Genomic DNA, 57671 nt, shown 5'->3' on the forward strand with positions numbered 1-57671 from the left:
TTTTCGTTCAACTTCAACCACTTGACGCGCTGCGATCTCTCGTCAGCGGGAGGCGAATCATACAGCGTTGAAAACCGCTGTCAACCACCTTTTTCACCGCTGTCGATCTGTCGATCGAAGCCCTTCCTGCATCGCCTGAAACGCTTAACTCATTGATCTTCAAGGAGTTTCTCGTTCCAACTACGCTGGAAGTGGTGCGCATTATAAGGACCTGGAAGAAGACGTCAAGCCTTTATGCCAAAAAATTTCTAGATTGGCTGCTTTTTACCGAACCGAGGCATTCTGCGCCATATTGCAGGTAGACGGATCAACAGAAGCACTATACCGATCAAGGCATATGAAGCCCATTCAAGCATGTCTGCTCTTACCACCCACAGGAAGTGCAGCAACCCCAGCCCCAGGATCAGGTAGATCAGCTTGTGCAGCTTTCTCCATCGCTTGCCAAGTTTGCGCTGACTTGCGTGATTGGATGTCGCCGCCAGAAGCAACAGACCCAGCAAGCCAAGCGCCCCAACGATGATATAAGGGCGCTTGCGTAGCTCGACCCCTAACTGCGCCCAATCCAGCCCAAGCACGAACACCATATACGCAGTCATGTGCATGACTATATAAGCAAAGCTCCACAACCCGAGCTGCCGCCGCGCCACGACCCAGCCCGACCATCCAGTGACGCGCTGCAGAGGCGTCATACCCAATGTGATCAACAGAAAGATCAATCCGCCCAGCCCCAGCCGATCCACGAGGATCTTACCTGGATCAGGCCCCAGCGAGCCTGCGCCCGCCTCGTACAACCACCAGGCAGGAAACAGGCAGCCCAGTACGAATATGCCAAACCGGAACCACCGATAGCGCATCAGTAGTTCTTCCTCAGGTCCAGACCGGTGTAAAGCGATGCAACCTCATCGGCATAGCCATTGAACATCAGCGTATCGCGGACATTGGGGCTGAACAGACCGCTGGGGAGTCGACGTTCCCGAGCCTGGGTCCATCGCGGATGATCGACACTCGGGTTGACGTTGGCATAGAACCCGTATTCGTCAGGAGCGAGGCCTTGCCAGGTAGTTCCCGGCTGCTCGGCAACCAGACTAATCCGCACGATGGACTTGATGCTCTTGAATCCATACTTCCAGGGAACGACCAAACGCAGGGGCGCGCCGTTTTGGTTCGCCAGCTCACGCCCATACATGCCGACAGCCAGGATCGCCAGCGGATTCATCGCCTCATCAAGACGCAACCCTTCGGCGTAGGGCCAGTCGATCAAGGCGAACCCGGACCTCTGCCCAGGCATGCTCTTGGGATCCTGCAAGGTCTCGAAGCGCACGTAGCGCGCATTGGAGCCTGGCTCGACCTGCTTGAGCAGGGCCGACAAGGGAAAGCCCAGCCATGGAATCACCATCGACCAGGCCTCGACGCAACGCAGGCGATAGATACGTTCCTCCATCCGGGCGGGCTTGATGAAGTCTTCAAGGGCATACCTGCCCGGCTTGCCCACCTCACCGTCGACCACCACCGACCACGGCTCGGTCTTCAGGCTGCCGGCGTTGGCCGCCGGATCGCCTTTGTCAGGACCGAACTCGTAGAAGTTGTTGTAGTGCGTGGCATCCTTGAACGGCGTGATGCTTTCGCCTTTGACATTGACCGCCTGCCAGTTTGTGTCCTTGAGCTTTTCCACGAACCAACCCGGAGTATTGCCCGACTCGACGTCGGCATACCGGGACGGCTCGGCGGAGCCGATCCTGGGCAGTGCGCTCACGGCGACGCCTGCCAGGGACGCACCCAGCAAGGATCGCCTGGAAAGATAGAGATGTTCGGGGGTGATCTCCGATGCCTTGCAATCGGAAGATCTGGGCAGCTTGATAAGCATATCGACTCCACAGTACTGGCTGGGTGAGATACCAGTAGACTGTGGAGCCGCAAGGTTATTCCAGCATTAAATCATGTCAGCGCTTGTGCCTGCGGATGCGCAACAGGTATTGGACAGGCCCAGATATGGCGTAACCGAGGAAGATCAACAGCAGGATTCGCGGCGGATCGCTGAATACCACGGCGAAGACCAGAACCACGGCCAGGATCGCCACGAACGGCACGCGCCCGCGCAGGTCCAGCTCCTTGAAACTGTTGTACTTGATATTGCTGACCATCAGCATGCCTGCCGCGGCGATCAGCAAGGCGACCAGGAATGAAAGCTTGGAGCCCTGGATCCCGAAGTCGCTGAATGCCCACACAGTACCCGCCACGACGCCGGCTGCCGCTGGACTTGCCAGCCCGATGAAGTAGCGCTTGTCGGCGGTACCGACCTGGGTATTGAAGCGTGCCAGACGCAGTGCAGCCCCGGCCACATAGATGAAGGCGACCATCCAGCCGACCTTGCCCATGTCGCCCAGAGCCCAGCCAAAGGCCAACAGCGCCGGTGCCACGCCAAAGGCTACCATGTCGGACAACGAGTCGTACTCGGCGCCGAACGCGCTCTGGGTATTGGTCATGCGTGCCACACGCCCGTCCAGGCCATCGAGGACCATGGCGACGAAGATTGCGATGGCGGCAAAAGCGAAATACTTGCTCGCCTCGCGAGGGTCACCGGCGCTCATCGCGCTCTGGGCGCTGATGGAGCTGATGATCGAATAAAAGCCGGCAAACAGATTGGCTGTGGTGAACAGGTTGGGCAGCAGATAGATGCCGCGATGCCGAACCTTGCGCCCTTCGGCGTCATGCCCTTCTTCAACATGCTCATCGACAGGTAGCAGGCTTTCGGCGTCGGAGGGCTTGTTCGGCTCTTCGGGACGTTCGCTCATGGACATTACCTTGCAACTGGGTGGAAAGTGTTCGACACAGGCTCCCGCGCGGGGTTCGCCCGGTCGACCGCTGTTGGCTTTATACCAGATGCGGACCGGCAGAACGAAAAAACGCGGCCTTGGCCGCGTTTTTCCGTATCAGCTCAAGACTCAGTTCTTGGTCTTGTCGACGATCTTGTTCGCCGAGATCCAAGGCATCATCGAGCGCAGTTCCTCGCCGATGATTTCGATGCCGTGGTTGGCATTGTTGCGACGCTTGGCGGTCATCGACGGATAGTTGGTAGCACCTTCGCTGATGAACATCTTCGCGTACTCACCGTCCTGAATGCGCTTCAGAGCATTGCGCATGGCCTGACGGGATTCGGCGTTGATGATCTCCGGGCCGGTTACGTACTCGCCGTACTCGGCGTTGTTGGAGATCGAGTAGTTCATGTTGGCGATACCGCCTTCGTACATGAGGTCGACGATCAGCTTCAGCTCGTGCAGGCACTCGAAGTAAGCCATTTCAGGCGCGTAGCCAGCTTCTACCAGAGTCTCGAAACCAGCCTTGACCAGCTCTACGGTACCGCCGCACAGAACGGCCTGCTCACCGAACAGGTCGGTTTCGGTCTCGTCCTTGAAGGTGGTTTCGATGATGCCGGTACGGCCACCGCCAACGCCCGCGGCGTAGGACAGAGCAACGTTCTTGGCATTGCCGGACGCGTCCTGGTAGATCGCGATCAGGTCAGGAATACCACCGCCCTTGACGAACTCGGAACGTACGGTGTGACCCGGGGCCTTCGGCGCGATCATGATCACGTCGAGGTCACCACGTGGCACGACCTGGTTGTAGTGAATCGAGAAACCGTGGGAGAAGGCCAGGGTAGCGCCCTTCTTCAGGTTCGGCTCGACTTCGTCGCGGTACAGGGCGCCTTGGAACTCGTCAGGGGTCAGGATCATGACCAGATCGGCAGCGGCAACGGCGGAAGCAACGTCAGTCACTTTCAGGCCGTGGGCCTCGGCCTTGGCGACAGTCGACGAACCTTTGCGCAGGCCGATAGTGACGTCCACACCGGAGTCCTTCAGGTTGCACGCCTGGGCGTGACCCTGCGAACCGTAGCCGATGATGGCGACTTTCTTGCCCTGGATGATGGAAAGGTCGCAGTCTTTGTCGTAATAAACTTTCATGAAATACCCCTGTTATAACTCGGCCCCTACGGGACCATCACTGAGTCTTGCTGTTATCAGATGCTGAGCACTTTGTCGCCACGGGCAATGCCGGTAACGCCGCTGCGCACGGTTTCCAGGATCGACGCGGTACCGATGGCCTGGATGAAATTATCGAGCTTGTCGCTGGTACCGGTCAGCTGCACCGTGTACACGCTGGCAGTCACGTCGACGACCTGGCCACGGAAGATGTCCGTGGTCCGTTTGATCTCCGCACGTTGCGCGCCGGTGGCCTTCACCTTGACCAGCATTAGCTCGCGCTCGATGTGAGCGCTCTCCGACAGATCGACCAGCTTGACCACTTCGACCAGCTTGTTCAGGTTCTTGGTGATCTGTTCGATCACTTCATCGTGGCCAACGGTCGTCAGGGTCAGACGCGACAAGGTCGGGTCTTCGGTCGGAGCGACGGTCAGGCTCTCGATGTTGTAGTTACGCTGGGAAAACAGGCCGACCACGCGGGACAGGGCACCGGGTTCGTTTTCCAGCAGCAGGGAAATGATATGCCGCATATCAGGTACGCTCCGTCTTGCTCAGCCACATGTCACGCATCGCGCCGTCCCGAATCTGCATCGGGTAGACGTGCTCGGTCCGATCGACCTGGATGTCGATGAATACCAGGCGGTCCTTCATCGCGAAAGCCTCTTCGAGCTTGGGCTTGAGGTCCTTCAGGCTGGTGATGCGGATACCTACATGGCCATAGGCTTCGACCAGCTTGACGAAGTCCGGCAGCGATTCCATGTACGAGTGCGAATGGCGGCTGTTATAGGACATGTCCTGCCACTGGCGAACCATGCCCAGCACGCCGTTGTTCAGGTTGACGATCTTCACCGGCAAGCCGTACTGCAGGCAGGTGGACAGTTCCTGAATGTTCATCTGGATGCTGCCCTCGCCCGTGACACAGGCGACGTCATCGTCAGGGAAGCTGAGCTTGACGCCCATGGCCGCCGGGAAACCGAAGCCCATGGTGCCCAGGCCACCGGAGTTGATCCAGCGGTTGGGTTTGTTGAAGCGGTAATACTGCGCCGCGAACATCTGGTGCTGGCCCACGTCGGAGCTCACGAAGGCATCGCCCTTGGTCACTTCGCACAGGGTCTCGACCACGGTCTGTGGCTTGATCACGCTGCCATCGCCCTTGTCATAAGGGAACAGGCCGCGATCGCCTCGCCACTCTTCGATCTGCTTCCACCAGGTATCGAGGGCCGCCTGTTCAGGCTTCTCGCCGATTTCCCGAAGGATGGTAAGCATCTCGCTAAGTACGCTATCGACCGGCCCGACGATAGGCACATCGGCCTTGATCATCTTGGAGATGGATGCGGGATCGATATCGATGTGGATGATCTTGGCATTCGGGCAGAACTTGGCCGGGCCGTTGATCACGCGATCATCGAAACGCGCGCCGACTGCCAGGATCACGTCGGCGTGATGCATGGCCATGTTGGCGGTGAAGCTGCCGTGCATGCCGAGCATACCGAGGAACTGGCGGTCCATCCCCGGATAGCCGCCCAGGCCCATCAAGGTATTGGTGACCGGAACGTTCAAGGATTGGGCGATTGCGGTCAGGACTTCGGAGCCACCACCGAGAATCACGCCACCGCCGGAATAGATGATCGGGCGCTTGGCGGCCAGGATCATTTCGGCAGCCTTGCGGATCTGTCCCGAATGACCTCGAACGGCCGGGCTGTAGGAACGCAGCTTGACCTTCTTCGGATAGACGTACTCGAATTTCTCGGCCGGGTTGGTCATGTCCTTGGGGATATCGACCACGACAGGCCCAGGACGCCCCGATTGCGCCAGGTAGAAAGCTTTTTTCAGGACTTCGGGAATCTCCGAGGCATGCTTGATCATGAAGCTGTGCTTCACGATCGGCCGGGAGATACCGATCATGTCGGTTTCCTGGAAGGCATCGGTGCCGACCATGGTGCTAGGCACCTGACCCGACAGGATGACCATCGGAATGGAGTCCATGTAGGCGGTGGCGATACCGGTGATGGCATTGGTCGCGCCCGGACCGGAAGTCACCAGCACGACACCGGCCTTGCCGGTGGCGCGAGCGTAGCCGTCCGCCATATGGGTTGCCGCCTGCTCATGGCGAACCAGGATGTGATTGACTTCCGGTTCCTTGAACAGCGCGTCGTAAACATGAAGGAGAGCACCACCAGGGTACCCGTAGATGTGCTTGACGCCTTCGTCGCGCAAAAAGCGGACAAGCATCTCGCCGCCAGATAAAAGCTCCACGTTGTTCACCTCTAAAACGCCAGAATACCGCCCATCCGGACGGGTCTTAATAGGTTTACTGCCAAGCAGAGCATGAGCGAACGTCAGCACTGACTGAGCAAGTATTGGGAGCGCCCCAGAGTGTTGCGGGGATTTCCCACCCAGCGCGAGGTAACGCGTTGCGGGGTGTAACAAGTCGGCGCGGGTGTGCGCCTCATGATCTGCTTAGCGGGTCTGCTTCTGGCAGTCCCCCTACAGCGGAAGTTGGATTCTTCTGATTCGGCGCCCGCAAGTCAAGAAAAATTATTGCCAATTTTTCCTCAGGATGAATCCTCGCCACCACTAAAAACAGCATGAGCAGCAGAAAAATGAAGATTCCAATAAAAAAGGGCCACAATCTGCGGCCCTTGATGAAAAATTGGGAGAAATCAGGCTGATGCAGCGATCAATCGATCGAATGCTGCCAGCAGTCTTCTGAGCTCTCGACTCTCGTGCGGACGGTCGGAGAAGGTCGTTTCAGCCATGACCAGGATGCCGGAGGCACTGGGAAGCGCCAGGCCATGCTCCAGAATATGCGTCATGCGCGGCAGGAAGATCCACTGCAGCCACAGCTCGAAGCTCATCGAATCGACCGCGAACGGCACCGTGCTGGCAAGGGCCGAGGCACTGGGAGCCGCCTCGCTCCACCAGCCCTGTACCTTGAGTTCGCGCTCGATCAGCAACAGGTGATCGGCGATATCGAGAATGCGCTGTTCCATCACGAGCTGACCTTGGCTTTCTGCCGCGCCAGCGCCGCACCAGCGCTGTCGCCTTGCTTCTCACGCGCCTGGGCGATGATGTTCCACAGTTCCGCCTGCAGGTTCGGACGGCCGTTGGCATAGGTCAGGGCACGGCGGGCGAGCTGTTCGGACTGCGCGGCATCGCCTTGGGCCAGGCGCACCTGGGCCAGGCGGAACAACACCTGCGGTTCGCGCGGAGCGATGCGTTGGGCGCGTTCCAGGCTCGACGAGGCCCCATTGAAATCGCCAGTCCCCTGCTGTTGCTGGGCCGTCGTCAACAAGGCAAGAACCGGCCCGTCGAGCTGTTCGTCGGCAGACAGCGAGCTTGGAGCAGGCGTACTGCGGGGAATACCGGTCGGCGCGCTGGTGGCGCTGGGTGCACTGGTGCTGCTGGGCGCACTGTTCATCGCGGCGATGTCGAACGGCTCATCGCTGACCGGCCCCGGCGTGATCGGTCCGGTGCTGATCGGAGCCGCCGCGCTCGAAGCCGGGAAGGTCTGGATCGGCGAACCGCCAGCGCCTTGCGGGATCATCACGGTCACGCCAGAGTCCTGCGGTATCGTCTGCGCCTGGCTGGTCCCAGCGGTGCTGGCCGGAACGGTCGCGGTGCGATTGGCCGAGACACGCTCGCTATTGGAAACCCGGCTCCCCGAATCCACGACCGGAATGGAGCCACGCGGGACATTGGCGCAACCGTGAAGCACGGCCATCGCCGTCAAGGCAGGAAACCACCACTTGTTCACTTCGTATCCTCTTTTGCACTCGTGCTCAATTCATCCAGCCCTTGACCCAATCCATGACCGAATCATCCGGTTTGGACTCGCTGCCACAGGCAGCCCCGGCAACCGGTTCGCTGCCTTGAATATACGGCATCTGCACGGCCCCAGGACAGCTCGCATCCGAGCCCTGGCCGCTGTAGGGATCGATCCAGGCCTGCACCACGTTGTCCGGCTTGGGCATGTCCAGCGGCAGCGGATCGGCCTTGCGCATGAAACTGGTCCATACCTGCAGCGCGCCCGTCGCACCGGTGAACGGCGTCTTGCCGTTGTCGTCCCGCCCCAGCCAGACCACTGCCAGCAGATCCTGGCTGAAGCCGGAAAACCAGCTATCGCGTGAATCGTTGCTGGTACCGGTCTTGCCCGCCAAGGTCAGGTTACCGGGCAGGACATTGTAGACCGAACGCCCGGTACCCTCGCGCATCACCCGCTGCATGGCGTTCTGCACCAGGTAGATCGCGCCGGGATCGAAGGTCTGCTGGATCTGGAACGGGTAGCGCTTGAGCGGCTCGCCTTCGGCGGTCAGCACGCTGCGAATACCGCGCATGGGCGTATTGAAGCCACCGTTGGCGATGGTCTGGTACATGGTCGCGACCTGCATCGGCGACATGCCACCAGCACCCAGCAGCATCGACGGGAAAGCCGGCCAGTCGACGTTCACACCCAATCGTCCAATGGTCTTGATCACGCTGGGCACGCCGACTTCCAGGCCGATCTTGGCGGTCGACAGGTTGTAGGAGTTGGCCAGCCCCTGATACAGGTAGATGGTCCCATGCGGGCGCCGATCGTAATTCTGTGGGCGCCAGACCTGGCCATCGGCCCCTTTCACCGAAAACGGCTCGTCCTGGACCCAACTGGTCAGGGTGTATTTGCTCGGTTTTTCCAAGGCCGTGAGATAGATGGCCGGCTTGACCAACGAGCCGATCGGTCGCACAGCGTCGATAGCCCGGTTGAAGCCCGCGAAGCCGGCCTGGCGGCTGCCGATCAGCGCCTGGACTTCACCGGTTTCCGGGTTGGTCACCACCATTGCCGATTCGACTTCCGCCGCCCCCTTGCGCCCGGCGAGACGCTTAAAGGTCTCGGCCATGGCGGTCTCGGCCTTCATCTGCAGGATCGGGTCGAAGCTGGTGAAGATCCGCAATCCTTCTTCGGTCAAGTCCTCGTCGCGGTAGTCCTGACGCAGTTGACGCTTTACCAGGTCGAGAAACGCGGGGAAGGAACTGTCGGCCAGACTACCGCGCTTGGTCACGCCCAGCGGCATCTTCTTCGCCGCCTCGACCACATCCTTGCTTGCCACGCCCTGCTCGGCCAACAGGTCGAGCACCAGGTTACGGCGGTTGAGGGCACGCTCCGGGTAGCGCCGGGGGTTGTAGTAGGACGGCCCTTTGACCATCCCCACCAACAAAGCGATCTGGTGCAGCTTGAGCTCCGCCAACGGCTGACTGAAGAAGAACTGGCTGGCCAGGCCGAAACCATGCACCGCACGCTGACCATCCTGACCCACGAAGACTTCGTTCAGGTACGCTTCGAGGATCTCGCGCTTGTCGTAATGCAGTTCGAGCAGCACGGCCATCATGGCTTCGGTGAGCTTGCGGCTCAGACTGCGTTCGCTGGTGAGGTAGAAGTTCTTTACCAACTGCTGGGTCAGGGTACTGCCGCCCTGGCGCATCGAACCGGCCGAGGTGTTGACCCAGACCGCGCGCGCGATGGACTTGGGCGAAACGCCAAAATGGCTGTAGAAGTCGCGATCCTCCACTGCCACCAGGGTCTCCAGCAGGTATGGCGGCGCCTGGTCGATATTGATCAGGATGCGGTCTTCCAGGTTCTTGGGATAGATGCCGCCAACCAGCAACGGCTCCAGCCGCACCACGTCGAGCTTGCCCCCACTGGCGCCGCTGAGAGCGGCCACGTAGTCGCCGGAGAAACGCACGCGCACAGGCTGCGCCTTCTCCGCCCCTTCGTAGAACTGGAAACCACGGGTGTTCAGATCGACGGTATTGCCGTTGACCGATGCCGCGCCAGGGCCGCTGACAGCGCTCTCGCGACGATAACCAAGCGCATCGAGTTCGGTAAGGAAATCGTTCTTGCTCAGCTTCTGGCCGACGAACAGCTCCAACGGACGGGCATATACCTTCGCCGGAATGGTCCAGCGCTTGCCGGAGAACTTCTCCTGGACGACCGCGTCGAGGTAGATGGCGAAGCCGGCGACCACCACGAGGCCGACCAGGCTGAGCTTGAGCGCCCAGCCCAGCCAGGCGCGAGAGCGACCGGGCGGACGTTTCTTGGTCTTGCGGGGATTTGAGGTACGAGTCATGGCGGCGGATTATACGCACTTTATAAAGCGGGGGCAGACGCCCTCCGGCGGTTTGCAGGGACGGCACCATTGACCATAATGGCGGCTTCGAATTCCCTGACCCTGAAGGATCGCCCGTGAGCCAAGCCTTGATCACCGCGCTGCAGAATCCCGCTGTTTATCCGCACCCCGTCAACGGCTTCCAGCTGATCGAGACGCATATTTCCTGGGTCCTGCTCACTGGCGAGTACGCCTACAAGATCAAGAAACCGATGAACTTCGGCTTTCTCGACTTCACCGAGCTGAGCCAGCGAGAACATTTCTGCAACGAAGAGCTACGCCTCAACCAGCGCTTGACCGACGGTCTCTACCTGCAAGTGCTGCCGATCACCGGTAGCCCGGATGCCCCTTGCCTCGGTGGAGCGGGCGAAGCGATCGAATATGCCCTGCAAATGCGCCAGTTCCCCCAGGACCAGATGCTCAGCACCTTGCAGGCCAACGGTGAGCTGACCGCAGGCCATATCGACCAGATGGCTCGACAGATTGCCGAGTTCCACCTTGAGGCCCCCAAGGTCGCTTTCGATCATCCCCTGGGTACCCCGGAAAGTGTCATGGCGCCAGTGGAGCAGAACTTCGAGCAAATCCGCCCGTTCCTCAGCGACAGCGCCGACCTGCAGCAGCTGGACAACCTGCAAGCGTGGGCACGCAGCAGCTTCGAACGCCTGCACGGCCTGTTCGAAGCGCGCAAGGCACAAGGCTTCATTCGCGAATGCCATGGCGATATTCATCTGGGCAACGCGACCCTGATCGACGGTCAAGTAGTGATTTTCGACTGCATCGAGTTCAACGAGCCGTTCCGCCTGACCGATGTCTACGCCGACACGGCCTTCCTGGCCATGGACCTGGAAGATCGCGGCCTGAAGTGCCTGTCCCGGCGTTTCATCAGCCAGTACCTGGAACTGACTGGCGACTATGAAGGCCTGCAACTGCTCAACTTCTACAAGGCCTACCGTGCCCTGGTCCGCGCCAAGGTCGCGTTGTTCAGCCTGCCCACCGATGCCGATGGCGTTCAGCGCGCCACCACCCTGCGTACTTATCGCAACTACGCCAACCTGGCGGAAAGCTACAGTGCGATTCCCTCGCGCCTGCTGGCAATCACCCATGGCGTTTCGGCAACCGGCAAGAGCCACGTCGCCATGCGCCTGGTCGAGGCCATCGGCGCGATCCGTTTGCGCTCGGATGTCGAACGCAAGCGTCTGCATGGTGAGCAGCAGGCCGAGAATGTCGGCCAGTTGCAAGCCGGCATCTACGATGCCAAGACAAGCGCAGCGACCTATGCCCGTCTTCACGAGTTGGCGGAAGTCATCCTGCGGGCCGGTTTCCCGGTCGTGGTCGATGCCACCTACCTGCAACGCGAGCAGCGCCAGGCCGCGGCGCAAGTAGCCCGCGAGACTGGCGTTCCGTTCCTCATCCTCGACTGCAACGCCCCTGACGCCGTGATCGCCAGCTGGCTGGCGCAGCGGCAGGCGGACAACAACGATCCCTCCGACGCAACCTTGGAAGTGGTGAAGGCACAGCAAGCGAACCGCGAGCCTCTGGATGATCAGGAGCTCAGGGACAGCAAACGGGTCGAAACCAACGAAGGCAGCAGCATGGACCAACTGATCGAGCAGATCCGTCAGCGCCTGCCGGGGCTCTGAGCATACCGGGGCTGCACTGCAGCCCCGACTGCCTCATCGGCCAGCCCGCCACGCCCCCGAACAAAGCCGCACAATCCCCAACCCCCGCTACACTACTCCCTGACCTGTCCGCGATTTACACTCAAGGCCCGTTCGACCATCGCATGGAGGCTTGATGAACGATGAGTTGCAGCACCTGAAGAACCTGGGCAAGACCTCGGCGCAATGGCTGCATGCCGTCGGTATCCACAGTGCGTCGGATCTGCGTCGACTTGGAGCTGTAGGTGCATATCAAGCTGTACGTTCTCGGGGTTTCCGGGCATCGAAGGTATTGCTGTACGCCATCGAAGGCGCTTTGCTCGACATGCATTGGAATGACCTGCCGCAAGACCGCAAGCAAGCGCTCAATCAACAGTTGGCCGCAAGAAGCCAATCATCGGCGAGCGAAAAATAAACACAGAAAAGCATTGACGACGAAATGAGAATCGTTATGATTATCACAGCTGGTCGCGAGACTGGTTGGATAACTTGAAAGCCTCTGGTTAGGGCTTTCAGATTATCTCCTCATCAGGCTAATCACGGTTTTTGACCCGGCTTTTTGCCGGGTCTTTTTTTGGATTGGAAAAGGATGGTCCGGACCTCATCACGCCTGGAGGCCATCATGCAATCGCCTGATCCTGTGGCAATCTAGCGAGCAATGATCAAAGGGTGCCCACGCTCCGGATGAGGTTGCACCAGCACCTCGATGCCGAAGACCGCCCTCAATGCGTCAGGCTGGAGCACCCGCTGAGGTGTATCCAAGGCATGACAGCGCCCTCCGTCCAGCAACAGGATGCGATCACAATAACGAGCCGCCAGGTTCAGATCATGCAGAATCACCAGTACCGCCGCGCCTCGGTCGGCAACACTGCGCACTGCCTGCAAGGTCGTGTGCTGGTGCAAGGGATCGAGCATGGAAGTCGGCTCGTCGAGCAACAGCGTGCTGCCCTGCTCGCCTGGCCAGAGTTGCGCGAGTACGCGCGCCAGGTGCACACGCTGACGCTCGCCACCCGACAAGGCGAGATAGCTGCGATCGACCAGGTGCCAGGCATCCGCAGCGCGCAAGGCTGCCTCGACGATTTCCTGGTCGCGCCTTTGCCCACTGGCATGCGGGAGTCGACCCAACCCGACCACTTCCGAGACACCGAAGGCAAACCCGAGGGTCGACACTTGGGGCAATACGGCCATGCGCCGCGCACGCTCCTGTCCTGACCACGTCGACAAGGCTCGTCCCAGCAAGCGGACCTCGCCCTGGGTAGGGGGAAGTTCGCCACAGAGCGCCGCCATCAGGCTGCTCTTGCCAGCACCATTGGGTCCCAACACCCCCAGCACCTGCGCAGGAAGCAGGTGCAGATCGATAGCGTGCAGGACCGCCTTGCCATCCCTGTACAAGTGGAGACCGCGAGCTTCGAGCATCAGTTACGCCCTCGCACCAGCAGGATCAGGAAGAACGGTGCACCGATGAACGCCGTGACGATACCGATCGGCAACTCGGCGGGCGCCAGTGCCAGGCGAGCGACGAGGTCGGCGCACAGGAGCAGCGCACCGCCGGCCAGCAAGGAGGCGGGAAGCAGGACTCGGTGATCGGGGCCTGCCAATAGCCGCACCAGATGCGGTACCACCAGCCCGATGAAGCCGATCAAGCCCGCTGCCGCGACCGCGGCACCCACACCCAAGGCTGTGCAGAACACCAGCTCGCGCTTGAGCGGTTCTACCTCCACTCCCAAGTGCCGAGCCTCTGACTCGCCCAGCAGCAAGGCATTGAGTGCCTGCGCCCGGCGTGGCAGCCACAAGGCCACCGCCGTCGCTACCAGCAACAAGGGCCACAAGCGATCGTAGGAGGCGCCATTGAGGCTGCCCAGGTTCCAGAAGGTCAGGGTGCGTAACGTGGCATCGTCGGCCAGGTAGGTGAACAGACCGACCGCCGACCCGGCCAGCGCAGTCAGGGCGATGCCGGCCAGAAGCATGGTCGACACGCTGGTCCGGCCATTCCTGCGTCCAAGCCGATAAACCAGCGCGGTAACGCCCAGGCCGCCGATGAATGCGCATAGCGACAACAGGTAGGGCGCGATCCAGTCAGGAATACCGCCGAGCCAGCTACCGCCGACGATAGCCACCGCGGCCCCTAGCGCCGCACCGCTGGCGACCCCCACCAACCCTGGGTCGGCCAGGGGATTGCGAAACAGCCCTTGCATCGCTACCCCGGACAGGGCCAGTACGGCGCCCACCGCCAACCCCAACAACGTACGAGGCAGCCGAATCTGCCCAAGGATCAACTCGGCCTGTTCCAGTCCCTCACCGGCAATCGGCAACCCTGCCAGCCGCAAGCCCGCGCGCAGGGTATCGGACAAGGGCAGGCTGACCGGCCCCAGGGACAAGGACAGCCAGGTGGCCAGCAGGCAAAGCAACGCCAGGCAGACCAACAGCGGGCGCGCCTCGACGCGTCGTCTCATGGTGCCGGGCTACCCTTGGTCGCTGGATAGAACGCGCCCGCCAGCTCACGTGCGGCGGCGGGCAGACGTGGTCCAAGCCCACCCACCAGTAGGGTCGGGTCGAGGGGGACCAGACGTTTGTCGCGTACTGCGCGCGATGCTGCCAATGCAGGGTTTTCCTTCAGCAGCGCCTGCAAGGCTTGCTCACCGTCGAGGCTGCGATCGGAAAACACCAGGACATCCGGATCCAGCGCGGCGAGCGCCTCGACTGAAAAATTCTTGTAGCCTTGATGCTCTGCCAGGTTGCGCCCGCCTGCCTGGCGTACCAACCAGTCGCCAAGGGTGCCATGCCCGGCGATCAACGGCTTCGCACCAGCGTGCCCTACCAATAGCAGGACACCTGGCGCTTCTTGACTGCCCCGAGCCTGTTCGAGCCGAGCCCCCAGCGCCTCGAATTGCTGGTGATAGTCGGCTGTCAGCTCGCTGGCTTTTTCTTCGGTCCCCAACAGATCGCCCAGACGCTCGAGGTTGGCATCGACGGCGTCGAGTTCGGCCTTGCTGGAAAACAGCTCGACCCGCACTCCGGCATTGCGGATCTGCGCGAGCACGGGTGGAGGGCCCATTTCCTCGGTCCCGACCAGCAGGTCCGGACGCAGGCTGAGCACACCTTCCGCCGATAGCATGCGTTGGTAGCCTACGCTCGGTAACGCCCGAAGAGACCGTGGGTGCTGACTGGTAGTGTCGACACCGACCAGCCGAGACTCGCCACCCAGCACGCTGACCCATTCACTCAGCGCTCCCCCTGCGCTGACCCAGCGTTGCGCGAGTTCGGCGGCAGAAGACTGGCCGGCGAGGAGAAGGCCGGCGCACAGGGCGATCAGGGCAGCAGGACGACGCATCGTTGGATTCCTTTGCAGAAAGCGAGGCCGCAGCCTTGTGGCATACGGAAGGACTGCGCACTATAGGCATGCAGGCGTATCAATCATGAGCAATTTGATAATTATTCGCGTTTATACGTCAACCGCCCTTCATGTTGCGCGAGTCTACCCACCATGCAGTTCCTTTGTCCTTCCGGTGACCTCGGCGAAGGCCGCAGCCGTGCCTTTACCCATGCCGCAGAACAGCTTTTCGGTATCCGTCGCCAGGGCCGGGTCTACCTCTACCGCAATCGTTGCCCGCACCGTGGCATTCGGTTGAACTGGGATGGCAGCAACGACGCCTTTCTCGACGACAGCGCCAGTCTGATCCATTGCGCTCATCACGGCGCGCTGTTCGTCGTCGAATCGGGTGAATGCGTGGCAGGCCCCTGTGAGGGCGAACACCTTGACGCCCTGGAGTGCCTGGAAGACAGCCAGGGCATCTGGCTCATTGATCGAGCAGCACCGGCAAAGGCCGATCGATGACGATCCCCTTGCTATCCAGATGCGTACCATAGGCCAGCACTTCGACCCCGTCCGCCACGGCAGCCCGTAGCGCCTGGGCATACGCCGCGTCGATCTCGTGCGCCGGACGTACCGCCTCGACGCCGGTGAGATTCACGCAGTAGAGCTGCACCGCCCGGACACCCTGGCGCGCCAGGGCTGCCAATTCACGCAGGTGCTTGGCACCGCGCTGGGTGACCGCGTCAGGAAAGGCCGCCACCGCGGTGTCCGGGTAGCCCAGGGTCACGCTCTTGACCTCGACGTAGGCGGGCCCTTCGGGAAACTCCAGGCGAAAATCCACACGGCTGCCTTCTTCACCATAGGCCACCTCGCGTCGTAGCGCGGTGAAGCCGGCCAGCTCCGTGATCCGTCCCGCGCGCAGCGCCTCTTCCACCAACGCATTGGCGCGGCCGGTATTGATGCAGGCCAGCCGACCCTGCGGCGTTTCGCTGATCTCCCACGTGCCCGGCAACTTGCGCTTGGGGTCGTTGGAGCGACTGAACCAGACCTGTCCGCCTTCACGCATGCAATTGAGCATCGACCCGGTGTTCGGGCAGTGGATGGTCAGCAACTCGCCGGTCGCCAGCTCGATATCGGCGAGAAAGCGTTTGTAGCGACGCAGTAGACGGCCCTGTTCAAGCAGAGGAAAGAACACCATCAGCCTTGCCAACTCTGCAGGCCACGAGCAATGCGTTGCACAGCCTCTTCCAGGCGCGGCAGGCTCTGGGTATAGGCAAAACGCACATGATGCCCCGCCAGATGACGGCCGAAGTCCAGTCCTGGCGTGAAGGCCACATGTTCGGTCTCGAGGAAGTGCTGACAGAACGCGAATGCGTCACCGCCAAAACCGCTGATGTCGGCGTACAGGTAGAAAGCCCCCTCGGGCTCTACCGCAATGTTGAAGCCCAAGGCGCGCAGGGCAGGTAGCAAGTAGTCACGACGGCGGGCGAATTCGTGGCGCCGCTCCTCGAAAATAGCCAGCGTCTCCGGCTGAAAACACGCCAAGGCCGCATGCTGGGCCATGCTCGGTGCGCTGATATAGAGGTTCTGCGCCAGCTTTTCCAGGTCTGCCACGGCACCGGGTGGTGCCACCAGCCAACCGAGCCGCCAGCCGGTCATGCCGAAATACTTGGAAAAACTGTTCAGGACGAAGGCCTCGTCGTCCACTTCCAGAACGCTGGGTGCATCCATGCCGTAAGTCAACCCGTGGTAGATCTCGTCCACCACCAGGTGGCCGCCGCGGCCACGGGTTGCCTGGGCCAGACGGGTCAACGCCTCGCGGTCCAGTACCGTGCCCGTGGGGTTGGCCGGTGACGCTACCAGTGCGCCGACCGTATCCTGGTTCCAATGGCGCTCGACCAGTTCGGCGCTCAACTGGTAGTTGACTTCAGGGCCCACTGGCACCAGTTGTGCCCCACCTTCCACCAGTCGCAGGAAGTGCCTGTTGCAAGGGTATCCGGGGTCGGCCAGCAACCAGTGCTTGCCCGCATCGACCAACAGGCTGCAAGCGAGCAGCAAGGCACCCGAGCCACCGGGCGTGACGAGGATGCGCCCGGGATCCACCTCGAGACCGTATCGCTGGCCGTAGAAACCCGCGATGGCTTCGCGCAATGCTGGCAGGCCGCGTGCTGCGGTGTAGCGGGTATGACCTGCCGCCAGGGCAGCCTGGCCGGCCTGCACGATAGGCGCGGCGGTGGTGAAATCGGGCTCGCCGATTTCCAGGTGGATCACGTCATGCCCGACCGCCTGCAGCTCATTGGCTCGCGCGAGCAGCGCCATGACGTGGAAGGGTTCGATGGCGCGACTGCGCGCACTGTAGGGCTGAGCCATGGAGCGTCTCTCGTTTGGACTAGACTGGTGATTCTACCCATGCACGCGAACGAACGTCCGCCAAAACCGGCGGTCAATAGCTGGATACGGGCGGGGTGGCGAACCCCGATGCTATCTGGTAAGTTCGGCGGCTCGCAGTCGCAGGGCCGGCGGGCGCCGGAGATGGAGCAGCCTGCGAAATGGATCAGATGAGTGAGAGGCGGTCTATTCATGTCCACCCAAGAAAAGCAGAAAACAGGTCAAAATACGTTCGGTATCGCCCCTTACACGGAAACCAAGGGCGAAGAATACATGGGTGCTCCTATGCGCGCTCACTTCACCAAGATCCTTAGCAACTGGAAACAAGAGTTGATGATCGGCGTGGACAAGACTGTAGATCACATGAAGGACGAAGCGGCCAACTTCCCGGACCCGGCCGACCGTGCCAGCCAGGAAGAAGAGTTCGCTCTCGAACTGCGCAACCGTGATCGCGAGCGCAAGCTGATCAAGAAGATCGACAAGACCCTGCAACTGATTCAGGACGAAGAGTACGGTTGGTGCGACGCCTGTGGCGTGGAAATCGGCCTGCGCCGACTCGAAGCCCGGCCTACCGCGGACTTGTGCTTCGACTGCAAGGAGCTGGCGGAGAAAAAGGAAAAGCAGGTCGGTAAAGGCTGATCCCGATCGCAATCGAACGGGGCGCTCTGAGCGCCCCGTTTCATTTATATCCCTAGCGCCTGCTGCCCATGAACGACTCCAGCTACATCGGGCGTTTCGCCCCTACCCCAAGCGGCTACCTGCATTTCGGCTCTCTGGTCGCGGCGCTTGCCTCCTGGCTCGATGCCCGAGCGGTTGGAGGACGATGGTTGCTGCGCATGGAAGATATCGATCCGCCCCGCGAAGCACCGGGCGCGCGCGATGCCATCCTGCAGACCCTGGAACGCTATGGCCTGGAATGGGATGGCGAGGTGGTCTACCAGAGCCAGCGCCATGACGCTTACGCCGAGGTCGTCGAACGCCTGTTTCGCCAAGGCCTGGCTTACGCCTGCACCTGCTCGCGCAAACAGCTCGAAGGCTACGCCGGCATCTACCCCGGTTTCTGCCGCGATGCCGGTCATGCCCGCGAAGGCGCGGCGATTCGCCTGCGCGTACCGGAGCTTACCTACGCCTTCGTCGATCGGGTGCAGGGCCGTTTCGAACAGCATCTGGGCCGCGAGGTAGGCGATTTCGTCATCCAGCGTCGCGACGGCCTTTATGCCTATCAACTGGCAGTCGTGCTGGACGATGCCTGGCAGGGGGTGACGGACATCGTCCGTGGCGCCGACCTGCTGGACAACACACCGCGCCAGTTGTACTTGCAGGAGTTGCTAGGCCTGCATCAGCCTCGCTATCTGCATGTACCCTTGATCGTGCAACCGGACGGACACAAACTGGGCAAGTCCTATCGTTCCGCGCCGCTGCCGTGCGAGCAAGCCACGCCCCTGTTACTGCGAGCCCTGCGTGCGCTCGGCCAGGCCACCGACCCGGCACTCGAGGGCGCACGGCCCGCGCAAGTGCTTGAGGCGGCCAGGGAGCGCTGGTGCAGCCAGGCTATCCCGAACCGCAGGACCGTGCCTGAAGCGCAGCTATCATGAGCACCAGCAGTACATGATAAAGCTCAATGGATTCAAATCCTTGGCGAAACTCGTGCTACCCCTTGCAGTCACCGGCGCTTGCGTTACCATCGCCGCAGCCATAGGCGCCAATAACACATCCAGGCGCGCAGTGTCCTGAACCCACGAGGCCGGCATGTATATCTATCGTTTGGTACTGCTACTGGTCGTGGGAATCTACCTGTTCTCCCCGGCCATCATGGACTGGTGGATCGAACCGACCGGCGCCTGGTATCGCCCTTATCTGCTCTGGCTGATCCTTATCGTCGTCACTTTCATTCTCCAGAGCCAACGAGATGCCGATGAGCTTTAGCCTGACGCAGATGATCTTGATCAGCGCCGCCTACCTGCTGGTGCTGTTCGGCGTCGCATGGATCAGCGAACGTGGTGTGATCCCGCGTTCTGTCATCCGCCACCCACTGACCTACACCTTGTCTCTGGGTGTCTATGCCAGCGCCTGGGCGTTCTATGGGTCCGTGGGCCTGGCTTACCAGTACGGGTACGGTTTCCTGGCCTGCTACCTGGGCGTTTCCGGCGCGTTTCTGCTGGCGCCAGTGCTGCTGTATCCGATTCTCAAGATCACCCGCACCTACCAGCTTTCCTCGCTGGCCGACCTGCTGGCCTTCCGCTTTCGCAGCACCTGGGTCGGCGCACTGACGACTCTGTTCATGCTGATTGGCGTATTGCCGCTGCTGGCGTTGCAGATCCAGGCGGTGGCGGACTCCATCAGCATCCTGACGGGCGAGCCGGTCAAGGCCAGGGTCGCCCTGGCTTTTTGTGCCTTGATCACGCTGTTCACCATTTTCTTCGGCTCGCGGCATATCGCGACGCGAGAGAAACACGAGGGTTTGGTCTTCGCCATCGCCTTCGAGTCGGTGATCAAGCTGATCGCCCTGAGCGCGGTCGGTCTCTATGCCCTGTATGGGGTATTCGGAGGACCGCACCAACTGGAGGTATGGCTGCTGCAGAACCAGACTGCCCTGGCGGCGCTGCACACCCCGCTCCAGGAAGGCCCGTGGCGTACGCTGCTGCTGGTGTTTTTCGCTTCGGCCATCGTCATGCCGCACATGTACCACATGGCGTTCACCGAGAACCTCAACCCGCGCGCGCTGGTCAGCGCCAGCTGGGGCCTGCCGCTGTTCCTGCTGCTGATGAGTCTGGCCGTGCCGTTGATCCTGTGGGCCGGCCTGCGCATGGGCGCGAGCACCAACCCCGAATACTTCACGCTGGGTCTGGGCATCGCCACCGGCAACGAGGCGCTGGCCTTGCTGGCCTACATCGGTGGGCTATCGGCCGCCAGCGGGCTGATCATCGTCACGACCCTGGCTCTGGCGGGCATGGCTCTCAACCATCTGGTGCTGCCGCTCTACCAGCCTCCGGCCGAGGGCAACATCTACCGCTGGCTGAAGTGGACCCGCCGCGCGCTGATCGTCGCCATCATCGCGGCGGGCTTCATCTTCTACCTGACCCAGAACACCCACCAGAGCCTGGCCAACCTGGGCATCGTCGCCTTTGTCGCGACCCTGCAGTTTCTTCCAGGCGTGCTCTCGGTGCTGTACTGGCCGACCGCCAACCGCCGCGGCTTCATGGCGGGCCTGATCGCCGGTTTCGTGGTCTGGATGGTGACCATGCTGTTGCCGCTGATCGGTAACGTGCAAGGGTTCTACATCCCCCTCCTGGACATGATCTACGTCCTCGACGATACCAGCTGGCACATGGCGGCCATCGCCTCGCTGGCGGCCAACGTCCTGCTGTTCACCCTGATCTCGTTGTTCACCAACGCCAGCAGCGAGGAAGTCAGCGCCGCGGAAGCCTGCGCCGTGGACAATGTGCGCCGACCGCAACGGCGCGAGCTGTATGCCGCATCGCCACAGGAGTTCGCCACGCAGTTGGCCAAGCCATTGGGCGCCAAGGCGGCGCAGAAGGAGGTCGAGCAGGCGCTGCGTGATCTCTACCTGCCCTTCGACGAGCGTCGTCCGTACGCCCTGCGGCGCCTGCGCGATCGCATCGAAGCCAACCTGTCCGGCTTGATGGGCCCCAGCGTCGCCCAGGACATGGTCGAGACCTTCCTGCCGTACAAGTCGGCCAACGAGAACTACGTCACCGAGGACATCCACTTCATCGAAAGCCGGCTCGAGGACTACCACTCACGCCTGACCGGCCTTGCCGCCGAACTCGATGCTCTGCGCCGCTATCATCGACAGACCCTTCAGGAGCTGCCGATGGGCGTGTGTTCCCTGGCCAAGGACCAGGAGATCCTCATGTGGAACAAGGCCATGGAGGAGCTCACCGGGATTGCCGCCAAGCACGTGGTCGGCTCGCGCCTGGTCACCATCGCCGAACCATGGCGCGGTTTGCTGCTGGAGTTCATCAACGTGCCCGACGAGCATCTGCACAAGCAGCGCCTGGCGCTGGACGGGCAGCCACGCTGGCTCAACCTGCACAAGTCGGCCATTGCCGAGCCACTGGCGCCTGGCAACAGCGGCCTGGTGGTACTGGTCGAGGACCTTACCGAAACCCAGGCCCTGGAAGACAAGCTGGTGCACTCCGAGCGCCTGGCCAGCATCGGTCGCCTGGCCGCGGGCGTCGCGCACGAGATCGGCAACCCGATCACCGGCATCGCCTGCCTGGCGCAGAACCTGCGCGAAGAGCGTGAAGGCGATGGAGAAATCATCGAGCTTTCCAGCCAGATCCTCGAGCAGACCAAGCGGGTATCGCGCATCGTGCAGTCGCTGATGAGCTTCGCCCATGCCGGTGGCAGCCACCAGAACAGCGAAGAGCCGGTATGCCTCGCCGAGGTGGCGCAGGACGCCATCGGTCTGCTGGCCTTGAACCGGCGCAATTTCGAAGTGCAGTTCTTCAATCTCTGCGATCCGGAGCATTGGGTCGAGGGCGATCCGCAGCGCCTGGCACAAGTGCTGATCAACCTGCTCTCCAATGCGCGCGATGCCTCTCCAGCGGGCAGCGCCGTACGGGTTCGCACCGAGCCGAGCGAGCATACCGTCGACCTGATCGTGGAAGACGAAGGCAGCGGCATTCCGAAGAACATCATGGATCGGCTGTTCGAACCTTTCTTCACCACCAAGGACCCTGGCGAGGGAACCGGCCTGGGACTTGCTCTGGTCTATTCCATCGTGGAAGAGCATTATGGGCAAATCACCATCGACAGCCCGGCCGATCTACAGCGCCAACGAGGCACCCGAATCCGCGTGACCCTGCCCAGGCATGTCGTAGCGACGTCCCCTGAATATCGAGACCGTCGAGAGAACTGAATCAATGCCGCATATTCTGATCGTCGAAGACGAAACCATCATCCGCTCGGCCCTGCGTCGCCTGCTCGAGCGGAACCAGTACCAGGTCAGCGAGGCCGGCTCGGTGCAGGAAGCCCAGGAACGCTTCAGCATTGCTACCTTCGACCTGATCGTCAGTGACCTGCGCCTGCCAGGCGCGCCCGGAACCGAGCTGATCAAGCTGGGCCAGGGCATACCTGTATTGATCATGACCAGCTACGCCAGCCTGCGTTCGGCGGTCGACTCCATGAAGATGGGCGCTGTCGACTACATCGCCAAGCCCTTCGATCACGACGAGATGCTCCAGGCGGTCGCGCGTATCCTGCGTGATCGTCCGAGCGCTCCGACCCCCGTGGCCGAGCCCCGCGTCGGCGGTAAACCTGCCACGACCGAGAAAGCGGCCGCCAACGGCGAGATCGGCATCATCGGCTCCTGCGCCCCCATGCAGGACATGTACAGCAAGATCCGCAAGGTCGCTCCCACCGACTCCAACGTGCTGATCCAGGGCGAGTCCGGCACCGGCAAGGAGCTGGTCGCTCGGGCACTGCACAACCTTTCTCGCCGAGCCAAGGCTCCGATGATCTCGGTGAACTGCGCGGCCATTCCCGAAACGCTCATCGAGTCCGAGCTGTTCGGGCACGAGAAAGGCGCATTCACCGGTGCCAGCGCCGGCCGTGCGGGACTGGTCGAGGCGGCCGATGGCGGCACGTTGTTCCTCGACGAGATCGGCGAGTTGCCCCTCGAGGCCCAGGCGCGTCTGCTGCGGGTGCTACAGGAAGGCGAGATTCGCAGGGTGGGCTCGGTACAGTCGCAGAAGGTCGACGTGCGCCTGATCGCCGCGACGCACCGAGACCTGAAGAACCTGGCCAAGATCGGCCAGTTCCGTGAAGACCTTTATTACCGACTGCATGTCATCGCCCTCAAGTTGCCGGCCCTGCGCGAGCGCGGGAGTGACGTCAACGAGATTGCCTCCGTGTTCCTGGCTCGTCAGAGCGCGCGCATCGGTCGCGACGACCTGCGTTTCTCCCATGAAGCCGAACAGGCGATCCGTCATTACAGCTGGCCGGGCAACGTCCGCGAGTTGGAAAACGCGGTGGAGCGCGCGGTGATCCTCAGCGAGAGTCCGGAAATTTCCGCCGAGCTGCTGGGCATCGACATCGAACTGGGCGATCTGGAGGACGATGACGGCTTCGCCACCGCCCCCAATACGACTGGAACCGGCGGTAACACTAGCCATGAGCCGACCGAGGACCTTTCGCTGGAAGACTACTTCCAGCATTTCGTCCTTGAACATCAGGACCACATGACCGAAACAGAGCTTGCTCGCAAGCTTGGGGTCAGCCGCAAATGCCTGTGGGAACGACGCCAGCGTCTCGGCATACCTCGCCGCAAGAGCGGAGCCATCAGCGAGTAACCTCCTTGGGGGCTGCAGCGCAGCCCCGCCGCCGTATCGTCTGCGCCTCTCCCACCTCCCGTAACAATTCCCACCCTTAAAAATCTGTTACCGCATGCGCCTCGTCGTAACAGCCGCCGGGGCGTACGGTAACGGAACGCGACGTTTTTTAACCGAGCTCAGCTCTCGGAAAAACGGCAAATCCTTGATTTTACTGGATTTTCTAAAGTTGGCACGGCACCTGCTATATTTCTGGTACAAGAACAATAACAAGCACTGCAAAAACAGAATAAGAACAAGACGAAACGGCTCACGCATAACAAGAACAAGACGGCGGAGGCGCAGCTAACTGATTCTTTTGGAGAGGCGTTGTGTTTGGGGTTGCCCCACGACCAGGCAGAGAACAACAAGAACTGCACTAAAGCAGAGCCTGAACTGGTTGGATCGATCGATCAGCATGACACAGCGATCAAAGCAATCCGTTTGCTCTTGACTCCCGAATTGGGAGTCGTCCATGAATTCGTGATTCGTGGACCGGGCACTCTACAAAAACAAGAAGCCCAGCAAAAAAACAATAAGAGCAGGCAATGACATTCTTGGGGAGCTTCGGCTCCCCATGTCGTTTCACCCCCCCTCGGACAGGCGTTTACGACCGCCTACACCATTCCCTGAGTAAATGCTAGAATCCCCGCCCATCATGCGGCCATTCTCCTATTCTTGGCCGAACATTCCTTCAAACAGTGCATCCCATGCTGAAGAAGCTGTTCCAGTCGTTCCGTCCTCCCATCGGTGGTCAACACCACAGGCGTACCACGCCTGAGGTGATCAATAGCGCTCAACACTCGCTGCAGCGAAGCCAGTTCAGCCGCCACGCCGTGGGCATCGTCGAGCGCCTGCAAACCGCCGGCTACCAGGCATACCTGGTCGGCGGTTGCGTGCGCGATCAACTCCTGGGCATCCCTCCCAAGGATTTCGACGTCGCCACCAGCGCCACGCCAGAACAGGTGCGTGCCGAGTTCCGCAATGCGCGCATCATTGGCCGTAGATTCAAGCTCGTACACGTGCATTTCGGCCGTGACATCATCGAGGTGGCTACCTTCCGGGCCCACCACTCCGATGATGATCAGGGCGATGCCCATCGCTCGTCGCACAACGCCAGTGGGCGAATCCTGCGTGACAATGTCTACGGTACGCTCGAAGAAGACGCGCAGCGCCGTGACTTCACCATCAATGCGCTGTACTACGATCCCGTCAGCGAGCGCATTCTCGATTTCGCCAACGGCGTGCACGACATCCGCAACCGCCTCATCCGTTTGATCGGTGATCCCGCCCAGCGCTACCAGGAAGACCCGGTGCGCATGCTTCGCGCCGTGCGTTTCGCCGCCAAGCTCGACTTCGGTATCGAGAAGCACACCGTGCAGCCGATCCGCGAGCTGTCGTCGATGCTGCGCGAAATCCCGCCGGCACGGCTGTTCGAAGAGGTCCTCAAGCTGTTCCTGTCCGGGCACGCCGCATTGACCTTCGAGATGCTGGTCGATCTGCAGTTGTTCGAACCGCTGTTCCCTGCCAGCGCGCAGTCCCTCGAAGAGCGCCCGACCTATACCCATACGTTGATCAGCCAGGCTTTGGCCAATACCGATCTGCGCGTCAAACAGGGCAAACCGGTGACACCGGCCTTCCTGTTCGCCGCCCTGTTGTGGCCGGCGCTTCCGGCTCGGGCCTTGTATCTGCAAACCCAGGGCGTACCGCCGATTCCAGCCATGAATGGCGCGGCGCACGATCTGATCGCCGAACAGTGTCAGCGCATCGCCATTCCGAAGCGCTTTACCTTGCCGATCCGCGAGATCTGGGACATGCAGGAGCGCCTGCCGCGCCGTAGCGGCAAGCGTGCCGACCTGCTGCTCGACAACCCACGCTTTCGCGCCGGTTACGACTTCCTGTTGCTGCGCGAAAGCGCGGGTGAGGAAACCGATGGCTTGGGCCAATGGTGGACGGACTACCAGGAAGCCAACGACAGCGAGCGCCGGGACATGATCCGCGACCTGGGCAGCCGGGATGAAGGCGCCGCTACCGGCCAGCGCAAACGCAAGCGCAGCCCCAGCAAGCGCAAGCGCACCGACGATGACGTATTTGATTAAGTCATGACGACACGTGTCTTCGTCGGCCTGGGCAGCAATCTGGCTGAACCGGCCGAGCAGCTGCGCAGCGCCTTGCAGGCCATGGACGGGTTGGAAGGTACCCGCCTGTCGGAAGTTTCCGCCTTCTACGCCAGCGATTCCCTGCTGCCCGGGCAGCCGCGCTACACCAATGCGGTGGCGGCACTGGATACATCGCTGGCACCGCTGCCCCTGCTCGATGCCCTGCAGAGCATCGAAACCGGACAGGGGCGCGAGCGCAAGGAACGCTGGGGGCCGCGTACCCTCGACTTGGATATCCTCCTCTATGGCCATCAGGTCCTCGACATGCCCCGCCTGAAAGTGCCGCACTACCATATGCAAGCCCGTGCCTTCGTCCTTTATCCGCTAGCCGAGCTGGTGCCCGCCGACTTCTGCCTGCCGGACGGCCGCAGCCTTGCGCAGCTCCTGGCACAGTGCCCGTTCGAAGGCCTTGAGCGTCTGTAGATCAGCCATCCGCAACGACGGTAACGCCAGTAACGCTCCATTCGTAACAACCCGGTAACAGGGTGATTGACTTCGCCTACCGCCCTCACGACTATAGGCGTCCCGTGGTGCCGATGTGCCGCCTACGGTTAACGTCGACCTCCCGCGCACTCTGAGTATCCGGACCAGGCAGCGCTTTCACGCCCCCTGCGGATGTGATACGTCGCTCAGGGAGAAGGCGCATCCCGACCCGGAACGGCCCCAATACTCAAACATCACGCACGATGATGTGGCGTTCCGGAAGATCAACACACGCGTTGAGCGCCGTCTCTTTCGCAGCGGCTGAACGAGGATTTCCCCACATGCCTGAAGTAACCCTTACCACTCTGCATGGCCTGATGGCCAAGGGTGAAAAAATCACTATGCTGACCTGCTACGACGCGACCTTTGCCAAGACCGCGAGCCAGGCCGGTGTGGAAATCCTGCTGGTGGGTGATTCCCTCGGCATGGTCTTGCAGGGCCATGACAGCACGCTGCCGGTCACGACCGCTGAAATGGCCTACCACACGGCTTGCGTCAAGCGCGGTAACGAGGGCGCGCTGATCCTCGCCGACCTGCCCTTCATGGCCCATGCCACCGCAGAGCAGGCCTTTGTCAACTGCGCCACCCTGATGCAGGCCGGCGCACACATGGTCAAGCTCGAAGGCGCGGCCTGGCTCGCCGATACCATCGGCAGGCTGGCCGAGCGCGGCGTACCGGTGTGCGCGCACCTGGGCCTGACGCCGCAGACGGTCAACGTGCTGGGCGGCTACAAGGTTCAGGGACGTAATGAGGCCCAGGCGCAGCAACTGCGCGCCGATGCTGTTGCCCTGGAACAAGCCGGTGCCGCGATGCTGCTGCTCGAATGCGTTCCCACCGCGCTTGCCGCGCAGATCACCGAGGCGGTCGGGATTCCGGTCATCGGCATCGGTGCTGGGAGCGCCACCGACGGCCAAGTGCTGGTCCTGCACGACATGCTCGGACTCTCGCTCAGTGGCCGGGTGCCCAGGTTCGTGAAGAATTTCATGACCGGCCAGCCCGATATCCAGAGCGCCCTGGCCGCCTATGTGAAGGCGGTCAAGGATGTCAGTTTCCCCGCGACAGAACATGGATTCAGCGCATGAACACAGTCAAGACCGTCCGCGAACTGCGCGCCGCCGTAGGGCGTGCGCGTACTGAAGGCAAGCGTGTCGCGCTCGTGCCGACCATGGGCAACCTGCACAGTGGCCACGCCGCCCTCGTGATCAAGGCCGCCCAGCGAGCGGACTTCGTGGTCGCGAGCATTTTCGTCAATCCGCTGCAGTTCGGCGCCAACGAAGATCTCGATACCTATCCACGGACCCTTGCCGCCGACCAGGAACGCCTGCTTCAGGCCGGATGCCACCTGATCTTCGCGCCCACTGTGGATGAAATGTATCCCGACGGCATGGCGGGCCAGACACGGGTCAGTGTTCCTCACCTGTCGCAAGGATTGTGTGGCGCGAGCCGCCCAGGGCATTTCGAAGGGGTAGCGACCGTTGTCAGCAAGCTGTTCAACATGGTCCAGCCCGACTTGGCCGTCTTCGGCGAGAAGGATTTCCAGCAGCTGGCCGTGATCCGTACCATGGTGCGTGATCTCAACATGCCGATCCAGATCATCGGCGAGCCGACAGTCCGTGCCGAGGACGGGCTGGCGCTGTCTTCGCGCAATGGCTACCTGAGTACCGAGCAGCGCGCCATCGCGCCTGTACTGTTCCAGACGCTGAACCATATCGCCCGGCAGATCCGCCAGGGCAGCCGGGACTTCGATGCACTGACCGGCGACGCCGCGGCTGTCCTGCTCGAAGCGGGCCTGCGCACGGACTACCTGGAAGTGCGCCACGCACTCACGCTGCTTCCCGCGACCGCCGCCGATCGCGATCTGGTGATCATCGTCGCCGCCTACCTCGGGACTACACGCCTGATCGACAATCTGCACCTGACACTCGAGTAAATCCTTGGCCGCTGCGCCCGGGAGCATCACGACCACGCGGGCTGTGCCTATAATGATGGCCAGCCCGCAACCGCCTGCAACTGGCCGGTGCGGCGAGTGTCAAAGGCATGTCCACGCACAAGGAACTCATCTGCAATGGCGTATTACCGTACTCCCCATGATGTGACGGCCCTGCCCGCCTGGCAGGCGCTTCAGCAACACCGCGACGCCATGCAAGGCTTCAGCATGCGAGAAGCGTTCAGCAGCGACCCGAGACGCTTCGATCAGTTCTCGCTGAGCAGCTGCGGCTTGTTTCTCGACTACTCGAAGAACCTCATCACCGAGCAGACCCGAGACCTGCTGGTAAACCTGGCCAACGAAGTCAGCCTGCAGGACGCGATCAAGTCGATGTTCAGCGGCGAGATCATCAATGCCTCGGAAGGCCGCCCGGTCCTGCACACGGCGCTGCGCCGCCCGGTGGGCGACAAGCTCAGCGTCAACGGCGTCAATGTGATGCCCGAGGTGCACAAGGTACTCGGCCAGATCACCGAGCTGGTCGGCCGTATTCACGATGGCCTATGGCGCGGCTACAGCGAAAAACCGATCACCGACGTGGTGAACATCGGTATCGGCGGTTCGTTCCTCGGCCCCGAACTGGTTTCCGAAGCACTGTTGCCCTATGCCCAGCGCGGCGTGCGCTGCCATTACCTGGCCAATATCGATGGCAGTGAATTCCACGAGCTGTCGGCCAAGCTTCGCGCGGAGACGACGCTGTTCATCGTCTCCTCGAAATCTTTCAACACCCTCGAAACCTTGAAGAACGCCACGGCGGCGCGGACCTGGTACCTGGCCCAGGGCGGCTCGGAAGCCGAGCTGTACAGGCACTTCATCGCCGTATCCAGCAACAAGACCGCCGCGGTCGCATTCGGTATTCGCGAAGAAAACATCTTCCCGATGTGGGACTGGGTCGGCGGGCGCTATTCGCTGTGGTCGGCGATCGGCCTGCCGATCGCCCTGGCCATCGGCACGGCCAACTTCAAGGAGTTGCTGTCTGGCGCCTATACCATGGACCAGCATTTCCAGACCGCGCCTTTCGAACAGAACATGCCGGTACTGCTGGCTTTGCTCGGCATCTGGTATGGCAACTTCTGGGGCGCGGAAAGCCATGCGATCCTGCCGTATGACCACTACCTGCGCAATATCACCAAGCACCTGCAGCAGCTGGACATGGAATCCAATGGCAAGAGCGTCCTCCAGGACGGCTCGCCAGCGAAGACCGAGACTGGACCGGTGATCTGGGGTGGCGTTGGCTGCAACGGTCAGCATGCCTATCACCAGTTGCTGCACCAAGGCACCCAGTTGATTCCGGCGGACTTCATCGTCCCGGTGGTGAGCTTCAACCCTGTCGCCGACCACCATCAGTGGCTCTATGCCAATTGCCTGTCGCAAAGCCAGGCCCTGATGCTCGGCAAGACGCGCAGCGAGGCCGAAAGCGAGCTGCGCGAAAAAGGCATGAGCGAAGCCGAGATCGCAAGGCTCGCGCCGCACAAGGTGATTCCCGGCAACCGTCCGAGCAATACCTTGGTCGTCGAGCGCATCAGCCCGCGCCGTCTGGGTGCGCTGGTGGCCATGTACGAGCACAAGGTCTTCGTCCAGAGCGTGGTCTGGGGTATCAATGCCTTCGACCAATGGGGCGTCGAGTTGGGCAAGGAGCTGGGCAAGGGTGTCTATCAGCGCCTGACCGGCAGCCTCGAGCAGCCGGCCGATGACGGCTCCACCCAGGGGCTGATCAACTACTTCCGCAATCGTCACCGCGGCTGACTCCTGCCCCTTCGGCCCCCGACACGCTGAACGCGTCCGGGGGCTACACTGTCCTATCGATAGCCGTTGCACCTCATCCTGCCATCGATGCCGATGCCGCCATGTGCGCGAGGATGTCGTGCAGTCCACCGCCGCTATGCCGGCGCCGACTAGAGCAGGACAGGACACGCCATGTTCGATATCAGCAAATATCCCGATGCCCAAGCCGTCAGCAACGCGGCCCGGCTGTCACCTGACGACTACAGTCGCCTCTACCGCGAATCCGTCGAGGAGCCCGATGCCTTCTGGGCGGCACAGGCCGATCGCCTGGAATGGATTCGGCCCTGGACACAGGTTCAGCAAAGCGACCTGGCTACTGGCTCGGCCAGCTGGTTCGCGGGCGGACAGTTGAATGTCAGCGCCAATTGCATCGACCGTCACCTTGCCACGCGTGGCGACCAGACTGCGCTGCTCTGGGAAGGCGACGAGCCTGATGATTCCCGGGCCATCACCTATCGCGAGCTGCATCGTGAAGTCTGCCGCCTGGCCAATACCCTGAAAGCTCGAGGAGTGAAAAAGGGTGATCGTGTGTGCATCTACATGCCCATGATCCCGGAAGCCGCCTATGCCATGTTGGCCTGCACGCGCATCGGTGCCGTCCACTCGGTGGTGTTCGGCGGCTTCTCGCCCGACGCCCTGCGTGATCGCATCCTCGATGCCGATTGCCGCACGGTAATCACCGCGGACGAAGGCATCCGTGGCGGCAAGCGCATTCCCCTCAAACAGAACGTCGACCAAGCCTTGCAGAGCTGCCCGGACGTCAGCAGCGTATTGGTGGTCAAGCGCACCGGTGGCGAGACCCAATGGAGCGAAGGCCGCGATCTCTGGTATCACGAAGCCATCGACGAGGCAGACGACGAGTGCCCGCCTGAACCCATGGACGCCGAGGACCCGCTGTTCATCCTCTACACATCCGGCAGCACCGGCAAACCCAAGGGTGTGCTGCACTCCACTGCCGGCTATCTGCTGCAAGCGGCCATGACCTTCGACGTGGTCTTCGATTACCGTGACGGCGAGGTGTTCTGGTGCACCGCGGATGTCGGCTGGGTCACCGGGCACAGTTATATCGTCTACGGCCCCCTGGCCAATGGCGCGATCTCGCTGATGTTCGAAGGCGTACCGAACTACCCGAGCACTTCGCGCTTCTGGCAGGTCGTGGACAAGCACAAGGTCAACATTTTCTATACCGCCCCGACCGCATTGCGGGCGCTGATGCGCGAGGGTTCGGCACCGCTGCAAGGGTCGTCCCGGAAGAGCTTGCGCCTGCTGGGCAGCGTTGGCGAACCGATCAACCCCGAGGCCTGGGAATGGTACTTCGAGGAAGTCGGACAGAAGCGATGTCCGATCATCGACACCTGGTGGCAGACGGAAACCGGCGGCATCATGCTGAGCCCGCTGCCCGGCACCCGACGGGTCAAGCCAGGCTGCGCGACCCAACCGATGTTTGGCATCCAGCCTGTCTTGCTCGATGAAAAGGGCAAGGAAATCGAGGGGGCGGGTGCCGGTCTGCTGGCCATCAAAGCCAGTTGGCCGGGACAGATTCGGAGTGTGTATGGCGACCACCAGCGAATGGTCGACACTTACTTCAAACCGATGCCGGGCTATTACTTCACGGGTGATGGCGCGCGCAGGGACGAGGACGGCGACTACTGGATCACCGGACGCATCGACGATGTGATCAATGTCTCCGGGCACCGCATCGGCACCGCCGAAGTGGAGAGCGCGCTGGTCCTTCACGACAAGATCGCCGAAGCCGCCGTCGTCGCTTACCCTCATGACCTCAAGGGCCAGGGTATCTATGCCTTCGTCACACCCATGGGCGGGATCGAGCCCGATGATGTCCTCAGGAAGGAACTCCTGGCGCTGGTCAGCAAGGAGATCGGCAGCTTCGCCAAGCCCGAGTTGATTCAGTGGGCGCCCGCGTTGCCCAAGACCCGCTCTGGCAAGATCATGCGGCGTATACTGCGCAAGATAGCCTGTAACGACCTGGACAACCTCGGCGATACCTCGACCTTGGCCGACGCCAGCGTGGTTCAGGAACTCATCGACACACGTCTCAATCAATAGACGGCAGGCTGCGCTGGCTGCCACTGCACGACAGGACGCCATGGAAGTCATTCGCCGCCGTATCGAGAGCCAACTTCTCAGCCTGACCGGAATGGCTCTCGGTCAGCTCGACCTGGAGTCACCCAAGGGCGACCCAGGCCTGTTCGGTCCTCAGAGTGTCAGCTGGCGCGTGCATGGTGACTTCACCAGTATGATGATCGGTGGGATCAGCGCATTGCTGATGCAGATGCTTCATCCACTCGCCCTGGCGGGTGTCTGGGATCATTCCAACTTCCGCCAGGACCTGATCGGTCGCCTGCGTCGCACCAGCCAGTTCGTGTCGGGCACGACCTTCGGCTCGACCCGTGACGCAGAATGGCTGATAGAAAAAGTTCGCTCCGTTCACCTCAAGGTCGTCGGCACGGCCCCGGATGGCCGCCCCTATGCGGCAAGCGATCCGGATTTGCTGACATGGGTTCACGTGGCCGAGGTCAGCAGTTTTCTGGCCGCGCACCTGCGCTACCGCAACCCTTCGATGTCACAGGCCGATCAGGATGGCTATTACAGCGAAATCGCCTTGATAGCCGAACGTTTGGGAGCCCGGGCCGTGCCTCGCTCGACCGCGCAGGTCGCCGACTATCTCCAGCATATGCGCCCACAGTTGCAGGGGGATGCGCGCTGCCGCGAAATGCTGAGTATCCTTCTCGATGCACCGGCTCCCAGCCGCCTGGCGGAACCGGTCGGCAAGCTGATGTTGCGCGCCGGAATCGAGCTGCTTCCGGACTGGGCCACAGAGATGCTCGAACTGAGGCAAGGCCCCTTGCAGCGCATGATGATTCGTCTGGGCGTCGAACGCACCGCGCCCGTACTGCGCTGGGCCATGCGTAACGGTTCGGTGCACCGCGCCAGACGACGCATGGGCATCGGCTGAAGCAGGGATTTCGCCGACCTGCGGAACCGTTTTTACCTGCCATACTCCAAGCACTCCCGCCTGTGACAGACGACGTCGTTCATGCCCAAAGGATTGATCCGCGCCCTAGGCGCCTTGCTGGCCCTGGTGGCCCTGTACAGCCTGTTCGGCTTTCTGATTCTTCCCGGTATTGCCTTGCGCATCGCCAACCAGCAGCTGGTGACCTACGCCACGGTGCCCGCCCAGTTGCAGCGCATCGAGCTCAATCCTTTCACGCTCGAGCTGACGCTGCATGGTCTTCGGATCGGTGAACCTGGCAAGGAACAGGCAGGCTTCGAGCGACTGTACGCCAATGCGCAGCTGGACAGTCTGTGGAGTGGCGCCCTGCACCTGGAAGCCATCGAGCTGGATGGGCCGCGTACCGAGGTGCTGTTCGACAAGAACGGTAGCCTCAACCTTGAACGCCTCTTCAAGCTGCCGCCCAGCGAGCCTCAGCCGGAGGCCGCCCCAAGCGATCCTTTTCCGTTGCGTATCGGCAGCATCAAGCTCAGCAAAGGCTATGTGCGCTTTCAGGACCTGCGTCCAAGCGAGCCTATCGAGTTCCTCTACGATGCGCTCGACCTGGAGCTGAAAAACCTGAGTACCCTTCCCGACGACAATGCCGACATGACGCTGGTCGCAAACGGACCGGCAGGCGGACGTATCGATTGGTCCGGTACGCTGAGCCTGTCCCCGCTCGCCTCGGAGGGTACGCTGAAGATTACCGATGGCAAGATGAAAGCCTGGTGGCCCTACGTACGCGATGCCGTGCCCCTGGTGCTGGAAGACGGCACGATCAGCTTGAATACCCACTACAAGCTGAGCCTGGCCAAGGATACGGAGCTGCTGCTGGACAAGATCTCCATGCGTATCGCCCCCTTCGCCATCAAGGCACCGGATGGGCGCAAGCTGGCGCGCCTGGCGAAACTGGAGGTGAGCGAAACGTCAATCGACCTGGCCAAGCAGCGCGTGGTCGTCGGCAAGGTTCGCAGCGACAAGCTGGAGACCTGGGCGGCACTCGAGCAGGATGGCCAGCTCGATTGGCAGAAACTCTTCGCGACCTCGCCAGCCAAAGCCACGCCCGCGGAAATATCCGAACCCGCGACAGCCGCGCCGTCCACCGAAGCCTCTGCAGCCAACGCGCCAGGCAAGCCTTGGCAGGTGTTGCTCAAGGATGTCCAGTTACGCAACTACCAAGTGCACCTGGCCGATCGTAGTCGAAAGGAGCCGGTAGCGCTGGACGTCGGCCCGCTCAATGCAGACCTGCGTGATTTCGACAGCCTCAATCGGTCGCCCTTCACACTCAAGCTGGACACCGGCGTGGGGCGTCAAGGCAAGCTGCAGGCTTCCGGTCAGGTGAACCTGGCGCCGGTAAGCGCGCGCCTGGACGTGTCCACTCAGGACATCGATCTGCGCGTGGCCCAGGCCTACATCAGCCCGTTCATACGTCTGGAACTGCGTAGTGGCAGGTTGGCCAGCGCTCTCAAGGTCGACCTCACCAGTACCCAGCCGCTGGCCTTTACCGTGACCGGGAATGCCCAGGTCGATCAGTTGCACACCCTCGATACCATCAAGGACCGCGACTTCGTCAAATGGCAGCAGCTGAACCTGGATGGCCTGTCCTATGTGCACGGCGATGCGCTGTCGATCGACAAGGTCATGCTGCAGCAGCCCTACGCGCGCTTCATGATCAACGAAGATCGCACGACCAATATCGATGACCTGTTGATCAAGCAGCCCTCCGACACACCCGAACGCACGCAGGGCAAGCCCTCCACGGCGAGTACCGACTCTGCCGCTCGACCGCCTCTGGGCGTGCATATCGGCGAGATCAGTATTAATGACGGTTCTGCCAACTTCGCCGATTTCAGCCTGACCCCGTTCTTCGCCACCGCGGCGCAGGAGCTCAATGGCCAGATCGGGACGCTCGACAATCGCAAGCCGAATCCGGCCAAGGTGGATGTCCGGGGCAAGGTCGACCGTTACGCGCCTGTCACCATCAAAGGCGCATTGAACCCCTTCGACCCCATGGCCAGCCTCGACATCGCTACCAGCTTCCGCCGTGTCGAATTGACGACCCTGACCCCCTATTCCGGAAAATTCGCGGGTTATCGTATTCGCAAGGGGCGCCTGAACCTCGACCTGCATTACCTGATCACCAACGGCCAGCTCAAGGCCGAGAACAAGGTGGTGGTCGAGCAGTTGCAACTGGGCGAGAAAGTCGACAGTCCGGATGCCGTGGACCTGCCGCTGCGCCTGGCCGTCGCGCTGCTCAAGGACACCCAGGGCAGGATATCGATCGAGCTGCCTGTCTCGGGCGATCTCAACAACCCTCAGTTCAGCGTGATGCCGATCGTTTGGCAGACCTTGCGCAACCTCGTCCTGCGCGCGGCCCAGGCACCGTTCAAGTTCATAGGCGGCCTGGTCAGCGGTGGAGGCTCCGAAGACCTTGGTACCGTGGCGTTCGCACCGGGCTCGAGCGACCTGGCTCAGGACGCACAGGCGGCACTGGACAAGCTCGCGATCGCCCTCAAGGAGCGCCCTGCCCTACGCCTGGAAATCGAAGGTACCAGCGCCCAGGACAGCGATGGCCCACTGATCGCTCAGCAGCGTCTGGAGCGCGAGTATCAGAGTACCTGGTACAAGATCCTCCAGCGCCGTGGCGACAAGGTGCCGGCCAGCGCATCGATGTTGGCGGTCGAGGACGAGGACAAGCCGGCCATGTTGGAAGGCATCTATCGTACCCGCCTGAAGCAGCAGCCTCCGGTGGAATGGGAACAGCTCGATCGCAATGAGCGTACGGCCCGCCTGCACGATGCGGTGATCAAGACCTGGGCACAAAGCACGACACTGCTCAGATCGCTCGGGCAGGCACGGGCCAGCAGCATCAAGGATTACCTGGTTGATAAAGGCCAACTGCAAGATGACCGCGTCTACTTTATCGATACCAGCCTCGGGCAGGCTGAAGCCGACGGACGCATCGTCACGCCTCTGCATCTCGATGCGGAGTAAGCCAGGAACGAGCAGCCTGCCACGGCAGGATTGTGAGTGCGGGCAGGTGATGGGTGAATAGAAAAACCCCCGGCGCAGGCCGGGGGTTTTGCTTTATAGCGTGACCCCATCCATGTGGTCGCTGAAGCTATCCTTATTCGGCTTTCAGGCCGTCAGCCGATACGGCTTGGACGCCTTTGATTTTCTTGGTGATGGCAATTGCCATTTCTTTCTGGGATGCGGTGACTGCTACGTCGGAAGACAGGGATACCACACCTTTGTTGGTCTCGACCTTGATGTCAGTACCTGGAATACCTTTTTCGGTGACCAGGTCGGCCTTGACCTTGGTGGTGATCCAAGTGTCGGAAGTATCTTCTTTGGCCTTGGTCATCTCGCCGGCGGCCAGCGTCATTGGAGCCTGGGACTGATTCGCTTGTTGGGCGAATGCGACGTTAGCCATGGTCATGGTCAGAGCGGTAGCAGTAGCGGCAGCAATGGCGAACTTCTTCATACAAAACACTCCTGGTTTACGATAGGGCTGAGCCGATGTAACTGGCTGCAGATGTAAGGAGTGTTGCAGGGCCTGTGCCAGCTTTTTAACAACCTAAAAATCGTTAAAAATCAAAGGCTTACTAGAAATGACAATTTCTTGAATCGTGCATTTTGCATGTCGGCACAAATTACTGCATGCAAGATGCATGTCCACGGGCTTTTCACGCCAAATAAAAAAGGACCCCGTAGGGTAATGCCAGTCAGTCAAGGCCCACGATCTGCAATTGGGGCTGCTTCGCATCCCTTCGCGGGCAAGCCCGCTCCCACAAGTTGAGCGCCGAATTCAGGAACTGCGCACTTCTTGTGGGAGCGGGCTTGCCCGCGAAGGGGCGCGAAGCAGCCCCATTGGCCTTAACTGACAAGCATTACCCCACAGGGTCCTTTCTTCTAACCTGTCTCGCTTAGACGCCAGAGGCCTTGGCCGCGGCGACGTCCTTGATCGACAGCTTGATACGACCGCGGTTGTCCACATCCAGTACCAGGACTTCGACTTCCTGACCTTCCTTGAGGATATCGGTCACTTTCTCTACACGCGCATCGCTGAGCATGGAGATGTGCACCAGACCGTCCTTGCCAGGCAGGATGTTGACGAAAGCGCCGAAGTCGACGATACGCTCTACCTTGCCGACGTAGATCTTGCCGATCTCGGCTTCCGCAGTGATGCCCAGGACGCGCTGACGAGCTGCCTCGGCCGCTTCCTTGGTTTCACCGAAGATCTTGATCGAGCCGTCGTCTTCGATGTCGATCGAAGCCTTGGTCTCTTCGCAGATGGCGCGAATGGTAGCGCCGCCTTTGCCGATGACGTCACGGATCTTGTCGGTGTCGATCTTCATCGCCAGCATGGTCGGTGCGTTGGCCGACAGCTCGGTGCGCGACTGGGCAATGATCTGGTTCATCTGCCCGAGGATGTTCAGGCGAGCTTCCAGGGCCTGGCCCAGGGCGATCTCCATGATCTCTTCGGTGATGCCGTTGATCTTGATGTCCATCTGCAGCGCGGTAACGCCTTTCGCGGTACCGGCTACCTTGAAGTCCATGTCGCCCAGGTGGTCTTCGTCACCCAGGATGTCGGTCAGGATCGCGAACTTGTCGCCTTCCTTGACCAGGCCCATGGCGATACCGGCTACCGGCGCCTTCATCGGCACACCAGCGTCCATCAGGGCCAGCGATGCACCACAGACCGAGGCCATGGAGCTGGAACCGTTGGATTCGGTGATTTCCGATACCACGCGAATGGTGTACGGGAACACGTCGGCGGCAGGCAGCATGGCCTGGACCGAACGACGCGCCAGACGACCGTGACCGATTTCACGACGACCGGCACCGCCCATGCGACCACACTCGCCCACCGAGAACGGAGGGAAATTGTAGTGCAGCATGAAGGGGTCTTTCTTCTCGCCTTCAAGGGTGTCGAGCAGCTGTGCGTCACGGGCAGTACCCAGGGTCGCAACGACCAGGGCCTGAGTCTCGCCACGGGTGAACAGCGCCGAACCGTGAGTCTTGGGCAGGACACCGACTTCGATGTTCAGCGGACGCACGGTCTTGGTGTCACGACCGTCGATACGTGGCTTGCCGTTGACGATGTTCTCACGAACGGTACGGTATTCGATTTCGCCGAAGATCTCTTTGACTTCGCTGGCCGATGGCTGACCTTCCTCGCCGGAGAACTTGCCAATCGCCTGGTCGCGCAGCTCGCCCAGACGCGCGTAACGATCAGCCTTGAGGGTGATGGTGTAGGCCTGGGAAACGGCTTCGCCAACTTCGGCGCGGATGGCATTGAGCAGCTCGCTGTTGGCCGCGGCAGGTTTCCAGTCCCAGGTCGGCTTGGCGGCTTCGGCAGCCAGTTCCTTGACTGCTTTGATGACGGACTGGAACTCGTCGTGGGCGAACAGGACGGCGCCCAGCATCTGGTCTTCGGTCAGCTCCTTGGCTTCCGACTCGACCATCAGCACGGCGGTCTCGGTACCGGCCACGACCATGTCCAGGCTCGAAGCCTGCAGCTGTTCGTAGGTCGGGTTGAGCAGGTAGCCGGTGCTCTCGTGGAAGGCAACGCGGGCAGCGCCGATCGGGCCTTCGAAAGGAATGCCGGAGATGGCCAGGGCGGCCGAGGTACCGATCATCGCTGCGATGTCCGGATCGGTCTTCTTACTGGTGGAAACCACGGTGCAGACGACCTGCACTTCGTTCATGAACCCTTCCGGGAACAGAGGACGGATCGGACGGTCGATCAGGCGCGAGGTCAGGGTCTCTTTCTCGGAAGGACGGCCTTCGCGCTTGAAGAAACCGCCAGGGATCTTGCCCGCGGCGTAGGTCTTTTCCTGGTAGTGAACGGACAGGGGGAAGAAACCCTTGCCTGGATCGGCTTGCTTGGCACCGACCACGGTCACCAGCACGGTGACATCGTTATCGACGGTGACCAGCACGGCGCCGGATGCCTGGCGGGCGATGCGGCCCGTCTCGAGAGTAACGGTCGATTGACCGAACTGGAATGTCTTGATTACCGGGTTCACGGTTTCCTACCTTTTCAGTGGCTCTTGGGGGAACTGGTTCTTGCGAATTCTTGGGCAGAACGGGGAATCGGCCCCAGTGACCGTCCAGATAAAACTAGAGGTTGGGAGCCTGGCCTGCCGGGCGAAAATCGCTCGGCGAACCAGACTGCCAACCTCATAGACACGCATGACATGCTCATCGGACCCGGTGCAGGGCAGCGGGTCCGATGCATGCAACAGGCCATGCACACCACTGGCCGAGTCGCTATTAGCGACGCAGGCCCAGGCGACCGATCAGGGCGCTGTAACGGGTGGTGTCCTTGCCCTTCAGGTAGTCCAGCAGCTTACGACGCTGGTTGACCATGCGGATCAGACCACGACGGGAGTGGTGGTCCTTGCCGTTGGCCTTGAAGTGGCTTTGCAGCTTGTTGATGTTGACGGTCAGCAGGGCAACCTGCACTTCCGGGCTACCGGTATCGCCTTCTGCTTGCTTGTAGTCGGCAACGATTTGGGCTTTTTCTTCAACGCTGAGGGCCATCTGGCTTCTCCAATAAACGGATTCCGCGAACGGACTCCAATAGGCCAGGGACTTCGATCCCTGTATTCATAAGAGAGGTGTGACCATGCCTACTGACAGCCACCCTCTGATCCGACGGCACGGGCCTTCGCCCTTGCCGTCGGCTTCGATCATTCCGACCGAATCAGTCGACGCGGCGCGATGCGCCCGTCTTCGCTCACTTCACCGATACCGATGAAGCGGCCATTGTGATCTTGCACTCGAACCATGCCGAATTTCGGCGCTTCCGGCGCACGGACCGGCTGCCCATGCAGCCAGTAGAAACTACTGTGCTCGGACAGGCAGACCAGCGGCCAATCCTGCAGGCCACTGTCCGAAGGCATCAGGAAACGATCCAGCGCTTCGTTGCCACCTTCGGCATGCGCCTGTTCCAGCTCTTCCAGCGTCACCGTTTGCGCGAGCTCGAAAGGCCCGGCCTGGGTACGGCGCAGCTCGGCGACATAGGCGCCACAGCCGAGCACTTCACCAATATCCTCGACCAGCGTGCGAATATAGGTGCCTTTGCTGCAGCCTACCGACAGACGCGCACGAGTACCTTCGCATTCGAGTAATTCCAAGCGGCCAATAGTAACAGAACGCGCCTCGCGCTCCACTACCTCTCCTGCACGCGCAAGCTTGTACAACGGCTGACCGTCGCGCTTGAGCGCCGAGTACATCGGCGGTATCTGGCTGATTTGCCCACGAAAACCTGGCAGAACGGCTTCGATGTCCGAGCGACCGACGGTCACTTCACGAGACTGCAGGACTTCGCCTTCAGCATCGCCAGTGGTGGTGGTCTGGCCCATCTGCATGACCGTTTCGTAACCCTTGTCGGAATCGAGCAGGTATTGCGAGAACTTGGTCGCTTCGCCGAAGCACAGTGGCAGCACACCGGTGGCCAAGGGATCGAGGCTACCGGTATGACCTGCCTTTTCGGCGTTGAGCAACCAGCGAACCTTCTGCAGCGCGGCGTTGGAAGTGAACCCAAGCGGCTTGTCGAGCAGGATGATGCCGCTGACGTTGCGGCGAATGCGTTTGACCTGGGCCACCGCTTACTCCTCGGTGTCCGTCTTGTCGCCGGCCTGGTGCTGGCGGTCTTCGGCCACCGCACGCTCGATCAGCGCCGACAGGTGCGCACCGCGGCTAACGCTTTCGTCGTAATGGAAGTGCAGTTGCGGCACGCTGCGCAGTTGCATCACACGACCGAGGTGCAAACGCAGGAAGCTAGCCGCGCTGCTCAGAGCCTTGAGCGACTGCGGCACCGCGTCGGTGCCCTCGGAACCCATCACGGTGATGAAGACCTTGGCATGGCCCAGGTCACGGCTTACATCCACGGCAGTGATGGTCACCAGACCGACACGTGGATCCTTGACTTCACGGCGGATCAGCTCTGCCAGCTCGCGCTGCATCTGATCACCGATACGTTGGGTACGGCTGTATTCTTTTGCCATTCTTGCTACCTGTATCTAAAGCGGCAAACGCCCGGTCAGGCGTGAAGCCTGACCGGGCGCTACCTGCAGAGGCGTTACCGACCGCCTTGCGGCGGGGCTTCGCGGCCTCCATTGCCAGTGGCTCAGAGTGTACGAGCGACCTGGACCTTTTCGAAGACCTCGATCTTGTCGCCGACCTTGACGTCGTTGTAGCTCTTGACGCCAATACCGCACTCCATGCCCGAGCGGACTTCCGCGGCGTCGTCCTTGAAGCGACGCAGCGATTCCAGTTCGCCTTCGAAGATCACGACGTCCTCGCGCAGCACGCGGATCGGACGGTTGCGATACACGGTGCCTTCGATGACCATACAGCCAGCGATGGCGCCGAACTTCGGCGAGCGGAACACGTCGCGCACTTCGGCGATACCCAGGATGTTCTCGCGAACATCGCTGCCGAGCATGCCGGTCAGGGCTTTCTTGACGTCTTCGATGATGTCGTAGATCACGTTGTAGTAACGCATATCCAGACCTTCCTGCTCGACGATCTTGCGCGCGCCGGCATCGGCACGCACGTTGAAGCCGAACAGCACCGCGTTGGACGCCAGGGCCAGGTTGGCATCGCTCTCGGTGATACCACCGACGCCGCCGCCCACCACACGGACCTGCACTTCGTCGTTGCCCAGTCCGGCGAGCGAACCTTGCAGCGCCTCCAGGGAACCGCGCACATCGGTCTTGAGGACGATGTTGAGGGTCTTCTTCTCTTCCTGACCCATGGTCTCGAAGATGTTTTCCAGCTTGCCGGCATGGGCACGAGCCAGTTTGACTTCGCGATACTTGCCCTGACGGAACAGAGCAACTTCACGCGCCTTCTTCTCGTCGGCCACGACGCTCAGCTCGTCACCGGCTTCCGGCGTACCGTCCAGGCCGAGGATCTCGACCGGGATCGACGGGCCAGCTTCCTTCACAGGCTTGCCGTTCTCGTCCAGCATGGCACGCACGCGGCCATAGTTGGAACCGCAGAGGACCATGTCGCCCTGACGCAGGGTACCGTCCTGTACGAGGATGGTGGCAACCGGGCCACGGCCTTTGTCCAGACGGGACTCGACGACCACGCCACGGCCTGGGCCGGTCGGGGTTGCCTTGAGCTCGAGGATCTCGGCCTGCAGCAATACGGCTTCGAGCAGCTCGTCGACACCGGTACCCATCTTGGCCGAAACCTTGACGAACGGAGTATCTCCACCCCATTCCTCGGAGGTCACGCCTTCGACGGACAGCTCGTTGCGGATGCGATCGAGGTCGGCACCTGGCTTGTCGATCTTGTTCACCGCGACCACCAGGGGTACGCCAGCAGCCTTGGCATGCTGTACGGCCTCACGGGTCTGCGGCATCACGCCGTCGTCGGCCGCTACCACCAGGATGACGATGTCGGTCGCCTTGGCACCACGAGCACGCATGGCGGTAAACGCGGCGTGACCTGGGGTGTCGAGGAAGGTGACCATGCCACGATCGGTTTCGACGTGGTACGCACCGATGTGCTGGGTGATGCCGCCGGCTTCGCCCGCAGCGACCTTGGCACGACGGATGTAGTCGAGCAGCGAGGTCTTGCCGTGGTCGACGTGGCCCATGACGGTCACGACCGGCGCACGTCCTTCGGACTCGCCTTCGAACTTCAGCGATTCGGCCAGGGAATCTTCCAGGGCGGTATCGCTGACCAACTTGACCTTGTGGCCCAGTTCTTCAGCGATCAACTGCGCGGTCTCGCGATCGAGCACCTGGTTGATGGTGACTGGCGTGCCCAGCTTGAACATGAACTTGACCACTTCAGCGCCCTTGACGGACATCTGCTGCGCCAGCTCGGAAACCGTGATGGTCTCGCCGATGAACACTTCACGGATAACAGGGCCGGTCGGGCTCTGGAAACCGTGCTGGTTGCGTTTTTTCAGCTTGCCCTTGCCGCGGCCGCCACGACGGAAACCGTCGCTTTCTTCCTCGGTGGTGCGTGGCGCGGCGCGTGGAGTCGGCGCTTTTTCCTTCTCCTTGACCTTGACCTTCACCGACACGCGTGGCGTTTCGTTGCGGCGTTCGCCACGACGATCGTCATCACGGGCACGATGCTCGGTGCGACGCACGTCGTCTTTCTTGCGCTCGGCACCAGGCGCCGGCGCATCGACGGTACCAGGCTCATTGGCCGCTGCAGGTGCGGCGGCAGGAGCAGGTGCGGCGGTCGGAGCAACGGCCGGAGCCGACGGCGCTTCGCGTCGCGCATTATCCTCGGCACGCTGACGGTTTGCGGCTTCGGATTTCTCGCGGGTGGCGTTTTCAGCCGCGCGGCGCTCATCCGCCTCACGCTTCTGCTCAGCCTGGATTTCTTCCGGGCTGCGCTGCACGAATACTTTCTTCTTGCGTACTTCTACGCTGATGCTCTTGCTACCGGCGACACGCAGGGTGCTGGTGGTCTTGCGCTGCAAGGTAATCTTGCGCGGTTCTTCCACCTTGGTCTTGTGGCTGCTCTTCAAATGAGTCAGCAGGACCTGCTTCTCATTGTCAGTCACTACCTGACCGGCGTCGGTGTGCGGCAGACCTGCCTCACGCATCTGCTGCAGCAGGCGCTCTACCGGTGCTTCGACCTCTTGGGCCAGTTCTTTCACCGTGACTTGCGTCATGCACTTCTCTCCTCAGGCCGCGCCTAATTACTCGAACCAATGGGCTCGGGCGGCCATGATCAACTTGCCGGCACGCTCTTGGTCGATGCCGTCGATGTCGAGCAGATCGTCAATCGACTGCTCGGCCAGGTCTTCGCGGTTAACCACGCCGCGCACCGCCAGTTCCGCTGCCAGATCCTTGTCCATACCCTCGAGCGAGAGCAAGTCTTCGGCTGGATGTGCGTCTGCCAGTTTTTCCTCGGTAGCGATGGCCTTGGTCAACAAACGGTCCTTGGCACGAGCACGCAGCTCGTTGACGATATCCTCGTCGAAACCATCGATGTTGAGCATTTCCTCCAACGGTACGTAGGCAATTTCTTCCAGGCTGGTGAATCCTTCGTCGACCAGTACCTGTGCCAATTCCTCGTCGACTTCGAGCTCGTCGATGAAGTTGCGCAGGATGTCGCCGGTCTCGGCCTGCTGTTTAGCCTGGATGTCCTTCTCAGTCATCACGTTCAGGGTCCAGCCGCTAAGCTGGCTGGCCAGGCGAACGTTCTGACCGCCACGTCCGATGGCCTGGGCGAGGTTGTCCTCGGCCACTGCGATGTCCATGGCATGGGCATCTTCATCGACGATGATCGCCGCGACTTCAGCCGGCGACATGGCGTTGATGACGAATTGCGCCGGATTTTCATCCCAGAGGACGATATCCACGCGTTCGCCACCCAGTTCGCCGGATACGGCCTGGACGCGCGAACCACGCATGCCGATGCATGCGCCTTGTGGATCGATACGCTTGTCCTTGGAACGCACGGCGATCTTGGCACGCGATCCCGGGTCACGGGAGGCGGCCATTACCTCGATCAAGCCCTCGGCGATTTCCGGAACCTCGATGCGGAACAGTTCGATCAGCATCTGTGGCGCGGTACGCGACAGGATCAGCTGAGGACCGCGGTTCTCGGTACGGATTTCCTTGAGCAGCGCGCGCAAACGCACGCCGACGCGGAAAGTCTCGCGGGCAATGATGTCTTCACGTGCCAGCAAGGCTTCGGCATTGTTGCCCAGGTCGACGATGACGTTGTCGCGGGTAACCTTCTTGACGGTGCCGGAGATGATCTCGCCCACGCGTTCGCGGTATGCATCCACCACCTGGGCGCGTTCAGCCTCGCGGACCTTCTGCACGATGACCTGCTTGGCGGTCTGGGCGGCAATACGACCGAACTCGATGGACTCGATCTTCTCTTCGATCACATCGCCGATCTTGGCGTCGGGATGAGTTTCCCGAACCTTGGTCAGCCAGGTCTCGATCGCCGGATCGTCCAGATCGTCTTCTTCGACGACGGTCCACCGGCGGAAGGTCTCGTAGTTACCGGTGTGGCGATTGATTTCCACACGCAGGTCGACTTCGTCCTCGAAACGCTTCTTGGTGGCGGTAGCCAGGGCTACTTCCAGCGCTTCGAAAATGACGCCGGGCGGCACGCCCTTTTCGTTGGATACCGATTCAACAACCAGCAGTACTTCTTTGCTCATCGTACGCCTCGCCTTGCGCAAGCCATTTGGCCCGGATCATCTACCGGGCCAGGCACGTCTCAGTCAAAACTGGGAATAATATTGGCCTTGTCGATCGAGTCGATCGGCAACAGGAACTCGTGACTGTCCACTTGAACCACCACGTCCTGCTCCTCCACACCACGGAGAAGGCCCTGGAAGTTACGTCGACCTTCGAAGGGCGTACGCAGCTTGATCTTCACTTGTTCGCCGGCATGCGAGGCAAACTGTTCAAGGGTGAACAGTGGGCGATCCATGCCAGGAGAGGACACCTCGAGGGTATATTCGGAGCTGATCGGGTCTTCCACATCAAGGACACCGCTGGCCTGACGGCTGACCGCTTCGCAGTCGTCCACCAGGATTCCGCCTTCCTTGTCGATATAGATACGCAGTACCGAATGTTTGCCCTGGGAGATGAACTCGATCCCCCAGCATTGGTAGCCAAGACCCTCGACCACCGGGGCCAACAAGGCCTGCAACTGTTCTAGCTTGCTCGACACCTGAACCCCCTCGTGCATGCTGTGCAAATAAAAAATGGGCAAAGCGCCCATCATGAAACACCGTTGAATACCGGTGTCGAGAACTGTTCAGCTAAACAAAAAGCCCCTTGATAGGGGCTCCGCTGAAGCTGGTTGCGGGGGCTGGATTTGAACCAACGACCTTCGGGTTATGAGCCCGACGAGCTACCAAGCTGCTCCACCCCGCGTCTACGCTGGGGCGAAAGTATAAGACCGAACCCTCTGCAGGGTCAATCCGACCTCCACCTACAAGAAAGCCCGCTAAAGCGGGCTCTCTTGCTTCAATTGGTACCGAGAAGGGGACTCGAACCCCTACACCCTATGGGCACAACCACCTCAAGGTTGCGTGTCTACCAATTCCACCACCTCGGCAATACTACTTCTTGAAACCCGTTACTTCTGCTCTTCGGCTGGAGGAGGTACATCACCCGTTGCCGGAGTGACTTCGCTCTTCTGTTCCTGGAGCACCGGTACATCATCATTTACTGCCGGCTTCTGCTCTTTGACTTCCAACACCGCTGGATCTGGGAGACCTGCCTGAGTCAGCTCATGAGCTTTCTCTTTAGCAAAGTATCCTAACCCAAGAGCAGTTAAGAAGAAAGTGGCAGCAAGTATAGCAGTAATCTTACTCAGAAAGGTAGCAGAACCTTGGCTTCCGAACACAGTATTTGAAGCACCTGCGCCGAAAGATGCACCTGCTTCCGCACCTTTACCCTGTTGCAGCAACACCAGCACAACTAGCCCGATGGCGCCCAACAGATGAAAAACAACTACGACTGTTTCGAGCATTTGTTCAGTTTCCTGCGGCGCGACAAATTGCACCGAATTCGTCTGCGTTCAAGGACGCTCCACCAATGAGCCCCCCATCGATATCCGGCATGCCGAACAGCTCAGCCGCGTTGGTCGCCTTGACGCTGCCACCGTACAGAATCTGCACATTGGCGGCAACATCGGCATCCACTACCGCCAACTGGGCGCGGATGGCTGCATGCACATCCTGAGCCTGCTGAGGCGTGGCCGTAAGTCCTGTACCGATGGCCCATACAGGCTCATAGGCAATTACCGCATTGGCGAAAGCCGCAACACCGAACGCGTCGATGATACTGCTCAACTGACGCCCTACAACTTCAAGCGTCTTGCCAGCCTCGCGCTCTTCGAGGGTTTCACCTACGCAGAGCACCGGCTTCAAACCACTGGCTTGCGCGGCTGCGAACTTGCGATTGAGCACTTCGTCGCTTTCGCCGATGATCTGGCGACGCTCGGAGTGCCCTATCAGCACCAGCTTGCAACCCGCTTCAGCCAGCTGACTCGGTGCAACTTCACCGGTCAACGCACCCTGTTCGGGCTGTACAGCAGAATTCTGGGCTCCAACGGCGATCCCCTTGCCCTGCAGTCCATCAATCACTTGATTGAGGAACAGGACCGGCGGAAACACCGCGACCTCTACACCGCTCGACAAGGCAAGATTGCTCAAGCCCAGGGTCAGCTCAGCGACGCTGGCGCGGGTACCGTGCATCTTCCAGTTACCAGCTACCATAGGGCGACGCATGCTTTACCTCGTCGGTCAAAGTGGGCGCAGATCTTACCCAACCCGAACAAGCCTGGCAAGCGTCTTTCAGGCACAAACTTCAGTTACGAGTCTCGCCAGTGCCTCGGCATGGTCACGCACCTGGTTTTCGTCGTCACCTTCGACCATCACGCGCACCAATGGCTCGGTACCGGACTTGCGAAGCAACACCCGCCCACGCCCCGCCATAGCCTCTGTGACACTGGCGCTGGCCTCCTTGACCGCCGGATGCTCCAGAGGGTCGATACCAGTGCCGCCAAAGCGCACATTGATCAACACCTGAGGGCACTTGCGGATGCCCTGCCGCGCTTGCGCCAGGGTCTCGCCACGCCGTTTCAGCGCCATGAGCACCTGCAGGGCCGCGATGATGGCGTCGCCGGTGGTGGTATGGTTGCAGCATACGACATGACCGGAGTTTTCCCCGCCCAGCTGCCATTCACGCTCAAGCAGCTCAGCCATGACATAACGGTCGCCGACCTTGGCCCGGGTGAACGGAATATCGAGATCCTTGAGCGCCAGCTCCAGCCCCAGATTGCTCATCAGGGTACCGACCACGCCGCCCTGCAACTTGCCACGGTCGTGAAGATCACGGGCAATGATGAACAGGATTTCGTCACCGTCGATGATCGCGCCGGTATGGTCGACCATCAGCACCCGATCACCATCGCCATCGAAGGCGATACCAAGGTCCGCATGCCCCACCAGCACGGCGGCCTGCAGCGACTCGATGTGAGTCGACCCGCAACCTTCGTTGATGTTCAAGCCATCGGGCTGGGCGTGCAGCACGGTCACATCCGCGCCGAGCTCGCGGAATACGCTCGGGGCCACCTTGTAGGTCGCTCCGTGAGCGCAATCGACCACCAGCTTGAGGCCGGCGAAATCAGTGCTGCTCGGGACGCTGCTCTTGCAGAACTCGATGTAGCGACCCGCCGCATCGTTGATCCGCGACACTTTGCCCAGCTTTGCCGACTCGACCACTTGCATCGGCTGATCGAGCAGCTCTTCGATCATCAGTTCGATTTCATCCGGCAGTTTCGTGCCCTGCCCGGAGAAGAACTTGATACCGTTGTCGTCATGCGGGTTGTGCGAAGCACTGATGACGATTCCTGCCTCGGCATGGAAGGTCCGGGTCAGATAGGCGATGGCAGGCGTGGGCATCGGCCCCAGCAGCATCACATCGGCGCCGGCGGCCGAAAGGCCGGCTTCCAGGGCGGACTCGAACATGTAGCCCGAGATACGCGTGTCCTTGCCCACCAGCACGCGACATGCGCCGTGCTTGCGGAATGCCATCCCCGCGGCCCACCCCAACTTCAACATGAAATCAGGCGTGATCGGGTACTCGCCCACGCGACCACGGATACCGTCGGTACCAAAGTATTTTCTGCTCATAGGAACTCCAGGTTTCTTATTCGGCGCTTTGTACCGCAGCGATCATTCGCACTACATCAACGGTTTCCACGACATCGTGCACACGAAGAATACTTGCACCCTTGGTCATGGCAAGTGCCGCCAATGCCAGACCACCGTATAGCCGCTCTTCGACTGGACGCCCCAGCGTCAAGCCGATCATGCTCTTGCGCGAGACGCCTACCAACAGCGGGCGACCCAGGCTATGGAGCGCCTCCATGTGCTTGAACAGGCTCAGGTTGTGCGCCAAGGTCTTGGCGAAGCCGAATCCCGGATCGAGGATGATCCGCTGGGCATCGATGCCCGCTGCAGCACAGGCTGCCATCCGCTTTTCAAGATAGCGCGTAACATCGGCCGTCACATTCTCATAATGCGGATTGTCCTGCATATTGCCCGGCTCGCCACGCATGTGCATCAGGCATACCGGCAGACCGGTGTCCGCCGCGGCATCGAGCGCGCCATCGCGCTCCAGCCCTCGCACGTCGTTGATCAGGCCGGCACCAAGACGTGCGCTTTCGCGCATGACTGCGGGCGTGGAGGTATCGACGGAAATGATGACGTCCAGACGGCTGTTGATGACCTCGACCATCGGCGCTACTCGCTCGATCTCTTCGGTCACAGAGACCGCGGGAGCACCAGGCCGGGTCGATTCACCGCCGATGTCGATCAAGGTCGCTCCGGCAAGCACCATGGCTTCGGCATGACGCAGTGCCGCGTCACGCTGAGTGAAGCGGCCACCATCGGAGAAGGAATCGGGCGTGATATTGAGAATACCCATGACATGGGTACGCGATAAATCAAGAACCCGGTTGCCGCAAGGCAACCGGGTCGGGTACTGCTGTGAGGTCATAACTGGCCTTAGATTTGAGCCGCTGGACCGCCGATCGGCGACTCTGGACGATCACCCTGCGCTGCGGGAGTGCCCGACGCGCCGGAATCATTGTCCCAGTCACGAGGCTCGCGAGGGGTACGTCCCGACATGATATCGTCGATCTGATCCGCGTCGATGGTCTCGTATTTCATCAGCGCATCGGCCATGGCATCGAGCTTGTCGCGATTTTCCGTAAGGATCTGCTGGGCAGTGGCATAACAGTGATCGATGATGCTGCGCACTTCCAGGTCGATCAGCTTGGCGGTCTCTCCAGAGAGACTGGCATGCTGGGAACCCGCGCTGCGACCGAGGAACACCTCGCCCTCTTCCTCTGCGTACATCAACGGGCCAAGCTTCTCGGACAGGCCCCATTTGGTGACCATGTTGCGAGCGATCTGGCTGGCACGCATGATGTCGTTCGATGCGCCGGTTGTGACACCATCGAAGCCCAAGGTCATTTCTTCCGCGATACGGCCACCGTACAGCGAGCAGATCTGGCTGATCAGGGCGCGCTTGGACAGGCTGTAGCGATCTTCTTCCGGCAGGAACATGGTCACACCCAGGGCGCGTCCACGCGGGATGATCGATACCTTGTAGACCGGATCATGCTCGGGGACGACACGACCGACGATCGCATGGCCAGCCTCGTGATAGGCGGTGTTCCGCTTCTCTTTCTCGGACATGACCATGGTCTTGCGCTCCGCGCCCATCATGATCTTGTCCTTGGCCAGCTCGAACTCCTTCATCTCGACCACGCGCTTGCTGCCACGCGCCGCGAACAGGGACGCTTCGTTGACCAGGTTGGCCAGGTCGGCACCGGAGAAGCCAGGCGTACCACGAGCGATCACGGCAGCATTGACGTTATCGCCGATCGGAACCTTGCGCATGTGCACTTTGAGAATCTGCTCGCGCCCACGGATATCGGGCAGACCGACCACGACCTGACGGTCGAAGCGGCCCGGGCGGAGCAATGCGGGATCGAGCACGTCTGGACGGTTGGTCGCAGCGATGACGATGATGCCATCGTTCATCTCGAAACCGTCCATCTCGACCAGAAGCTGGTTGAGCGTCTGCTCGCGCTCGTCATGCCCGCCGCCCATGCCGGCACCGCGGTGACGACCGACAGCGTCGATCTCGTCGATGAAGATGATGCAAGGCGCATGCTTCTTCGCCTGCTCGAACATGTCACGTACCCGGCTGGCGCCCACGCCGACGAACATTTCGACGAAGTCGGAACCGGAAATGGTGAAGAACGGTACCTTGGCCTCGCCGGCGATGGCCTTGGCCAGCAACGTCTTGCCGGTACCGGGCGGGCCGACCATCAGCACGCCGCGAGGAATGCGACCGCCCAGGCGCTGGAACTTGCCCGGATCACGCAGGAACTCGACCAGCTCGCCTACCTCTTCCTTGGCCTCGTCGCAGCCCGCGACGTCAGCCAACGTAGTTTTGACCTGGTCCTCTGACAACAGGCGCGCTTTGCTCTTGCCGAAGCTCATCGGGCCGCCCTTGCCGCCTGCCCCACCCTGCATCTGACGCATGAAGAACATGAAGACGGCGATGATCACCAGGATCGGGAAGCTGGCGACCAGCAACTGGGTCCAGATGCTCTGCTGCTCGGGCTGCTTGCCCTCGACGACGACGTTGTTGTTCACCAGATCGCCGATAAGGCCATTGTCGGCGATGGCAGGACGGATGGTCTTGAAGTTGTCGCCATCGCTGCGCTTGCCGGTAATGACCGCGCCGTCGACAGACACTCGCTCGACCTTCCCTTCCTTGACTTGTTGGATAAAGTCGGAATAGTTGAGGGTCTGCGGCTCGTTCGGGCTGGAGAAGTTGTTCATCACCGTCACCAGGACGGCAGCGATGATCAACCACAGGATCAGATTCTTTGCCATATCGTTCAATTAGCTACCCTCTGAGGACGGCGCACGACGCACCCGTGCCTCGCATGATATTCACCGGCCTAACTTACTACATTACCCACGGGTTCGCAGGTGCCGTCTGTAACCCTTTGTGAACCTAGACTACACGATGTTCGCTCGGGCCAGGCAAGACACCTGATTGGAAATAACTATCGCGTTAGCCGATGTCGTCGTTTCGTTACCTTACGCGCCGCGATAACCCCTTGCCAGCAAGTATTGCTCGCGAGAGCGGTCACGCGAGGAATCAGGTTTGATCATCTGCACCTTGTCGAACTTCAGGCGCGTATCCTTCAGATAAACATCGAAGCCTTCGCCTTGGAAAATCTTGATCAGGAAATCACCACCCGGCTTGAGCACCCGCATCGCCAGATCGAGCGCCAATTCGCACAAGAACATGGCCTTGGGGATATCTACCGCGGGCGTACCACTCATGTTGGGGGCCATATCGGAAATCACAAGGTCCACATGCGTATTGCCGACAGCCTCGAGAATCTGCGCCAGGACTTCGTCCTGAGTGAAATCCCCCTGGATGAAGGTGACATCCGGGATGCTGTCCATTTCCAGAATATCCGATGCGATCAGGCGACCTTGGCCTCCGATCAAGCGACTGGTCACCTGCGACCAGCCCCCAGGCGCGGCGCCCAGGTCGACCACGCTCATGCCTGGGCGAATGATTCGGTACTTTTCCTGGATCTCGAGCAACTTATAGCTTGCACGAGAGCGATAACCATCCTTTTGCGCCTTCTTGACGTAAGGATCGTTGAAATGTTCTTTCAGCCAACCAAGGCTTGTCTTGGAACGCGCCATTGGGCACCTCGATGATGAGAGATCGTGATTGACTGGGCGGAGCCACGAGCCCTCGGGTAAAATAGCCGCCAATTTTACAGAATCAGACGAAAGGGTCAGATTATGCCGCTCAATAACGAGCAGAAGAAGCAATACAAATCCATTGGCCATGACCTGAAACCGGTCTTGATCGTTGCTGGCAACGGCGTCAACGAAGGTGTGGTCGCCGAGCTCGAACGTGCCTTGAGCGATCATGAGCTGATCAAGGTGGAGATACGCTCGGAAGATCGAGAGGAGCGTGCCGCCGCCATAACCGCGCTGTGCAAGGCCGGACGCGCCGAACTGGTACAGACCATCGGCAAGAAAGCGCTGATCTATCGCAAGAACCCACAACCGAACAAGCAGCTGTCCAACGTTCACCGATACAAGTGACGAGACAGGTCAGTGGCGCGATCGACGCGCCCTGACCGGGACCGGCTGGGCCACCAGCACGATGCCGGAAAAGCCCAGTATCAGGAAACAGAACATCTGCCAACGCTCTCCCACGGATATACCGTAGCGTAGCGTGTAGTAGCCGAGGCAGGCGGCAAATCCCAGGAGCAGCATCTGCCCCCTGAATTGCCGCCACCAGGCCGACAGGCCATCCACTCTTGCCAGCACCGCCAGTTGCGTCATCAGACCGAGCAGGGCCACGCCGATCAACCAGCGATCGATCTGCGCGGCGATGTCCTGCACCAACAGTGGCGCCAGGCCGCTGACCTTGAGCGCGGGCACCAGCCCCACGTGAAAGACCCACAGGCCCCCGACCCAGAATACCTGGGCCAGCTGCCAGAGGATCCCCTCGAGGGATGGCGCCCGCAGGCGCTTGTCAGACGTGCTTGACTTCGACAATCTCGTACTCGACTACACCGGCAGGGGTCTTGATGACCACTACGTCGCCCTCTTCCTTGCCAATGATGGCACGGGCAATAGGCGCGCCCACCGATAGCTTGCCCCGCTTGATATCGGCTTCGTCTTCGCCAACGATCTGGTAGCTCACCGATTCGTCGGTTTCCACGTTCGCCAGCTCGACGGTCGTACCGAATATGACCTTGCCGGTATGCGCGATAGTGGTGACGTCGATCACCACCGCGTTCTGCAGGCGGCCTTCGATGTCACGAATACGCGCCTCGACCATGCCCTGCTGCTCGCGCGCGGCGTGGTACTCGGCGTTTTCCTTCAGGTCGCCCAGCTCCCGCGCCTCGCCGATATCCTGGCTCAGCTTGGGACGCACGACCTTGGTCAGGTGAGTCAGTTCTTCTTCCAGGGCGCGAGCACCCTGGACGGTCATTGGGTATTTGTTCATGCCTTGAGTCCTGCATGCAGATCCTGCAAGCGACGGACGGTCTTTTCAGGACCGAATTTCAACGCTTCGCAGATGGCTTCACCTGCCGCAATGGTCGTCGTGCAGTAGATCTTGTGCTGCAGCGCATTGCGACGAATCGAGTACGAGTCGGCGATCGACTGGCGACCTTCGGTGGTGTTGATGATCAGCGACACTTCGTCGTTCTTGATCATGTCGACCACGTGCGGACGACCTTCGGTCACTTTGTTCACTCGACGCACTTTCAGGCCTGCCGCTTCGATGATCTTGGCGGTACCGGCAGTGGCGACGACTTCGAAGCCCAGGGCGATCAGGTCGCGAGCGACGCCAGCCACTTGCGGCTTGTCATCGTCGCGCACGCTGATGAAGGCGGTGCCGCCGGTCGGAAGCACTTCGCTGGCACCCATCTGCGCCTTGGCGAAGGCTTCGCCGAAGCTGTCGCCCACACCCATGACTTCACCGGTGGACTTCATCTCTGGGCCGAGGATCGGGTCGACGCCTGGGAACTTGGCGAACGGGAAGACCGCCTCCTTGACGCTGTAGAAGTTCGGGATGATTTCCTTGGTGAAGCCCAGCTCCTTGAGACTCTTGCCGGCCATGACACGGGCCGCGATCATGGCCAGGGAAGTGCCGATGCACTTGGACACGAATGGCACGGTACGCGAAGCACGCGGATTGACTTCGATCACGTAGATCTTGTCGCCCTGCAGGGCCAGCTGCACGTTCATCAGGCCGACCACACCCAGCTCCAGGGCCATCTTGCGTACCTGTTCGCGGACTTCGTCCTGAACATGGACAGGCAGCGAGTAAGGCGGCAACGAGCACGCCGAGTCGCCGGAGTGAACCCCAGCCTGCTCGATGTGCTGCATGATCGCGCCGATGACCACGTCGGTCCCGTCGCACACCGCATCCACGTCCATCTCGATGGCGCAGTTGAGGAAGTGGTCGAGCAGCACAGGGCTGTCGTTGGAAACCTGTACAGCTTCACGCAGGTAGCGCTTGAGCTCGTCCAGTTCGTAGACGATTTCCATGGCGCGGCCACCCAGAACATAGGATGGACGCACGACCAGCGGATAACCGATATGGCCGGCAGCGCGGATCGCCTCGTCTTCGCTGCGCACGGTAGCGTTTGGCGGCTGCAGCAGGTTAAGGCGCTGCACCATCTGCTGGAAGCGCTCACGGTCTTCGGCACGGTCGATGGCGTCTGGGCTGGTGCCGATGATCGGCACGCCCGCTTCTTCCAAGGCACGAGCCAGCTTCAGCGGCGTCTGGCCGCCGTATTGGACGATCACGCCTTTCGGCTTCTCGACACGCACCACTTCCAGCACGTCTTCCAGCGTCAGCGGCTCGAAGTACAGGCGGTCGGAAGTGTCGTAGTCGGTGGAGACGGTCTCCGGGTTGCAGTTGACCATGATGGTCTCGTAACCGTCATCGCGCAGGGCCAGGGCCGCATGCACGCAGCAATAGTCGAACTCGATGCCTTGACCGATACGGTTCGGGCCACCGCCCAGGATCATGATCTTGTCGCGGGTCGACGGGTTGGCCTCGCACTCTTCCTCATAGGTCGAGTACAGGTAGGCGGTGTCGGTGGCGAACTCGGCGGCACAGGTATCGACACGCTTGTAGACCGGGAAGATCTCCAGCTTGTGGCGATGACGACGCAGGTTCTTGTCGGTGATGCCGAGCAGCTTGGCCAGGCGCTGGTCAGAGAAGCCCTTGCGCTTGAGGCGGAACATCAGCGCTTTGTCGATATCGGCCAGGCCGAGGGTCTTGACCTTCTCTTCGTCCTTGATCAGGTCTTCCATCTGCACCAGGAACCAGCGGTCGATCATGGTCAGGTTGAAGATTTCGTCGACGCTCATGCCCGAACGCATCGCGTCGGCCACGTACCAGATACGCTCGGCGCCCGGCACGGTCAGTTCGCGCTTGAGGATGCCGGCCGCTTCAGGGCTGGCCAGGTCGACTTTCTCGTCCAGACCGCAGACGCCGACTTCCAGGCCACGCAGGGCTTTCTGCAAGGACTCCTGGAAGGTCCGGCCAATGGCCATGACTTCGCCCACGGATTTCATCTGGGTGGTCAGACGGGCATCGGCTTTCGGGAATTTCTCGAAGGCGAAGCGCGGCAACTTGGTGACGACGTAGTCGATCGACGGCTCGAAGGAAGCCGGGGTTCGGCCGCCGGTGATGTCGTTCTGCAGCTCGTCCAGGGTGTAGCCGACCGCCAGCTTGGCGGCGATCTTGGCGATCGGGAAGCCGGTAGCCTTGGAAGCCAGTGCCGAGGAGCGCGAAACACGCGGGTTCATCTCGATCACGACCATGCGGCCGGTGTCCGGGCAGATACCGAACTGGACGTTGGAGCCGCCGGTTTCGACGCCGATCTCACGCAGCACCGCCAGGGAGGCGTTGCGCATGATCTGGTATTCCTTGTCGGTCAGGGTCTGCGCCGGCGCGACAGTGATCGAGTCGCCGGTGTGCACACCCATCGGATCGAAGTTCTCGATCGAGCAGACGATGATGCAGTTGTCCTTCTTGTCGCGGACCACCTCCATCTCGTATTCCTTCCAGCCGATCAGCGATTCGTCGATCAGCAGCTCCTTGGTCGGCGACAGGTCGAGACCGCGGGCGCAGATTTCTTCGAATTCTTCACGGTTGTAGGCGATACCGCCGCCGGTGCCGCCCATCGTGAAGGACGGACGGATGATGCACGGGAAGCCCAGGCGCTCGAGCACCGCGCTGGCCTCGTCCATGCTGTGGGCGATGCCGGAACGCGGACATTCCAGGCCGATGGCCTTCATGGCCTTGTCGAAGCGCGAGCGGTCTTCGGCCTTGTCGATGGTGTCGGCATTGGCGCCGATCATTTCTACGCCGAACTTCTCCAGCACGCCGTGACGCTCGAGGTCGAGCGCGCAGTTCAGGGCGGTCTGGCCACCCATGGTCGGCAACAGCGCGTCAGGACGCTCTTTCTCGATGATCTTGGCAACCGTCTGCCACTTGATCGGCTCGATGTAGGTCGCGTCGGCCATCGCCGGGTCGGTCATGATGGTGGCCGGGTTGGAGTTCACCAGGATGACGCGGAAACCTTCCTCGCGCAGGGCCTTGCAGGCCTGGGCGCCGGAGTAGTCGAATTCGCAGGCCTGGCCGATCACGATCGGGCCGGCACCGAGAATCAGGATGCTTTTTATGTCTGTACGTTTTGGCATGGGTTGTCACTCAAATCCGCAGGTCAGTCGGCAAGCCGTCTTGAACATTCTTGATCAGGCGCATCCGGACGCGGGCGTGGCCGGTCCGGGGCCTTGTCGCAGGATGCTCAGCGGCGCTTGGCCATGGCATCGATGAAACGATCGAACAGTGGCGCGACGTCAGTCGGGCCTGGGCTCGCTTCAGGGTGGCCCTGGAAGCTGAACGCGCTCTTGTCGGTCAGCTCGATACCCTGCAGGGTACCGTCGAACAGCGACTTGTGGATGGCGCGGACATTGCCTGGCAGGGTGGCTTCATCCACGGCGAAACCGTGGTTCTGGCTGGTGATCATGACCACGCCGGAGTCCAGGTCCTGGACCGGGTGGTTGGCGCCGTGGTGGCCGTGGCCCATCTTGACGGTCTTGGCGCCAGCGGCCAGGGCCAGCAACTGATGACCCAGGCAGATACCGAATACCGGAATCTCGGTCTCGAGAATGTCCTTGATCGCCTGGATCGCGTAGTCGCAAGGCTCGGGGTCGCCTGGGCCGTTGGACAGGAACACACCGTCGGGATTGAGCGCGAGCACTTCGCTGGCAGGTGTCTGTGCAGGCACGACGGTCAGGCGGCAGCCGCGA

49 protein-coding genes and 2 tRNA genes (1 of these 51 running past the window's edge) are annotated in these 57671 nt (G+C 61.1%); 17 read left to right on the forward strand and 34 right to left on the reverse strand.

The window, feature by feature from the left end:
- Positions 1-248 precede the first annotated feature (248 nt).
- The 9 genes from msrQ to mrcB form a co-directional block, all read right to left on the reverse strand.
- Positions 249-854, reverse strand: a complete 606-nt coding sequence (gene msrQ / locus G7009_RS24575; RefSeq protein ID WP_181132632.1) for a protein-methionine-sulfoxide reductase heme-binding subunit MsrQ — start codon at positions 852-854, stop codon at positions 249-251.
- Positions 854-1864: a protein-methionine-sulfoxide reductase catalytic subunit MsrP gene (gene msrP / locus G7009_RS24580; protein WP_181132633.1), complete on the reverse strand. Its 1011-nt coding sequence runs from the start codon at positions 1862-1864 to the stop codon at positions 854-856. Before msrP ends, msrQ begins: the two co-directional genes overlap by 1 nt.
- Before the next feature lie 76 nt (positions 1865-1940).
- A complete protein-coding gene (pssA, locus tag G7009_RS24585) occupies positions 1941-2792 on the reverse strand; it encodes a CDP-diacylglycerol--serine O-phosphatidyltransferase (protein WP_181132634.1) in 852 nt (283 codons plus the stop codon).
- 150 nt (positions 2793-2942) lie between these two features.
- Positions 2943-3959, reverse strand: coding sequence for a ketol-acid reductoisomerase (ilvC, locus tag G7009_RS24590; protein ID WP_181132635.1), 1017 nt, complete (start codon positions 3957-3959; stop codon positions 2943-2945).
- Positions 3960-4015: 56 nt separating this feature from the next.
- Complete coding sequence (gene ilvN / locus G7009_RS24595; RefSeq protein WP_181132640.1) at positions 4016-4507, reverse strand: acetolactate synthase small subunit; 492 nt, start codon at positions 4505-4507, stop codon at positions 4016-4018.
- 1 nt (position 4508) lies between these two features.
- Positions 4509-6233, reverse strand: coding sequence for an acetolactate synthase 3 large subunit (locus tag G7009_RS24600; protein WP_181132642.1), 1725 nt, complete (start codon positions 6231-6233; stop codon positions 4509-4511).
- Between the two features lie 407 nt (positions 6234-6640).
- Positions 6641-6973: a YqcC family protein gene (locus G7009_RS24605; RefSeq protein WP_181132644.1), complete on the reverse strand. Its 333-nt coding sequence runs from the start codon at positions 6971-6973 to the stop codon at positions 6641-6643.
- Positions 6970-7734 (reverse strand): tetratricopeptide repeat protein, encoded by a 765-nt coding sequence (locus G7009_RS24610; protein ID WP_181132646.1) that lies wholly within the window; start codon positions 7732-7734, stop codon positions 6970-6972. The genes G7009_RS24605 and G7009_RS24610 overlap by 4 nt, the downstream gene beginning before the upstream one ends.
- 25 nt (positions 7735-7759) lie before the next feature.
- A complete protein-coding gene (gene mrcB, locus G7009_RS24615) occupies positions 7760-10081 on the reverse strand; it encodes a penicillin-binding protein 1B (RefSeq protein WP_181132648.1) in 2322 nt (773 codons plus the stop codon).
- Between the two features lie 116 nt (positions 10082-10197).
- On the opposite strand from mrcB, the gene G7009_RS24620 reads away from it, so the two are divergent.
- A complete protein-coding gene (locus tag G7009_RS24620; protein WP_181132649.1) occupies positions 10198-11760 on the forward strand; it encodes a bifunctional aminoglycoside phosphotransferase/ATP-binding protein in 1563 nt (520 codons plus the stop codon).
- A gap of 154 nt (positions 11761-11914) precedes the next feature.
- The gene (locus G7009_RS24625; RefSeq protein WP_181132651.1) at positions 11915-12193 is read left to right on the forward strand and encodes a TfoX/Sxy family protein; all 279 of its coding nucleotides are present in this window, start codon (positions 11915-11917) and stop codon (positions 12191-12193) included.
- A gap of 233 nt (positions 12194-12426) precedes the next feature.
- On the opposite strand, the gene G7009_RS24630 is transcribed toward G7009_RS24625, so the two are convergent.
- Genes G7009_RS24630 through G7009_RS24640 form a run of 3 tightly spaced genes read right to left on the reverse strand, consistent with a single transcriptional unit; the run spans position 12427 to position 15109 of the window.
- Positions 12427-13194 carry a heme ABC transporter ATP-binding protein gene (locus G7009_RS24630; RefSeq protein ID WP_181132653.1) on the reverse strand — a complete coding sequence of 256 codons (768 nt, stop codon included), beginning with the start codon at positions 13192-13194 and terminating at the stop codon, positions 12427-12429.
- The gene (locus G7009_RS24635; RefSeq protein WP_181132725.1) at positions 13194-14177 is read right to left on the reverse strand and encodes a FecCD family ABC transporter permease; all 984 of its coding nucleotides are present in this window, start codon (positions 14175-14177) and stop codon (positions 13194-13196) included. Before G7009_RS24635 ends, G7009_RS24630 begins: the two co-directional genes overlap by 1 nt.
- Positions 14178-14227: 50 nt before the next feature.
- On the reverse strand, positions 14228-15109 hold the full coding sequence (locus tag G7009_RS24640; RefSeq protein WP_181132655.1) for a heme/hemin ABC transporter substrate-binding protein: 882 nt from the start codon (positions 15107-15109) through the stop codon (positions 14228-14230).
- Positions 15110-15262: 153 nt separating this feature from the next.
- Here G7009_RS24640 and G7009_RS24645 point away from each other — a divergent pair, with 153 nt between their 5' ends.
- Positions 15263-15613 (forward strand): Rieske (2Fe-2S) protein, encoded by a 351-nt coding sequence (locus G7009_RS24645; protein ID WP_181132657.1) that lies wholly within the window; start codon positions 15263-15265, stop codon positions 15611-15613.
- On the opposite strand, the gene sfsA is transcribed toward G7009_RS24645, so the two are convergent.
- Entirely contained in the window at positions 15576-16289 is a 714-nt protein-coding gene (gene sfsA / locus G7009_RS24650) for a DNA/RNA nuclease SfsA (protein ID WP_181132659.1), read from the reverse strand. The genes G7009_RS24645 and sfsA overlap by 38 nt on opposite strands.
- A complete protein-coding gene (locus G7009_RS24655; protein ID WP_181132661.1) occupies positions 16289-17461 on the reverse strand; it encodes a pyridoxal phosphate-dependent aminotransferase in 1173 nt (390 codons plus the stop codon). Before G7009_RS24655 ends, sfsA begins: the two co-directional genes overlap by 1 nt.
- Positions 17462-17671: 210 nt before the next feature.
- Here G7009_RS24655 and dksA point away from each other — a divergent pair, with 210 nt between their 5' ends.
- From dksA to G7009_RS24720, 13 genes are all read left to right on the forward strand, one after another.
- The gene (gene dksA / locus G7009_RS24660; RefSeq protein WP_181132663.1) at positions 17672-18118 is read left to right on the forward strand and encodes an RNA polymerase-binding protein DksA; all 447 of its coding nucleotides are present in this window, start codon (positions 17672-17674) and stop codon (positions 18116-18118) included.
- A 68-nt stretch (positions 18119-18186) separates the two neighbouring features.
- The gene (gluQRS, locus tag G7009_RS24665) at positions 18187-19074 is read left to right on the forward strand and encodes a tRNA glutamyl-Q(34) synthetase GluQRS (protein WP_181132664.1); all 888 of its coding nucleotides are present in this window, start codon (positions 18187-18189) and stop codon (positions 19072-19074) included.
- A gap of 154 nt (positions 19075-19228) precedes the next feature.
- Positions 19229-19405 carry a hypothetical protein gene (locus G7009_RS24670; protein ID WP_003250005.1) on the forward strand — a complete coding sequence of 59 codons (177 nt, stop codon included), beginning with the start codon at positions 19229-19231 and terminating at the stop codon, positions 19403-19405.
- Positions 19389-22364, forward strand: coding sequence for a sensor histidine kinase (locus tag G7009_RS24675; protein ID WP_181132666.1), 2976 nt, complete (start codon positions 19389-19391; stop codon positions 22362-22364). Before G7009_RS24670 ends, G7009_RS24675 begins: the two co-directional genes overlap by 17 nt.
- A 4-nt stretch (positions 22365-22368) precedes the next feature.
- Complete coding sequence (locus G7009_RS24680; RefSeq protein ID WP_181132668.1) at positions 22369-23796, forward strand: sigma-54-dependent transcriptional regulator; 1428 nt, start codon at positions 22369-22371, stop codon at positions 23794-23796.
- 728 nt (positions 23797-24524) lie between these two features.
- Entirely contained in the window at positions 24525-25913 is a 1389-nt protein-coding gene (locus tag G7009_RS24685) for a polynucleotide adenylyltransferase PcnB (RefSeq protein WP_181132670.1), read from the forward strand.
- Positions 25914-25916: 3 nt separating this feature from the next.
- A complete protein-coding gene (folK, locus tag G7009_RS24690; RefSeq protein WP_181132672.1) occupies positions 25917-26396 on the forward strand; it encodes a 2-amino-4-hydroxy-6-hydroxymethyldihydropteridine diphosphokinase in 480 nt (159 codons plus the stop codon).
- A gap of 341 nt (positions 26397-26737) precedes the next feature.
- Complete coding sequence (panB, locus tag G7009_RS24695; protein WP_181132674.1) at positions 26738-27538, forward strand: 3-methyl-2-oxobutanoate hydroxymethyltransferase; 801 nt, start codon at positions 26738-26740, stop codon at positions 27536-27538.
- Positions 27535-28386 carry a pantoate--beta-alanine ligase gene (gene panC, locus G7009_RS24700; protein ID WP_181132676.1) on the forward strand — a complete coding sequence of 284 codons (852 nt, stop codon included), beginning with the start codon at positions 27535-27537 and terminating at the stop codon, positions 28384-28386. Before panB ends, panC begins: the two co-directional genes overlap by 4 nt.
- Before the next feature lie 135 nt (positions 28387-28521).
- Positions 28522-30186: a glucose-6-phosphate isomerase gene (pgi, locus tag G7009_RS24705; RefSeq protein ID WP_181132678.1), complete on the forward strand. Its 1665-nt coding sequence runs from the start codon at positions 28522-28524 to the stop codon at positions 30184-30186.
- A gap of 171 nt (positions 30187-30357) precedes the next feature.
- On the forward strand, positions 30358-32292 hold the full coding sequence (gene acs / locus G7009_RS24710) for an acetate--CoA ligase (protein ID WP_181132680.1): 1935 nt from the start codon (positions 30358-30360) through the stop codon (positions 32290-32292).
- Between the two features lie 40 nt (positions 32293-32332).
- The gene (locus tag G7009_RS24715) at positions 32333-33202 is read left to right on the forward strand and encodes an oxygenase MpaB family protein (RefSeq protein ID WP_181132682.1); all 870 of its coding nucleotides are present in this window, start codon (positions 32333-32335) and stop codon (positions 33200-33202) included.
- A gap of 81 nt (positions 33203-33283) precedes the next feature.
- Positions 33284-36232 carry a DUF748 domain-containing protein gene (locus G7009_RS24720; protein WP_181132684.1) on the forward strand — a complete coding sequence of 983 codons (2949 nt, stop codon included), beginning with the start codon at positions 33284-33286 and terminating at the stop codon, positions 36230-36232.
- Positions 36233-36365: 133 nt separating this feature from the next.
- Here G7009_RS24720 and G7009_RS24725 read toward each other — a convergent pair whose 3' ends face one another.
- From G7009_RS24725 to rlmE, 16 genes are all read right to left on the reverse strand, one after another.
- Positions 36366-36722: a BON domain-containing protein gene (locus tag G7009_RS24725; protein WP_181132686.1), complete on the reverse strand. Its 357-nt coding sequence runs from the start codon at positions 36720-36722 to the stop codon at positions 36366-36368.
- Between the two features lie 442 nt (positions 36723-37164).
- Positions 37165-39270, reverse strand: coding sequence for a polyribonucleotide nucleotidyltransferase (gene pnp / locus G7009_RS24730; RefSeq protein WP_181132688.1), 2106 nt, complete (start codon positions 39268-39270; stop codon positions 37165-37167).
- Between the two features lie 247 nt (positions 39271-39517).
- Complete coding sequence (rpsO, locus tag G7009_RS24735; protein ID WP_181132690.1) at positions 39518-39787, reverse strand: 30S ribosomal protein S15; 270 nt, start codon at positions 39785-39787, stop codon at positions 39518-39520.
- Positions 39788-39936: 149 nt separating this feature from the next.
- On the reverse strand, positions 39937-40854 hold the full coding sequence (gene truB, locus G7009_RS24740; RefSeq protein WP_181132692.1) for a tRNA pseudouridine(55) synthase TruB: 918 nt from the start codon (positions 40852-40854) through the stop codon (positions 39937-39939).
- Positions 40855-40857: 3 nt separating this feature from the next.
- Positions 40858-41256 (reverse strand): 30S ribosome-binding factor RbfA, encoded by a 399-nt coding sequence (gene rbfA, locus G7009_RS24745; RefSeq protein ID WP_181132694.1) that lies wholly within the window; start codon positions 41254-41256, stop codon positions 40858-40860.
- Positions 41257-41378: 122 nt separating this feature from the next.
- On the reverse strand, positions 41379-43898 hold the full coding sequence (gene infB, locus G7009_RS24750; RefSeq protein ID WP_181132695.1) for a translation initiation factor IF-2: 2520 nt from the start codon (positions 43896-43898) through the stop codon (positions 41379-41381).
- A gap of 27 nt (positions 43899-43925) precedes the next feature.
- Positions 43926-45407, reverse strand: a complete 1482-nt coding sequence (gene nusA, locus G7009_RS24755; protein WP_181132696.1) for a transcription termination factor NusA — start codon at positions 45405-45407, stop codon at positions 43926-43928.
- A 59-nt stretch (positions 45408-45466) separates the two neighbouring features.
- On the reverse strand, positions 45467-45925 hold the full coding sequence (rimP, locus tag G7009_RS24760) for a ribosome maturation factor RimP (RefSeq protein ID WP_181132697.1): 459 nt from the start codon (positions 45923-45925) through the stop codon (positions 45467-45469).
- Between the two features lie 129 nt (positions 45926-46054).
- Positions 46055-46131: transfer RNA gene (locus tag G7009_RS24765), tRNA-Met, on the reverse strand.
- 98 nt (positions 46132-46229) lie between these two features.
- Positions 46230-46315: transfer RNA gene (locus G7009_RS24770), tRNA-Leu, on the reverse strand.
- 21 nt (positions 46316-46336) lie between these two features.
- Positions 46337-46732, reverse strand: coding sequence for a preprotein translocase subunit SecG (secG, locus tag G7009_RS24775; protein WP_181132698.1), 396 nt, complete (start codon positions 46730-46732; stop codon positions 46337-46339).
- Between the two features lie 4 nt (positions 46733-46736).
- The gene (gene tpiA, locus G7009_RS24780; RefSeq protein WP_181132699.1) at positions 46737-47492 is read right to left on the reverse strand and encodes a triose-phosphate isomerase; all 756 of its coding nucleotides are present in this window, start codon (positions 47490-47492) and stop codon (positions 46737-46739) included.
- 66 nt (positions 47493-47558) lie between these two features.
- A complete protein-coding gene (gene glmM / locus G7009_RS24785) occupies positions 47559-48899 on the reverse strand; it encodes a phosphoglucosamine mutase (RefSeq protein ID WP_181132700.1) in 1341 nt (446 codons plus the stop codon).
- A gap of 16 nt (positions 48900-48915) precedes the next feature.
- Positions 48916-49767 carry a dihydropteroate synthase gene (folP, locus tag G7009_RS24790; RefSeq protein ID WP_181132701.1) on the reverse strand — a complete coding sequence of 284 codons (852 nt, stop codon included), beginning with the start codon at positions 49765-49767 and terminating at the stop codon, positions 48916-48918.
- An 8-nt stretch (positions 49768-49775) separates the two neighbouring features.
- Positions 49776-51683, reverse strand: coding sequence for an ATP-dependent zinc metalloprotease FtsH (ftsH, locus tag G7009_RS24795; RefSeq protein ID WP_181132727.1), 1908 nt, complete (start codon positions 51681-51683; stop codon positions 49776-49778).
- 210 nt (positions 51684-51893) lie between these two features.
- Positions 51894-52517, reverse strand: coding sequence for a 23S rRNA (uridine(2552)-2'-O)-methyltransferase RlmE (rlmE, locus tag G7009_RS24800; protein ID WP_181132702.1), 624 nt, complete (start codon positions 52515-52517; stop codon positions 51894-51896).
- A gap of 102 nt (positions 52518-52619) precedes the next feature.
- On the opposite strand from rlmE, the gene yhbY reads away from it, so the two are divergent.
- A complete protein-coding gene (gene yhbY, locus G7009_RS24805; protein ID WP_181132703.1) occupies positions 52620-52928 on the forward strand; it encodes a ribosome assembly RNA-binding protein YhbY in 309 nt (102 codons plus the stop codon).
- Positions 52929-52937: 9 nt separating this feature from the next.
- Here yhbY and G7009_RS24810 read toward each other — a convergent pair whose 3' ends face one another.
- The 4 genes from G7009_RS24810 to carA all read right to left on the reverse strand — a co-directional run.
- Positions 52938-53387, reverse strand: a complete 450-nt coding sequence (locus G7009_RS24810; protein WP_181132705.1) for an MFS transporter — start codon at positions 53385-53387, stop codon at positions 52938-52940.
- The gene (gene greA, locus G7009_RS24815) at positions 53365-53841 is read right to left on the reverse strand and encodes a transcription elongation factor GreA (protein ID WP_181132707.1); all 477 of its coding nucleotides are present in this window, start codon (positions 53839-53841) and stop codon (positions 53365-53367) included. The genes G7009_RS24810 and greA overlap by 23 nt, the downstream gene beginning before the upstream one ends.
- Positions 53838-57059: a carbamoyl-phosphate synthase large subunit gene (carB, locus tag G7009_RS24820; protein WP_181132712.1), complete on the reverse strand. Its 3222-nt coding sequence runs from the start codon at positions 57057-57059 to the stop codon at positions 53838-53840. Before carB ends, greA begins: the two co-directional genes overlap by 4 nt.
- 107 nt (positions 57060-57166) lie before the next feature.
- A protein-coding gene (carA, locus tag G7009_RS24825; RefSeq protein ID WP_181132714.1) for a glutamine-hydrolyzing carbamoyl-phosphate synthase small subunit crosses the window boundary here: on the reverse strand, positions 57167-57671 show its 3' end. It continues 632 nt past the right edge of the window; 505 of the gene's 1137 nt are visible here — the last part of the coding sequence; its start codon lies beyond the right edge, outside the window; the stop codon is at positions 57167-57169.

Source organism: Pseudomonas capeferrum, from assembly GCF_013523055.1.
Lineage (GTDB): Bacteria > Pseudomonadota > Gammaproteobacteria > Pseudomonadales > Pseudomonadaceae > Aquipseudomonas > Aquipseudomonas capeferrum_A.

What these genes read in the sequence shown, in the direction of transcription:
- msrQ (WP_181132632.1), bottom strand. Translation starts at nt 854, where the DNA reads ATGCGCTATCGGTGGTTCCGGTTTGGCATATTCGTACTGGGCTGCCTG.
- msrP (WP_181132633.1), bottom strand. Translation starts at nt 1,864, where the DNA reads ATGCTTATCAAGCTGCCCAGATCTTCCGATTGCAAGGCATCGGAGATC.
- pssA (WP_181132634.1), bottom strand. Translation starts at nt 2,792, where the DNA reads ATGAGCGAACGTCCCGAAGAGCCGAACAAGCCCTCCGACGCCGAAAGC.
- ilvC (WP_181132635.1), bottom strand. Translation starts at nt 3,959, where the DNA reads ATGAAAGTTTATTACGACAAAGACTGCGACCTTTCCATCATCCAGGGC.
- ilvN (WP_181132640.1), bottom strand. Translation starts at nt 4,507, where the DNA reads ATGCGGCATATCATTTCCCTGCTGCTGGAAAACGAACCCGGTGCCCTG.
- mrcB (WP_181132648.1), bottom strand. Translation starts at nt 10,081, where the DNA reads ATGACTCGTACCTCAAATCCCCGCAAGACCAAGAAACGTCCGCCCGGT.
- G7009_RS24625 (WP_181132651.1), top strand. Translation starts at nt 11,915, where the DNA reads ATGAACGATGAGTTGCAGCACCTGAAGAACCTGGGCAAGACCTCGGCG.
- G7009_RS24630 (WP_181132653.1), bottom strand. Translation starts at nt 13,194, where the DNA reads ATGCTCGAAGCTCGCGGTCTCCACTTGTACAGGGATGGCAAGGCGGTC.
- G7009_RS24640 (WP_181132655.1), bottom strand. Translation starts at nt 15,109, where the DNA reads ATGCGTCGTCCTGCTGCCCTGATCGCCCTGTGCGCCGGCCTTCTCCTC.
- G7009_RS24645 (WP_181132657.1), top strand. Translation starts at nt 15,263, where the DNA reads ATGCAGTTCCTTTGTCCTTCCGGTGACCTCGGCGAAGGCCGCAGCCGT.
- sfsA (WP_181132659.1), bottom strand. Translation starts at nt 16,289, where the DNA reads ATGGTGTTCTTTCCTCTGCTTGAACAGGGCCGTCTACTGCGTCGCTAC.
- G7009_RS24655 (WP_181132661.1), bottom strand. Translation starts at nt 17,461, where the DNA reads ATGGCTCAGCCCTACAGTGCGCGCAGTCGCGCCATCGAACCCTTCCAC.
- dksA (WP_181132663.1), top strand. Translation starts at nt 17,672, where the DNA reads ATGTCCACCCAAGAAAAGCAGAAAACAGGTCAAAATACGTTCGGTATC.
- gluQRS (WP_181132664.1), top strand. Translation starts at nt 18,187, where the DNA reads ATGAACGACTCCAGCTACATCGGGCGTTTCGCCCCTACCCCAAGCGGC.
- G7009_RS24670 (WP_003250005.1), top strand. Translation starts at nt 19,229, where the DNA reads ATGTATATCTATCGTTTGGTACTGCTACTGGTCGTGGGAATCTACCTG.
- G7009_RS24675 (WP_181132666.1), top strand. Translation starts at nt 19,389, where the DNA reads ATGCCGATGAGCTTTAGCCTGACGCAGATGATCTTGATCAGCGCCGCC.
- G7009_RS24680 (WP_181132668.1), top strand. Translation starts at nt 22,369, where the DNA reads ATGCCGCATATTCTGATCGTCGAAGACGAAACCATCATCCGCTCGGCC.
- G7009_RS24685 (WP_181132670.1), top strand. Translation starts at nt 24,525, where the DNA reads ATGCTGAAGAAGCTGTTCCAGTCGTTCCGTCCTCCCATCGGTGGTCAA.
- folK (WP_181132672.1), top strand. Translation starts at nt 25,917, where the DNA reads ATGACGACACGTGTCTTCGTCGGCCTGGGCAGCAATCTGGCTGAACCG.
- panB (WP_181132674.1), top strand. Translation starts at nt 26,738, where the DNA reads ATGCCTGAAGTAACCCTTACCACTCTGCATGGCCTGATGGCCAAGGGT.
- panC (WP_181132676.1), top strand. Translation starts at nt 27,535, where the DNA reads ATGAACACAGTCAAGACCGTCCGCGAACTGCGCGCCGCCGTAGGGCGT.
- pgi (WP_181132678.1), top strand. Translation starts at nt 28,522, where the DNA reads ATGGCGTATTACCGTACTCCCCATGATGTGACGGCCCTGCCCGCCTGG.
- acs (WP_181132680.1), top strand. Translation starts at nt 30,358, where the DNA reads ATGTTCGATATCAGCAAATATCCCGATGCCCAAGCCGTCAGCAACGCG.
- G7009_RS24715 (WP_181132682.1), top strand. Translation starts at nt 32,333, where the DNA reads ATGGAAGTCATTCGCCGCCGTATCGAGAGCCAACTTCTCAGCCTGACC.
- G7009_RS24720 (WP_181132684.1), top strand. Translation starts at nt 33,284, where the DNA reads ATGCCCAAAGGATTGATCCGCGCCCTAGGCGCCTTGCTGGCCCTGGTG.
- G7009_RS24725 (WP_181132686.1), bottom strand. Translation starts at nt 36,722, where the DNA reads ATGAAGAAGTTCGCCATTGCTGCCGCTACTGCTACCGCTCTGACCATG.
- rpsO (WP_181132690.1), bottom strand. Translation starts at nt 39,787, where the DNA reads ATGGCCCTCAGCGTTGAAGAAAAAGCCCAAATCGTTGCCGACTACAAG.
- rbfA (WP_181132694.1), bottom strand. Translation starts at nt 41,256, where the DNA reads ATGGCAAAAGAATACAGCCGTACCCAACGTATCGGTGATCAGATGCAG.
- infB (WP_181132695.1), bottom strand. Translation starts at nt 43,898, where the DNA reads ATGACGCAAGTCACGGTGAAAGAACTGGCCCAAGAGGTCGAAGCACCG.
- nusA (WP_181132696.1), bottom strand. Translation starts at nt 45,407, where the DNA reads ATGAGCAAAGAAGTACTGCTGGTTGTTGAATCGGTATCCAACGAAAAG.
- secG (WP_181132698.1), bottom strand. Translation starts at nt 46,732, where the DNA reads ATGCTCGAAACAGTCGTAGTTGTTTTTCATCTGTTGGGCGCCATCGGG.
- tpiA (WP_181132699.1), bottom strand. Translation starts at nt 47,492, where the DNA reads ATGCGTCGCCCTATGGTAGCTGGTAACTGGAAGATGCACGGTACCCGC.
- glmM (WP_181132700.1), bottom strand. Translation starts at nt 48,899, where the DNA reads ATGAGCAGAAAATACTTTGGTACCGACGGTATCCGTGGTCGCGTGGGC.
- folP (WP_181132701.1), bottom strand. Translation starts at nt 49,767, where the DNA reads ATGACCTCACAGCAGTACCCGACCCGGTTGCCTTGCGGCAACCGGGTT.
- ftsH (WP_181132727.1), bottom strand. Translation starts at nt 51,683, where the DNA reads ATGGCAAAGAATCTGATCCTGTGGTTGATCATCGCTGCCGTCCTGGTG.
- rlmE (WP_181132702.1), bottom strand. Translation starts at nt 52,517, where the DNA reads ATGGCGCGTTCCAAGACAAGCCTTGGTTGGCTGAAAGAACATTTCAAC.
- yhbY (WP_181132703.1), top strand. Translation starts at nt 52,620, where the DNA reads ATGCCGCTCAATAACGAGCAGAAGAAGCAATACAAATCCATTGGCCAT.
- greA (WP_181132707.1), bottom strand. Translation starts at nt 53,841, where the DNA reads ATGAACAAATACCCAATGACCGTCCAGGGTGCTCGCGCCCTGGAAGAA.
- carB (WP_181132712.1), bottom strand. Translation starts at nt 57,059, where the DNA reads ATGCCAAAACGTACAGACATAAAAAGCATCCTGATTCTCGGTGCCGGC.